The following is a 57,671-nucleotide window of genomic DNA, read 5'->3' as shown; positions in this document are numbered from 1 at the left end:
CGACGAGCTCGTGCGCCTCAACGACGCGGAGAAGTCGATTGCGCATCTGCGCACCATCGAGAGCCTGACCGAGGACAACACCTTCGTCGTCCAGCTTCTCTACCGCCTGCGCGACGGTCTTCAGACATCGGGCGCGGTCATCCAGTGGCTGGAGCGCAAGATCGAAAGCCGCGGCAGCGATCTGGAAGAGCTGATCGTGGCGGAAAACAACCGCCTGTCCTCCGGCAATGTGACCATGAGTTCGCTCATCAAGGGCCTGCGTACGATAGATGACGCGGAATGGCCGGTCTGGTTCGAGAGCGTCAGCCGCCTCGACGAGGCGCTGCGCCAGCGGTCGGACTACAGCGATCTGGATTTCGGCTCGCGCAACAAATACCGCAACACGATCGAGCGTTTCGCCCGCCGCTCCGGCAAGAGCGAGCTGGAGGTCACCGAAATCGCGCTCGCCATGACCGAGGAAGACGCCGCGGAAAATGCCGGCGATCCCGATTATCGCGCCAATGTCGGCGCGTTCCTCGTGGGCAAGAAGCGCAAGCTGCTCGAAAAGCGCATCGGCTACCACCCCTCGGTCGTCCAGCGCGTCGTTCGCATGACGCGCAAGCTCGACTGGCTCGCCATTGCCGGTCCCAACATCATCCTCACGCTGCTGGCGATGATTGCGGTCTACTACTTCCTCGACCAGCTCGATATTCCCAACGGCGCCTGGCTGATCATGCTCGTGCTGTTCGCGCTGCCGGCCTCGGAAGGCGCGACGGGTCTGTTCAACACGCTCGTGACCTTCTTCGTCACGCCGTCACGGCTGGTCGGCTACGAGTTCAAGGACGGCATCCCCGAGGATGCGCGCACGCTGCTCGTCGTGCCCTGCCTCATCTCGAAACGCGACCATGTCGATGAACTGGTGCGCAATCTCGAGGTCCACTATCTCGCCAACCCGCGCGGCGAGATCTATTTCGCGCTTTTGAGCGACTGGGCCGACAGCCAGAGCGAGGAAACGCCTGCCGATCTCGACGTTCTCGAATATGCCAAGCGCGAGATCGCCGAACTGTCCGCGCGCTACGCCTTTGACGGGCGCACGCGCTTCTACCTGCTGCACCGCCGCCGCCTCTACAATCCGTCGGAAGGCGCGTGGATGGGCTGGGAGCGCAAGCGCGGCAAGCTGCACGAGCTGAACCTGCTGCTGCGCGGCGATGGCGACACGACCTTCCTGCCCGGCGCCAATGTCGTGCCGTCGGACGTCAAATACGTCATGACGCTCGATTCCGACACGCGCCTGATGCGCGATGCCGTGACCAAGCTCGTCGGCAAGATGCACCATCCGATCAACCGTCCCGTCATCGACGAGGCGACCGGCGAGATCACCGCCGGCTATTCGATCCTCCAGCCACGCGTGACGCCCTCGCTGACGACGGGCAAGGAAGCCTCGACCTTCCAGCGCATCTTCTCCGCCGACCGCGGCGTCGACCCCTACGTCTTCACCGTTTCCGATGTCTACCAGGACCTCGCGGGCGAGGGCACGTTCACCGGCAAGGGGCTCTACCACGTCGATGCCTTCGAGGCCGCCGTGAAGGGCCGCATCGAGGAAAACTCGGTGCTCAGCCACGACCTGCTCGAAGGCTCGCTGTCGCACTGTGCGCTGGTGACCGATGTGGAGCTCGTCGAGGACTTCCCGACCCGCTACGGCGTGGAGACCTCGCGCCAGCATCGCTGGGCCCGCGGCGACTGGCAGCTCCTGCCCTATCTTTTCGGACCGTCGAGCGGCATTTCCATGCTCGGCCGCTGGAAGATGTACGATAACCTCAGGCGCAGCCTCATCCCCATCGCCTGGCTCGTCGCCTCCGTGATGGGCTGGTACTATATGGAGCCGCGCCAGGCGCTGATCTGGCAGCTGGTGCTGATCTTCCTGCTGTTCGTGGCGCCGACGCTGTCGCTCATTTCCGGCCTCATGCCGCGCAGCAGCGATATCGTGGCGCGCGCCCATGTGCATCGCGTGTTCTCCGACATCCGCGCCGCCAACGCGCAGGTCGCCCTGCGCATCGCCTTCATCGCGCATTCCGCAGCACTGATGGGTGACGCCATCGTTCGCTCGCTCTACCGCACCTTCGTCAGCCGCAAGATGATGCTGGAATGGCGCACCGCCGCCCAGGCCGACAGCGCGGCGCGCGGCGGCATCCTCGCCCATTACAAGGCGATGTGGCAGGCCCCGGCACTGGCGGTCGCTTCCGTCGCCCTTGCCGCGATCTCGAAGACCGGCCTTCCTTTCATTGGCGTGCCCTTCGCGATCGTCTGGATGCTGTCACCGATGATCGCCTGGTCCGTCAGCCAGACGGCGGAGACGGAAGACCAGCTCGTCGTGTCCGATCACGTCGCCAACGAGCTGCGCAAGATCGCGCGGCGCACCTGGCGCTACTTCGAGACCTTCGTCACCGCCGAGCAGCACTTCCTGCCGCCGGACAATTTCCAGGAGACGCCCAATCCGGTTCTGGCCGAGCGCACCTCGCCCACCAATATCGGCGTCTATCTCCTGTCGGTGATTTCGGCGCGCGATTTCGGCTGGATCAGCTTCGAGGAAACCGTGCGCCGGATGGAGCAGACCATCGCCACCATCGACGGCATGCCGAAATACCGCGGCCATCTGTTCAACTGGTATCGCACCAACACGCTCGAAACGCTCGGCCCGCGTTATGTCTCGGCGGTCGACAGCGGCAACCTGGCCGGCCATCTCATTGCCGTGTCCTCCATGTGCCGCGAATGGGCGGAGGCGCCCTCGGCGCATCTGCAGGGAAGCCTCGACGGCATCGGCGACGTGGCCGCCATCCTCTCGGAAGCGCTCAAGCAGCTGCCCGACGACCGCAAGACGGTGCGTCCGCTGCGTCGCCTGGTCGAAGAGCGCATCGCCGGCTTCCACAACGCGCTCGCCGCCGTCAAGCGCGAGCACGAATTCGCCTCCATCCGCGTCATCAACCTCGCGGTGCTGGCGCGCGACATCAACAAGCTCATCGTGAACCTCGATCATGAGGTGAAGTCGCCGCAGAGCGGCGAGGTGGTGCATTGGGCGGGCGCGCTGGTGGCGACCTGCGAAGCGCATATCGCCGACAGCGTCTTCGATCTCGGCAGCATCGAGCAGCTGCGCGCGCGGCTCGTCGTGTTGCGCGACCGGGCGCGCGATATCGCGTTCTCCATGGATTTCGGCTTCCTGTTCCGCCCGGAACGGCGCCTTCTGTCGATCGGCTACCGCGTCGAGACCAACGAACTGGACGAGGCCTGCTACGACCTGCTCGCCTCGGAAGCGCGCCTGACCAGCCTGTTTGCCATCGCCAAGGGCGACCTGCCCACCGAGCACTGGTACAAGCTTGGCCGTCCGGTCGTGCCGATTGGATCGCGCGGCGCGCTGATCTCCTGGTCGGGCTCGATGTTCGAATATCTGATGCCGCCGCTCGTCATGCAGGAGCGCCAGGGCGGCATTCTCAACCAGACGAACAATCTCGTCGTGGTCGAGCAGATGAACCACGGCCGCCGGCTGGGCACGCCCTGGGGCATTTCGGAAGCGGCTTTCAACGCCCGCGACCACGAGCTGACCTACCAGTACACCAATTTCGGCGTGCCGACGCTCGGCCTCAAGCGCGGCCTCGGCCAGAACGCCGTCATCGCGCCCTACGCCTCGCTGCTGGCGGCGCAATATGCGCCGAAGGAAGCGCTCGACAACCTGGAGCGGCTGCGCAAGCTCGGCGCGCTCGGCGTCTACGGCTTCCATGATGCCGTCGACTTCACGCCGACGCGCGTGCCGGAGGGCAAGACCTGCGCGGTGGTGCGCAATTACATGGCCCACCACCACGGCATGTCGATCGCCGCCGTCGCCAACGTCGTCTTCAACGGCGCGCTGCGCGAACGTTTCCATGCCGATCCGGTGATCGAGGCGGCCGAGCTTCTGCTGCAGGAAAAGGCGCCGCGCGACATTCCCGTCATCAACGCCAAGCGCGAGCCGGAAACCGTCGGCAGCACGCAGGCCGACCTGCTTCGCCCGGAAATCCGCATCTTCAAGGACCCGATCAGCCGCGAGCGCGAGACGGTCTTCCTGTCGAACGGCCATTATTCGGTGATGCTGACGGCGACCGGGGCCGGCTATTCGCGCTGGAACGGCCAGTCCGTCACACGCTGGAAACCCGACCCGACGGAGGATCGCTGGGGCTCCTTCCTGTTCCTGCGCGATACCGCGACGAACGAGTGGTGGTCCGCCACCGCCGAGCCGAAGCGCGTCGAGGGCGAGGAAACGAAGACCCAGTTCGGCGACGACAAGGCGGAGTTCCTGAAGACCGTCGGCACGCTGACCAGCGAGGTCGAGGTCATCGTCGCCACCGAGCACGATGCCGAAGGCCGTCGCCTGACGCTCGTCAATACGGGCACGGAGGACCGCTTCATCGAGGTGACGTCCTATCTGGAGCCGGTCATCACGACTGACGATACCGACAATGCGCATCCGCTCTTCTCGAAGATGTTCATCCGCACCGACATCGACGAGCGCGGCGACGTGATCCGCGCGGAGCGCCAGAAGCGTCATCCCAACGAACCCGACATGGCGATCGCCCATCTGATCGTCGACAATGCCGGCCCCGCGCGCCGCACCGAGGTCGAGACGGATCGCCGCCGTTTCATCGGCCGTGGCCGCTCGCTCGCGACGGCGGCGGCCTTCGATGCCGGCGCGCAGCTCTCCGGCACGGATGGTTTCACGCTCGATCCGATCCTGGCGTTGCGCCGTGTCGTGCGCGTTCCCGCCGGCAAGAAGGTCAAGGTCATCTTCTGGACCATTGCCGCGCCGACCCGCGCGGATGTGGATGCGGCCATCGACCGCTATCGCCACCCGGACAGTTTCAACCATGAGATGATCCATGCCTGGACGCGCTCACAGGTGCATATGCGCCACGTCGGCGTGACCTCGCAGGAGGCGGCGAGCTTCCAGATGCTCGGCCGCTACCTCACCTATCCGGATCTGCACCTGCGCGCCGACACCGGCACGATCCAGACCGGCCTGACGTCCCAGTCGGCGCTCTGGCCCATGGCGATCTCGGGCGATTTCCCGATCTTCGTGCTGCGCATCAACGACGAGATCGATCTCGATGTCGCCCGCGAGGCGTTGCGGGCGCAGGAATATCTGCGCCACCGCGGCGTCACCGCAGACCTCGTCATCCTCAACGAGCGCGCCGCATCCTATGCGCAGGACATGCAGCACACGCTCGACCAGATGTGCGAGAACCTGCGCATGCGTGGCCAGTCGGACGGCGTGCGCCAGCATATCTTCACGGTCCGCCGCGACCTGATGAATGTGACGACCTGGCAGGCCCTGCTGGCGGCGGCGCGCGCCGTCTTCCACGCCCGCAACGGCTCGCTGGCCGACCAGATCGCCCGCACCGTCTCGCTCTACTCCTCGCCGCCGCGCGGCGAGGACGAGGCGAAGTCAGAGACGCTTTCGGCCAAGGCCTTGCCGACACCGGCAATCGCTGCCGCTCCGGTGGCGATCGACGGAAACGGCCTGTCCTTCTGGAACGGGTTCGGCGGCTTCAATGCCGACCGCCGCGAATATGCCGTGCGCCTGCGCGGCGGCGAGGCGACGCCGCAGCCGTGGATCAACGTGATCGCGAACCGTGAATTCGGCTTCCATGTCCCCGCAGAAGGCGGCGGCTTCACCTGGAGCCGCAATTCCCGCGACTACCAGCTCACGCCCTGGACGAACGATCCCGTCGTCAACCGGCCGGGCGAGGCCTTCTATGTGCGGGATCGTGACAGCGGCACGGTCATGACGCCGTTTGCCGCGCTGTCGCGCAAGGCCTCGGTCAAGTTCGAGACCTGGCACGGCCTCGGCTATACCGCCTTCCGCAGCTGGGAGAACGGCATCGAGCTCGACCTCGTGCAGACGGTCGACCCGGAAGACCCGGTGAAGTATTCGCGCCTCGTCGTGAAGAACACCGGCGAGACCGAGCGCAGCCTCTCCGTCTACGGCTATGTCGAATGGGTGCTGGGCAACAACCCTGCCAAGACCGCGCCCTTCGTGCTGACAAGCCATGACGAGGAGAGCGGTGCGCTCTTCGCGACCAATCCCTACAGCCTCGATTTTGCCGGCCGGGCCAGCTTCTTCGGCGTCGATGCCGCCCTTTCGGGCTTCACGACGCGGCGGCGGGATTTCATCGGCCGCACCGGCGATATCGTTTCGCCGGCGGCGCTGTTCAACGGCCAGCCCCTTTCGGGCGCGGCCGACGGCATCAGCGATCCCTGCGCGGCGCTTTGCGTCGATGTCACGCTGAAGCCGGGCGAAAAGCGGGAGCTGCTCTTCGTGCTCGGCGACGCCGCGGATGCCGAAGGCGCCCGCGTGCTGGCCGAGAAGAGCCGCAAGGCCGATTTCGATGCCGTCATGGCGGCGGTGCGTTCGTTCTGGGAAGGCTTCACCGGCACGTTGCAGGTCAAGACGCCCGATCCGGCGCTCGACCGCATGGTGAACGACTGGCTGCCCTACCAGGCGCTCGGCTGCCGCATCATGGCGCGAACCGCCTTCTATCAGGCGAGCGGCGCCTATGGTTTCCGCGACCAGCTGCAGGACACGCTGGCCTTCATCCTGCACCGGCCGGACCTGGCCCGCGCGCAGATCCTGAACGCCGCCGCACGCCAGTTCGTCGAAGGCGACGTGCAGCACTGGTGGCTGCCGGACACCGGCGCGGGCGTGCGCACCATGATCTCCGACGATGTGGTCTGGCTTGCCCATGCCGTCGAATATTACTGCCGCGTCACCGGCGACCGTGGCGTGCTCGACGAAAGGCTTGCCTTCGTCGAAGGCCCGCCGCTTTCCGAGGGGCAGCACGATGCCTTCTTCAAACCGGACCATTCGGGCGAGGATGCATCGCTTTACGATCATTGCGCCCGCGCGCTCGATCTGGCGCTTGCCCGCACCGGCGAGAACGGCCTGCCGCTCATTCTCGGCGGCGACTGGAACGACGGCATGAACCGGGTCGGCGAAGCCGGCCGCGGCACGAGCGTCTGGCTGGGCTGGTTCCTTGCCGGCACGCTGCGCGGCTTCATCCCGCTTGCGCGCGAGCGGGGCGATGGCATCCATGCCGAGGCGTGGGAGATCCACCTTGATCGCCTCAAGCAGGCGCTGGAAACGGCCGGCTGGGACGGCGAATATTATCGCCGCGGCTACTATGACGACGGTACGCCGCTCGGCACGTCCGACAGTGCCGAATGCCGTATCGATTCCATTGCGCAGAGCTGGAGCGTTCTGTCCGGGGAGGGCGATGCCGGGCGCTCGCGCCAGGCCATGGATGCCGTGATGGCGCAACTGGTCGACCGCGAGAACGGCGTCATCCGCCTGTTCACGCCGCCGCTTGTCGAAACCGCGCAGGACCCGGGTTACATCAAGGCCTATCCGCCCGGTGTGCGCGAGAATGGCGGGCAATATACCCATGCCGCGACCTGGGTCGTCATGGCGCTGGCGCGCCTTGGCCGGGGCGACGAGGCCTTTGCCTGCCTCGACCTGCTCAATCCGGTCAAGCACGCGCTCGATGCCGAGGCGGCCGAACGCTACCGCGTCGAGCCCTATGTCGTGGCCGCCGATGTCTATGGCGAAGGCGAGCGGGTGGGGCGCGGCGGATGGTCCTGGTACACCGGCTCGGCCGGCTGGCTCTACCGCGCCGCCGTCGAGGGCATTCTGGGCATCCGCAAGGAAGGCGGCCGCCTCTTCGTCGACCCCGTCCTGCCCGAAGCCTGGAACGGCTACAGCGCGACGCTCGTTGTCGATGGCCGCAAGCTGACGCTGCGTGTGGATCGTGGGGATGACGGCGCGTGGCAGGCCACAATCAACGGCTCTGTCATCAAATCTTCAAAAGAGGGCTATTTGCTCTGATCCACCCATGTGGATCAGAGTACCATGACAGACACATCTGGACCGGTGGGCGTCGTGCCGCGGCAACGCGACACGCGCCTCGACGTCTTCCGGGCCCTCGCCCTCCTGACGATCTTCGTCAATCACGTTCCGGGACAATATCTGGAACATCTCACGCACAAGAATTTCGGCTTCTCGGATTCCGCCGAGGCCTTTGTGCTGATTTCGGGCATGTCGGTGGGGCTTGCCTATGGATTACGCTTTGCCGTCGGCGCGCGGCTCGCCGTCACGCTGCGCATCCTGCGCCGGGCATTGACGCTCTATGTCGCCCACATCATGACCAGCATCATAACCTTTGCGATCTTCGCGGGCGGGGCCCTGTGGTTCGGCCGGCCGGATCTCCTGTCGGAGATCAACCTGCGCGCCGTCGTCGACCGCACGGAGCAGGGGGTGGTCAGCATGGTGCTGCTCGGCCACCAGTTCGGCTACAACAACATCCTGTCGATGTATGCCGTGCTGTTCCTCATGCTGCCCGGCTTCCTCTGGCTTTATCAGCGCGGGCCGCGCCTGCTGCTTGCCGTCTCCGGCACGATCTGGCTCTGCGCCGGCATCTGGCGCATCGCGCCGTCGAACTTCCTCGATGACGGCAAGTGGTTCCTCAACCCGCTGTCCTGGCAGTTTCTCTTCGTCATCGGTTTCGTCGGCATGCTGCGGGCACGGTCGAAGGGCATCCCGCGCAATGCGCTGCTGTTTGCGCTCAGCGGCACCTATCTCGCCATCTCGATGCTGTGGGTCGTGCTGGGCTGGTGGCACATCGACTTCTCTTATGGCCTGCCGGCGGTGCTGACCGGCTTCGACAAGACATACCTGTCGGCGACGCGCCTCCTGCATGTGCTGGCCGGCGCCTATCTCATCGCCACGATCCCGGTCCTGTCGAACTGGGCGGCCCTGCCGCTTTCCCATCCGCTCGTCGCGATCGGGCGCCATTCGCTGGCCATCTTCATCTTCGGCACCATCCTGGCCATGGTGGGGCAGGTGCTGATGTTCGTGACGGGAAAGAACCCGTTCTTCGGCACGCTCTATGTGGTTGGCGGCATCGGGCTGCATTTCGCCTATGCGCGCTATCTCGACTGGCAGGCGGATGTGATCGCCGACCACGCAAAACGGCAGGGCATGCGAGCCCTGCCGGTCAAGGGGCGTGACGGCCCGAAGCGCTGACGCCGATCAGGCGGCGGTGTGGCTCTTGCGCACGTCGTCGTCCGTCAGGATGCCGCTGGCGCGCAGCAGGGCGGCGAAGCGGCCGTTGCTCTGGCTGAGCTCGTTGAACGTGCCCATCTCGGCGATCCGGCCATGATCGAGGAAGATGACCTTGTCGGCCTCGCGCACGGTGGAGAGGCGGTGCGCGATGATGAAGGTCGTGCGGTTCTTGCGCAGCGAGTCGATCGCGGCCTTCACCCGGGCTTCCGTTTCCACGTCGAGCGCACTCGTCGCCTCGTCGAGCACGAGGATGGGCGCGTTCTTCAGGATCGCGCGGGCAATGGCGATGCGCTGGCGCTCGCCGCCCGACAGACGGTTGCCGCGCTCGCCGACATGGGTTTCGTAACCGCTCTGGCGCGACGTGATGAAGTCGTTGGCCGCCGCGGCCTCGGCTGCCGCCATGATCTCCTCGTCCGTCGCGCCCTCGCGGCCGAGACGGATATTGTCGGAGATCGAGCGGTTGAGCAGGCCCGCATCCTGGAACACGGTGGCGATCGAGCGGCGCAGCGACTTGCGCGTCACCTTCGCGATATCGACGCCGTCGATGAGGATCTGGCCCGACTGCGGCTCGTAGACCCGCTGGAGCAGGTTGACGAGCGTCGTCTTGCCTGCACCCGTCGGGCCGACGATGGCGACGGTCTGGCCGGCTTCCACGGTGAACGAGATGTTGCGCACGCCCTGCGTGGTGTTGGCGAAGTCGAAGGTGATGTCGCGGTATTCGACCTTGCCCTTGACGTCGCCGAGGTCGCCGGCGTCGCTCGGTTCCTCGCGATCCTTGACGGCATCCTCCAGGGTGAAGAAGTCCTCCAGCTTGGCGCGGGCTTCGAAGATCTGTTCAACGAAAGCCTTCATCTGGTCGAGACGGCCGATCAGGAGGCCGGCAAAGCCGATGAACGCAATGACGTCGCCCACCTTGATCTCGCCGCGCTGCACCAGGACCGTGCCGATGACGAGGATGACCATCATGGAGAGGGTGGAGGCGATGCGGTTGAGCGCGCTTGCCAGCGCCCACCAGTCGAGCACCGGATACTGGGCGTTGATCAGCCGTTCGGCAAAGCGCTTCAGCTCGCGCGTCTCGGCTTCGATGCGGTTGTAGCTGTGCACCACCGAGACGTTGCTGATGGAATCCGATACGTGGGAGAACACGGTGTGGTAATGGTTCTCCACCGATGCCTGGCCTTCGCGGGTGCGGTTCATCACCACCTTGCCGATCAGCACATAGAGCGCGCCGAGCACGACCAGGACCATCGACAGGCGGTAGTCCATGGCGAATGCCGTGGGCACGAGCAGGACGAGCGCGACGGCCGTCGCCAGATGCGTACGCATGAATTCCAGCCACAGGCCGAACAGCGTTTCGCAGGCGCGCAGCAGCGTGTGCAGGGCGTTGGAGGTGCCGCGCTGGCTGTGCCAGGCAAGCGGCATGGAGATGATGCGGCCGAACGCTTCCGTCAGCAGGCTCGCGCGGCGGCCATGGGCCAGCCGGTCGGCCTCGCGGGCGACGAGAACGAAGGCGATGGTGTTGAACAGGCCGAAACCGGCCCACATCAGCAGCAGGGGCGTGACATGCCCGTCAGCGCTGGAGATGGCATCGATGATACGGCCGAACAGGATGGGTTCGGCAATGGCGATGACTGCAAGCACGACGTTGGCGGCAACGACCGAGCCGACGCGCAGCTTGTAGACGCTCAAGTAGCTGAGAGCTCTTGCATAAACCTGAAACAAAGACACGAATTCGGGCCTTTCCGGCAAAACCTGTTGTGCGGTGCAGTGCGCGCACCTCAATCCCTTCGCTCCTGTGATTGGGTAACACGGGAGCGAGCGAGAAGTTCTTCACGCGTGTGAGAATCTCATGATGCAACTTGAAACGTGCACGATGGCTTTCTTTTGCATGGCGTGTCGTCCTTATCCGATTGATTTTCATCGCTCGATCCTGCCAATTGTATGTGGGGCAACATGAATGGGACATGACTGACCCGGGGCACCGGTCGGACATTTCCTCGAATTTGAGCGGGCGCTTCCGGGCGCGGGGTATATGAAAGTCAATTTGCTGGTGCAGTTTCTTGCACTGCTTGAGGAGATGCGCGGCCACGCGGAGACGACGTCCGAGTTCCAGCGCCTGCTCGAATTCTATGGTTTCGACTATTACGCCGTCGTCCGCGTGCCGCTTCCGGTGGACACGCCCGACGCGCTGCTTCTGGCCGGCCGCTGGCCGAAGGGCTGGCCCGAGACCTATGTGCGCAAGCGCTACATGCAGGTCGATCCGACCGTCCGCTATCTCGGCCACGCGCGGGAAGGGTTCCGCTGGCGCGACACGCTCGATGTCTATCGCACCAGTCCCGACCGCAAGCGCATGGAGCGCATGATGGTGGATGCCCGCCAGAACGGGTTGGAGGACGGCTATATCTTCCCGGTTCACGGCCGGCGCGGCCTCTTGGGCAGCCTCAGCCTGGGCGGGCGGCCGGTGGATCTCGAAAGCATCGAGATGAGCCTGTTCGACGGCATCGCCCGGCGCCTCTACTGGAAGCTGATCCACGAGATCGATCCGGAGATGGCGGCGCGCTCCTCCGCAGTCGTCGACGTGGACCTGACGCGTCGCGAGATGGAGGCGCTGATGCTGCTGGGCGCGGGCATGACCTCGCCCGAGATCGGTCGGGAACTGGGCATTTCCAGCCATACGGTCGACTGGTACATGAACGGCATCCAGGAGAAGCTCGGCGCGCGCAACCGGCACCATGCCATCGCGATCGCGTTCCGGCTGGGGCTCGTTTCATGAGACGCAAATCTTGCGTCTCATGACGAGTCCGAAATTGCACTTTGCAAATTAGCCGCTAATAATTCTCTTCGCGGGTGCAGCAATTCCCGCTTTCAAGTCATTGAGGAGTCCGACTTGCCCATTTCCAAGATTCTTGTCGCCAACCGTTCCGAAATCGCCATCCGCGTGTTCCGCGCAGCCAATGAGCTCGGCATAAAAACGGTGGCGATCTGGGCGGAAGAGGACAAGCTCGCGCTGCACCGTTTCAAGGCGGACGAGAGCTACCAGATCGGCCGGGGACCGCATCTGGCACGCGATCTCGGCCCGATCGAGAGCTATCTGTCGATCGAGGAGGTGATCCGCGTCGCCAAGCTTTCCGGCGCCGACGCCATTCATCCCGGCTACGGCCTTCTGTCGGAAAGCCCGGAATTCGTCGATGCCTGCGATGCCGCCGGCATCACCTTCATCGGCCCGCGCCCGGCCACCATGCGCCAGCTCGGCAACAAGGTCGCCGCGCGCAATCTCGCCATTTCCGTCGGCGTGCCGGTCGTGCCCGCCACCGATCCGCTGCCGGATGACGATGCGGAGATCCACCGCCTCGCCGAGGAGATCGGCTATCCCGTCATGCTCAAGGCGTCCTGGGGCGGCGGCGGGCGCGGCATGCGCGCCATCCGCGATCCCAAGGACCTGATCCGCGAGGTCCGCGAAGCCAAGCGCGAGGCCAAGGCCGCCTTCGGCAAGGACGAGGTCTATCTTGAAAAGCTCGTCGAACGCGCGCGCCATGTCGAAAGCCAGATCCTCGGCGATACGCATGGCAATGTCGTGCATCTCTTCGAGCGCGACTGCTCCATCCAGCGCCGTAACCAGAAGGTCGTGGAGCGCGCGCCCGCTCCCTATCTTTCGGAGGCGCAGCGCCAGGAGCTGGCCGACTATTCGCTGAAGATCGCCCGGGCGACGAACTATATCGGCGCCGGCACGGTCGAGTATCTGATGGATGCCGACAGCGGCAAATTCTACTTCATCGAGGTCAATCCGCGCATCCAGGTCGAGCACACCGTCACGGAGGTCGTGACCGGCATCGACATCGTCAAGGCGCAGATCCACATCCTCGACGGCGAGGCGATCGGCACGCCGGCATCCGGCGTTCCCGCGCAGGCGGACATCCGCCTCAACGGCCACGCGCTGCAGTGCCGCATCACCACCGAGGACCCCGAGCACAACTTCATTCCGGACTATGGCCGCATCACCGGCTACCGCTCGGCGTCGGGCTTCGGCATCCGCCTCGACGGCGGCACGGCCTATCCGGGTGCGGTCATCACCCGCTTCTACGATCCGCTGCTCGTGAAGGTCACGGCCTGGGCGCCGAACCCGGTGGAGGCCATCGACCGGATGGACCGCGCGCTGCGCGAGTTCCGCATCCGCGGGGTTGCGACCAACCTCACCTTCCTCGAGGCGATCATCAGCCACGAGGCCTTCCGCAACAACACCTATACGACCCGCTTCATCGACACGACGCCGGAGCTGTTCCAGCAGGTGAAGCGCCAGGACCGCGCCACCAAGCTGCTCACCTATCTCGCCGATGTCACGGTCAACGGGCATCCCGAGGCGAAGGGCCGGCCGAAGCCGCCGGCGGATGCCGCGAAGCCCGTCGTGCCCTTCATCGAGGGCGACATCGTCGCCGGCACCAAGCAGAAGCTCGACGAACTCGGCCCGAAGAAGTTCGCCGAATGGGTGCGCGGCGAAAAGCGCGTGCTCATGACGGACACGACGATGCGCGACGGCCACCAGTCGCTGCTCGCCACCCGCATGCGCACCCATGATATCGCCCGCGTCGCCGGCACCTATGCGCGCGCGCTGCCGCAGCTCTTCTCGCTGGAATGCTGGGGCGGGGCGACCTTCGACGTCTCCATGCGCTTCCTGACGGAAGACCCGTGGGACCGTCTTGCCCGCATCCGCGAGGATGCGCCGAACCTGCTGTTGCAGATGCTGCTGCGCGGCGCCAACGGCGTGGGCTACAAGAATTACCCGGACAATGTCGTGAAGTACTTCGTGCGCCAGGCGGCGAAGGGCGGCATCGACGTGTTCCGCGTGTTCGACTGCCTGAACTGGGTCGACAACATGCGCGTCTCGATGGATGCGGTCGTCGAAGAGAACCGCATCTGCGAGGCGGCGATCTGCTACACCGGCGATCTCCTCAATTCGGCGCGCCCGAAATACGACCTGAAATACTACACCGCCCTTGCCGCCGAGCTGGAAAAGGCCGGCGCGCACATGATCGCAGTCAAGGACATGGCGGGTCTCCTGAAGCCCGCGGCCGCGCGCGTGCTGTTCAAGGCGCTGCGCGAGGCGACCGACCTGCCGATCCATTTCCACACGCACGATACGTCGGGCATTGCGGCCGCCACGGTGCTGGCGGCCGTCGAATCCGGCGTCGATGTGGTCGATGCGGCGATGGACGCGCTCTCCGGCAACACCTCGCAGCCCTGCCTCGGCTCCATCGTCGAGGCGCTGAAGGGGTCGGAGCGCGATCCGGGCCTCGATCCCGAATGGATCCGCCGCATCTCCTTCTACTGGGAGGCCGTGCGCTTCCAGTACGCCGCCTTCGAAAGCGACCTCAAGGGGCCGGCCTCCGAAGTCTACCTGCATGAAATGCCGGGCGGCCAGTTCACCAACCTCAAGGAACAGGCCCGTTCGCTCGGCCTTGAGACCAAGTGGCACAAGGTCGCCCAGGCCTATGCCGACGCCAACCAGATGTTCGGCGATATCGTCAAGGTCACGCCGTCCTCCAAGGTGGTGGGCGACATGGCGCTGATGATGGTCAGCCAGGATCTGACCGTTGCCGATGTCGAGAACCCGGCCAAGGACATCGCCTTCCCGGAATCGGTCGTCTCGATGCTGCGCGGCGATCTCGGCCAGCCTCCGGGCGGCTGGCCGGAAGGCCTGCAGAAGAAGGCGCTGAAGGGCGAGGCGGCCTATACCGAGGTGCCCGGTTCGCTCCTGCCGCCGGCCGATCTCGATGCCGAGCGTACGGCGATCGAGGAGAAGCTGGAGCGCAAGGTCGACGATTTCGAATTCGCCTCCTACCTGATGTATCCGAAGGTCTTCACCGACTATGCGCTGGCCGCCGACCTGTACGGCCCCGTCAGCGTGCTGCCGACGCCGGCCTACTTCTACGGCCTTTCGGCCGGCGAGGAACTCCAGCCGGAGATCGAGAAGGGCAAGTCGCTCGTCATCCTGCACCAGGCGACGAGCGAGCCGGATGCGCAGGGCATGGTCAAGGTGTTCTTCGAGCTGAACGGCCAGCCGCGCCTCATCAAGGTGCCGGACCGCAACCGCGCCGCCTCGTCCGCCGTACGCCGCAAGGCCGACAACGGCAATGCCGCCCATCTCGGCGCGCCGATGCCGGGCGTCATCTCGACGGTCTCCGTTTCGGCCGGCCAGGCCGTCAAGGCCGGCGACGTGCTGCTCTCCATCGAGGCGATGAAAATGGAAACGGCGCTGCATGCCGAGAAGGACGGCACGATCTCCGAGGTGCTCGTCAAGGCCGGTGACCAGATCGACGCCAAGGACCTCCTCATCGTCTACGGCGCCTGATCGCCCGCGGCGGAGCCATAAAGCAATGAACCGGTTCGGTGGTGAGGGTTAACCTCACCCCCGACTTCGTCTTGATTTCTGCCCGGCGCGGACGCAAAAGGCATCGAACCGTTCAACAGCTGCCGGCGCCCATGAACTTCATCATCCGCACCGCCGTTTCCGGCGACATCGCCGCCTTCACCGAGATCTACCGCGAATCCGTGCTGAACGGCGTGGCGAGCTACGAGATCGATCCGCCGTCGCCCGACGAGATGGCGGCGCGCTTTGCGGCGATCACCGGCAAGGGCTATCCCTATATCGTGGCGGTGGAGCAGACCGGCCTCATTCTGGGCTATGCCTATGCCTCCGCCTTCCGTACGCGCCCGGCCTATCGCTGGCTTGTCGAGGATTCCGTCTATCTGGCGCCGGAGGCACGCGGCAAGGGTGTGGGCCGCGCGCTTCTGGCGGAGCTCATCCGCCGGTGCACGGCGCTCGGCTTCCGTCAGATGGTGGCCGTCATCGGCGGGGCGCATCCCGCCTCCATCGCCGTTCACGCCGCCGCAGGTTTTGCGCACAGCGGCCACATGAAGGCGACGGGCTTCAAGCACGGCCGCTGGCTGGATACGGTGTTCATGCAGCGCGCGCTGGGCGACGGTGCTGAAACCGAGCCGTCTTCGGCGACCTATCCGGGGACGATGGCGTAGACGGCACCCCCTCTGCCCTGCCAGGCATCTCCCCCACAAGGGCAGGGTTATCGCATATGGCGGGAAACCGTTGCCGTTTCCCCTTCTCCCCGGCGGGGAGAAGGTGCCGGCAGGCGGATGAGGGGGAGATCGCAGGCGCAAGAAATTGCATTGATTGTTCGGAGCCACCCCCTCATCCGACCCTTCGGGCCACCTTCTCCCCGCGGGGGAGAAGGGGAAACGGTAAAGTCGAATTCCATATGCGATAGCCCTGCCCACAAGGAGGGAGATTGGCTGGGCGCGAAGGTTTCCCGATCCGCAACGTTTGCGTTGGGCGAAGCGTTTCCACGATCCGATCTCCCCCTTGTAGGGGAGATGCCCGGCAGGGCAGAGGGGGGTGCCTGCCGGAACAATACGGCGGTTACGTCTCGACGAGACGCAGCACCTTGTCGAAGACCTTGAGCACCTGCTTCAACTCGTGGCCGCGCTTCAGGATCGTGCCGTGCTGGTTGATGACGCTGTAGGCCCCCTGCTTGGCGGCGAGCTTGGGGTCCTTCTCGATGCGGTAGAGCGGCATTTCGCCGGAGCGCTTGAAGATGGAAAACACCGCCCGGTCGCGCATATGGTCGATCGCGTAATCGCGCCAGGCGCCCTCGCCGACCATGCGGCCATAGACCCAGAGGATTGCGTCGAGCTCCCTGCGATCGAAGGTGACCGGCAGCGGATCCTTGCTGCTGCGGTATTCCCTGAGGTCGACCACGACGTTGGACGCCTGCAAATCCGGCTGATCTGTCATCGAATCTCCGTACCTGCTGTATGACGGCACGGTGACAGTTTGCCTGAGTGGCCTTGAAATGCAAGCCGAAGCGCCGAGACTTGCGATTTCGCAAAAAAGCGGTCCCGCCGCATTTCAGACAAACAGACGCCCAAATTTGAGACGACAGTCCCGCTGTCCGCTCCCGCCGGCCTGCTGCCTTGTGCACAAAGCAGGTTTCAGGGAGTGCGTCACTCGGAGCTGCCTTGTATTCCGTTGCCGGCAGCTTCGTCCAGGTCCGGTCCGTCTCTCTTCGAACCCTCAAGCCCCAGCCCCTCGAGGAAGCCGGGCCGGACCTCCCTCCACGCCTATCGCGAAGCCTTTTCGCCCGTCAGCACGGTGGCGCCCAGAATGGCGCCGGGCGTGTCCGCCGTCTTCATGCGCTGGACCAGCACGGCGCAGCCGCCGGCCTTCTTTTTCTTCTTCAGCATGTCGGCGGGAAGCACGAGATTGGTTTCCTTACCTTCCCACATGCCGATCGTTTCCATCGAGGTCACGGCATGCCAGTAGTTGACCGTCTTGCCGCGGTTTTCGCCCTTGTCGATGTTGATCGTCCGTTCGCGCTCGAAATAGGCGATGACGATATTGGCCTTGCCTTCGCCGGCGCCGACGCGGATGCGCAGCTCGTCGTTCGCCACGGCCACGTCGACCGGAACCTTCAGGCCCTTGCCTTCGGTGGAGAGCGCGCCGATGCGGTCGCGGATGCCGGAAATATTGGCGCCGTTGATGTGCTCGCGGCCGTTCAGCACGGCCTGGGGCGTGTAGACGCCGTTGCGGCCGAACATGCGGGCATAGGCATATTGCCGGTCGGTGTTGTCCTTGGAGGCGAGCGTATCGGCCCAGCCGAGATAGTTCCAGTAATCGACGTGATAGGCAAGCGCCACGACCTCGCCCTCGCGCACCAGGGTTTCCAGCGCCTTGTCGGCGGGCGGACAGGACGAGCAGCCCTGGCTGGTGAAGAGTTCGACCACACCCTTGGGCACGACGGCCTCCTGCGCATGGGCAGCGCCGGCAGCGAGCGTCAGCAGGATCGCCAGACATTCCGGAAGATGCGGTCTCGGCATGATCATTCCCAATGGAGAGCCGGCATGGGCCGGCCTTTTCGAGCCCGTCATACGCCGTTGCGGCTTCAACAGGAAGTCACGATGGAGTGAGATTTTCGGGGGCCAAATCCGGCAAACATGAACCGATTTTGCGTTCGGAACGGCGAAACGCACCCCGAAAACGGAAAATGCCGGGGCAAAAGCCCCGGCATCGTGTCTTTCACGCCGGATCGTTCAGGCGGCGAGGTCGCGAAGAACGGTCTGCAGGATGCCGCCGTTGTTCATGTACATGACCTCGTCGAGCGTATCGATGCGGCAAAGCAGCGGTACGTCCTTCACCGTGCCGTCGGAGTAGGTGATCTTGGCGATCTTCTTCTCGCGCGGCTTGATGTCGCCTTCCAGGCCCTCGATCGTGACGATCTCGTCGCCCTTGAGGTCGAGCGAAGCCCAGGTCGTGCCTTCCTCGAAGACGAAGGGCACGACGCCCATGCCGACGAGGTTCGAGCGGTGGATGCGCTCGAAGGACTGGGCGATCACGGCCTTGACGCCGAGCAGGTTGGTGCCCTTTGCCGCCCAGTCGCGCGACGAGCCGTTGCCGTATTCGACGCCGGCGAAGATGACGAGCGGAACGCCCTCGGCCTTGTACTTCATGGCCGCATCGTAGATCGAAAGCTCTTCCTTCGTCGGGTAATGGATGGTGTAGCCACCTTCCTTGCCGTTCGGGCCGAGCATGTGGTTGCGGATGCGGATATTGGCGAAGGTGCCGCGCATCATGACTTCATGGTTGCCGCGGCGCGTGCCGTACTGGTTGAAGTCCGCGACCGCGACGCCGTTGCCCGTAAGATAGGCGCCGGCCGGCGAGGCCGCCTTGATCGAACCGGCCGGCGAGATGTGGTCGGTCGTGATCTTGTCGCCGAAGAGACCCAGGACGCGGGCGCCCTTGATGTCCTTCAGGCCCGAGCCGGTCTTGCCCATGCCCACGAAGTAGGGCGGGTTCTGCACATAGGTCGACTGGTCGTCCCATGCATAGGTCTGTCCATCCGGCACCTGAACGGCCTGCCAGTTGGCGTCGCCCTTGAAGACGTCGGCGTACTTCGCGGCATAGAGCGCGCGGGTGACGTATTTCAGGATGAATTCCTGGATTTCCTGCGAGGTCGGCCAGATGTCCTTGAGGTAGACGGGGTTGCCGTTCTGGTCTTCACCGAGCGGTTCCGTCGTCAGGTCCTTCTGGACCGTGCCGGCAAGGGCGTAGGCCACGACGAGCGGCGGGGAGGCGAGGTAGTTCGCCTGCACGTCCGGCGAGATGCGGCCTTCGAAGTTGCGGTTGCCGGAGAGAACGCCGGCGGCGATCAGGCCCTTGTCGTTGATCGTCTTGGAGATCGGCGCCGGTAGCGGGCCGGAATTGCCGATGCAGGTCGTGCAGCCGAAGCCGACGAGGTTGAAGCCGAGCTTGTCGAGATCGGCCTGGAGGCCGGACTTGGCGAGGTATTCGCCCACCACCTGCGATCCCGGCGCCAGCGACGTCTTGACCCATGGCTTGGTCTTCAGGCCCTTGGCGACGGCGTTGCGGGCGAGTAGGCCGGCGGCGATGAGGACCGAGGGGTTGGACGTGTTGGTGCACGACGTGATGGCCGCGATGGCGACGTCGCCATGGCCGAGATCGTAGTCGGTGCCTTCGACCGCGTAGCGGGTGGAGAGCTGGCCGGGCTTCTTGTAGTCGTTCTCAAGTGCCGTGGCGAAGCCCGATGCGATGTTCTCGAGCGGGATGCGGCCTTCCGGACGCTTCGGGCCGGCCATGGCCGGAACGACGTCGCCGAGGTCGAGTTCGAGCGTATCGGTGAAGACGAGGTCGGCGCCGTCGCCGTCACGCCACATGCCCTGGGCCTTCGAATAGGCTTCGACGAGTGCGATGCGCTGCTCTTCGCGGCCGGACATGGTGAGGTAGTTGACGGTTTCGCCGTCGACCGGGAAGAAGCCGCAGGTCGCGCCGTATTCCGGGCCCATATTGCCGATCGTCGCGCGGTCGGCCAGCGTCATGTTGTCGAGGCCGGGGCCGAAGAATTCGACGAACTTGGAGACCACGCCCTTCTTGCGCAGCATCTGCACGACCATCAGCACGAGGTCGGTCGCGGTGACGCCTTCCTTGAGCTTGCCGGTCAGCTTGAAGCCGATGACCTCGGGCAGCAGCATGGAGACCGGCTGGCCGAGCATGGCGGCTTCGGCTTCGATGCCGCCCACGCCCCAGCCCAGGACGCCGAGGCCGTTGATCATGGTCGTGTGGCTGTCGGTGCCCACGCAGGTATCCGGGTAGGCGATGGTCTCGCCGTCTTCTTCCTTGGTCCAGACCGTCTGGCCCAGATATTCCAGATTGACCTGGTGACAGATACCCGTGCCCGGAGGAACGACGCGGAAGTTCTTGAAGGCCTGCTGGCCCCACTTGAGGAAGCGGTAGCGCTCGCCGTTGCGCTCGTATTCGAGCTCGACGTTGCGGGCAAAGGCGGTCGGCGTGCCGAATTCGTCGACGATGACGGAGTGGTCGATGACGAGGTCGACGGGAACGAGCGGGTTGATCTTTTCCGGATCACCGCCGAGCGAAACCATCGCGTCGCGCATGGCGGCAAGGTCGACGACGGCGGGAACGCCGGTGAAGTCCTGCATCAGAACGCGCGCCGGGCGATAGGCGATCTCGTTTTCGACGGTGCCCTTGTTCTTGAGCCATTCGACGACGGAGAGGATCTGCTCCTTGGTGACCGAGCGGCCGTCCTCGAAGCGCAGCAGGTTTTCCAAGAGCACCTTCATGGAGTAGGGCAGCTTGGAGATGCCGGCGAGGCCGTTCGCTTCAGCCTTGGGCAGGCTGTAATATACGTAGTCTTTGCCGTTGACCGTGAGGACCGAACGACAATTGAAACTGTCTAGGGATTTGGACACTTGATACCCCGTCTCGTCTGGCGCCAGAAATCTGACGTACGAACGCCCGTGCGCGTGTGACGCGCGAATGGGATGCGGGTGCGGTCATTTCCGCTGTCCGTACGCGGAAATCATTCCCGTGTTCGGCGCTTGGATGATATTCACGCCGACCGCTGGCGTGTTGCGGGCGTTATAGATAATTTCTAAGGAACGATCCAGAGCGCCGAACGGTAAAACGGCACAATTTTTTGCATTGCGACCCGGGTCGTAAAGGGAAAGTGAAGCACCATGCGGCTCGTCGCCGAAGGATTGAGCGCCAGGCGCGGCGAAGACCTGATTTTCCGGGATATTTCCTTTGAGATCGCCGGCGGCGAAGCGCTCATCGTCACGGGTGCGAACGGCTCGGGCAAGTCGACGCTGCTGCGCGTGCTGGCCGGATTGCTGGCCGCCGAGGCCGGCACGGCGCGGCTTCTTGCTGCAGCGCAACCGGTGGAGCGTCTCGCAGAGGCCGCCCACTATCTCGGCCACCGCAACGCCATGAAGCGCGAACTGACCGTCGACGAGAACCTCACCTTCTGGAAAGCCTTCCTCGGGGATTTCGCCGGCGGCGCGGGCCTGTCCGTCGATGAGGCGGCCGACAGGGTGGGACTTGGCGGCATCGTGCATCTGCCCTTCGGCACTCTTTCCGCCGGCCAGCAGCGCCGCATGGCGATGGCCAAGCTGCTCGTCGCCTGGCGCCCGGTCTGGATCCTCGACGAGCCGACGGCTGCGCTGGACGTGGCGGCCGAAAGCATGTTCGCCGGGCTGGTGACGGCCCATCTGTCGCGCGGCGGCATTGCGATCGCCGCAACGCACCAGCCGCTCGGGCTCGACGGGGTGAGGGAGCTGCGGATGACGGGGTTTACGGGCGTGGCGGAGACGGTGTGGTGATGACGCCTGCATATGCCACTATCCCCCCTCATCCGCCTGCCGGCCCCTTCTCCCCGGTGGGGAGAAGGGGAAAATCGCAAACGTTTCCTGTTTCCTTCTCCCCACCGGGGAGAAGGTGGCCCGAAGGGTCGGATGAGGGAGGCGAACAGGCGCCACCGCTGCTGTTCACCAAGGTTCCCGCATGATCGCCCTCCTCGCCCGCGACCTCAAACTCTCCATGCGTGCCGGCGGCGGGGCGCTGATCGGCGTGCTGTTCTTCATGACGGTCGTTGCCGTCATTCCCTTCGGCGTGGGGCCGGACCTCAACCTTCTCGCGCGCATCGGACCCGCCATTCTCTGGATCGGCGCGCTGCTCGCCTCGCTGCTCGGGCTCGACCGGCTGTTCCAGGCGGAGCGCGAGGACGGTTCGCTCGATCTTCTGTTGATGCAGGAGACGCCGCTGGTGCTCACCGTCTTCATCAAGTGCCTGGCGCACTGGCTGGCGACCGGCCTGCCGCTCGTCATCGCCTCGCCGCTGCTCGGCCTCTTCATGAACATGGACGAGGTGGCGATCGGCGCGACGACGCTGACGCTTCTGGTCGGCACGCCGGCGATCACCTTCATCGGCGCGGCCGGGGCCGGCATCGCCGTTGCCTTGCCGCGCGGCGGGCTTCTCGTCTCCATCCTGGTGCTGCCGCTCGCCATTCCCGTGCTGATCTTCGGCGTCTCCGCCGTCTATGCGGCGATCCAGGATCCCGCCCCCTTCCTGCCGCCCTTCCTCATCCTCGTGGCGCTCAACCTGTTCTTCGCGGTGATCGGCCCCGTAGCGGCGGCGGCCGCACTTCGCCTGTCCAGCGATTGACGGGCCGAATTGACAGGCCGAATTGACAGGAATGTGATTGCGGCAGATCAATTGAAGAGACGGGGCTGACGCGTTAAAGAACCATCATGAGCGAACCGAGCCTTGCCATCCGAAAATTCAGCGACCTTGCCAACCCGACGCGGTTCCTGGCGCTGGTCGCCATCGTCTGGCCGTGGCTTGCCGCGCTGACGGTCTGTCTGTTCGCCGTCGGGCTCTACCTCTCCTTCGCATCGGTGGACGATTATCAGCAGGGCCAGACCGTGCGCATCATGTATGTGCATGTGCCGGCCGCCTGGCTGTCGATGATGTGCTACACGGTCATGGCGCTGTCGGCGCTCGGCACGCTGGTCTGGCGCCACCCGCTGGCCGATGTCTCGGCCAAGGCCGCAGCCCCGCTCGGCGCCGGCTTCACCCTCGTCGCCCTCATCACCGGTTCGCTGTGGGGCAAGCCGATGTGGGGCACCTGGTGGGTGTGGGATGCGCGGCTCACCTCCGTCTTCGTGCTGTTCCTGATGTATCTCGGCCTCATCGCGCTCAACCGCGCCATGGACGACCCGACGCGCGCCGCCAAGGCCAGCGCCATCCTCATTCTGGTCGGCTTCGTCAACATCCCGATCATCAAGTTCTCGGTCGAATGGTGGAACACGCTGCACCAGCCGGCCAGCGTGATGCGCATGGATGGCCCGACCATCGACCCGGCCTTCCTGTGGCCGCTGCTGATCATGGCCGTCGCCTTCACCATGCTGTTCTTCACGCTGCATATCCTTGCCATGCGCAACGAGATCCTGCGCCGCCGCATCGCCGTGCTGCGCCGCCATGCCGCCCGTTCCGCCGGAGAGGCCGCATGAGCCACGCCTTCTACGTCACGGCGTCCTATATCGCCGCCTTCGCCGTCGTCTTCGGCCTCGTGCTGTGGGTCTGGCTCGACCATCGCGCGCGCCACCGCGAGCTTGCGCGCCTCGAAGCCGCCGGCATCCGCCGCCGCTCCGCGCGCCAGGAGAATGCGGGATGAGCGAGACCGAAGGCAATGCGGGAGCCGGCGGCAAGCGCATGCGCGTCATCCTGGCCGCCCTGCCGCTCGCCATCTTCGTCGGCCTCGCGCTGATCTTCTGGACGCAGCTCACCTCCGGCCGCAGCACATCCGAAATCCCCTCGGCGCTCATCGGCACCAAGGCGCCCTACCGTGATCTGGAGCCGCTGGCCGGCGCCATCAGGAACGGCGCGCCGGTGCCGGCGCTCACCACCGAAACCGGCAAGGGCAAGCTGACGCTGGTGAATTTCTGGGCCTCCTGGTGCGTGCCCTGCCGGCAGGAACACCCGATCATTCTCGCCCTCTCGCAGGACCCGCGGCTCAACGTCGTCGGCGTCAATTACAAGGATCGCGCGGAGGGTGCGCTCGGCTTCCTCGGCGAGCTCGGCAATCCCTTCTCGGCCATTGGTCTCGATCCCGTCGGCAAGATGGCGATCGACTGGGGCGTCTACGGCATCCCGGAAAGCTATCTCGTCGGCCCTGACGGCACGATCCTCTACAAGCGGGTCGGTCCGTTCGACGACAGGAGCCTGAAGGAAGGCCTGTTCCCGGCCATCGAGAAGGCACTGGGCACGCCCGCGCAGGCCGGCTGACAGCCGGTCCTCACCTCAAATGTCCTGCAATGGCCGAGGCGAAGGCCTCAGTCGTCCTCGCCGTGGCCGACGATCATCATGGCCTCGAAGGCCATGCGCTCGACCTTGCGCATGCGCTCGGATTCCGATTTCAGCTGGCCGCAGGCGGCGAGGATATCGCGGCCGCGCGGCGTGCGGATCGGCGAGGCATAGCCGGCCTGGTTGATGAAATCGGCAAAGCGCTCGATCTGCTCCCAGTCCGAACACTGGTAATTCGTGCCCGGCCAGGGATTGAACGGAATGAGGTTGATCTTGGCCGGAATGCCCTTCAAGAGCTGGATGAGCAGCTTGGCATCTTCCAGGCTGTCGTTCACGTCCTTCAGCATCACATATTCGAAGGTGATGCGGCGGGCGTTCGACAGGCTCGGATAGGCGCGGCAGGCGTCGAGCAGTTCCTTCAGCGGATATTTCTTGTTGATCGGCACCAGCATGTCGCGCAGTTCGTCGCGCACGGCATGCAGCGAGATCGCCAGCATGACGCCGATTTCCGAACCGGTGCGGTAGATTTCCGGCACGATGCCCGATGTCGACAGCGTGACGCGGCGCTTGGAGAGCGACAGGCCGTCGCCATCGGTTGCGATCAGCAGGGCAGTCTTGACGTTCTCGAAATTGTAGAGCGGCTCGCCCATTCCCATCATGACGATGTTGGAGACCTTGCGGCCTTCGGCGGGCACGATCGCGCCGGCCGGCGTGTCGCGGTCCGGGAAGTCGCCCAGCCGGTCGCGCGCCAGCAGGAGCTGGGAGAGGATTTCCTCCGCCGTCAGGTTGCGCACCAGCTTCTGCGTGCCGGTGTGACAGAAGGAGCAGGTGAGCGTGCAGCCGACCTGGCTGGAAATGCACAGCGTCCCGCGGCCTTCCTCGGGAATATAGACGGTCTCGATCTCCACCGGGCGGCCGGCGCCGCGCGCGGGAAAGCGCAGCAGCCACTTGCGGGTGCCGTCGCTGGAGATCTGCTCGTCGACGATTTCCGGGCGTGCGATGGTGAAATGCGTCTTCAGCATTTCGCGCATGTCCTTGGAGACATTGGTCATGTCGTCGAAATCGGAGACGCCGCGCACATAGAGCCAGTGCCAGAGCTGGCTGACGCGCATCTTCACCTGACGCTCGTTGACACCCTTTTCGACCAGCGCGCGGCCCATGTCCTCGCGAGAAAGACCGATCAGCGTCGGCTTTTCGGCGGCCGGGATGTTGCGGACGACGGGTGCCTTCACCGGCTCGGCCGTATTGAGAAAATCCATGCTTGCCATCGGGTCATTCCCCAGGAACAGGCTGCCCCGGCGCAGGCTTTTGCGCCACAAGCGGTCCATGCTCGACAGAAGTTACGACGGGCCAAACAGCGCGTGGTGATGCGGTTTGCGGCCCAGTTGCGCGCCCTTTAGCACTGTTCCGGCGGAAAGTCACCAGTCTTGCCCGTGCACACCTCGCGGAAGCAGGTGCGCAGCCAGCGGTGCGCCGGGTCGGCATCCATGCGCGGATGCCACAGCATGGAAACCGTGAAGTCCGGCAGGTCCACCGGCAGCGCGAAACTCGCGACGCCGTCGCGGAAGGCAGCCGTCGCACGGTCGGAGACCTGCGCGATGAGGTCGGAGCTGCGGGCAAGCGCCGCGGCCTCGGAAAAGCTCGCGACGGTCACGGCGATGCGGCGCTTCAAGCCCATCCGTTCCAGCGCCTCGTCGACAGGTCCGCGCTCGCGGCGCCCGCGCGAGACGAGGATATGGTCGCCCCCGGCATAGCGCGCCGCATCCAGCGGGCCGTCGAGCAGCGGATGGCCCGCGCGCACGATGCCGATGAAGCGGTCGCGAAACAGCGCCTGCGCGCGCACCTCCGGCCCCGTCGTGTCGCCGATCACGCCGGTTTCGAGATCCACCGTGCCGTCGCGCAGTGGCGTGCTTTCCTTGTCGGGTTTCGCCACGAAGCGCAGCACGACGCGCGGCGCCTCGCTGGCGATGCGGGCGACGAGTGCGGGGCCGAACGTCTCCACGAAGCCCTCGCGGTTGCGCAGCGTGAAGGTGCGCTCCAGCGTTTTGAGATCGAGGCTGCGCGCCGGGCGCAGCAGCGCTTCGGCGTCCTCCACCACTGGGCCCACCAGCCCGCGCAGTTCCAGCGCACGCGGTGTGGGCACCAGTCCGCGCCCGGCACGCACCAGCAGCGGGTCGCCGGTGACGTCGCGCAGCCGCGCCAGCGCCCGGCTCATGGCGGAGGGGCTGAGCCTCAGCCGTTGGGCGGCCCGCGCGACATTGCCTTCGGCAAGCAGCACGTCGAGCGTCACGAGGAGGTTGAGGTCGGGTCTGGCCATGCGGGCCATCCTAGCACGGCTGCGAGACGATGACATGGCGTCAGACGCATGAATTAAGTGCAAATGCTGCGTCTTCCGCCATATTTCGCACAGTCTTATCTCTCTGCGCAAACAGAGGATCAGACCATGGACCATATGCACGTCATCGCAAAAGATCGATCGGGCCGGATGGGCGCGCTGGCGGGCCTGTCGCTCGCCATTCTGCTTTCGTCGCTCGGCACCAGCATCGCCAATGTCGCCCTGCCGACGCTTGGCCACGTCTTTTCCGCCAGCTTCCAGCAGGTCCAGTGGGTCGTGCTGGCCTATCTGCTCGCCAGCACCGTGCTGATCGCGGGGATCGGGCGTCTCGGCGATCTCTTCGGCCGGCGTCTCCTGCTGCTCGGCGGGCTTGCGCTCTTTTCCGTCGCCTCGCTGCTGGCCGCCGCCGCACCGTCGCTCGCGGTGCTGATCGTCGCCCGCGCGTTCCAGGGGGCCGGGGCTGCCGCGATGATGGCGCTTGCCATGGCCTTTGTCAGCGAAACGGTGCCGCAGGAGCGTATCGGCAGCGTCATGGGGCTGTTCGGCACGACATCCGCCGTCGGCACGGCGCTCGGTCCGTCGCTCGGCGGCCTGCTGATCGCGACCTTCGGCTGGCCGTCGATCTTCCTCGTCGCGGTCCCCTTCGGCATCCTGGCCTTCGCCCTCGTGTGGCGCTTCGTGCCCGCCGGGCGGGTGGCGAAAGGTGCGGGCCGCTTCGATCTGGTCGGCGCCGCGCTGCTCGCCGCAGCACTCGGCGCCTATGCGCTGGCGATGACGGTGGGTGCGGGCGGCATCGACGCCTGGAACACCGGCCTGCTTGCCGCCGCGGCGGTGGCGGCGGCGCTCTTCGTCATCCGGCAGCGCCGGGCGGCTTTCCCGCTCATCCGCCCCGCGGCGTTTCGCCGCCCGGGCTTTGCGGCCAGCCTCGTCGCCAGCATGCAGGTGGCGACGGTCATCATGGTCACGCTGGTCGTCGGGCCCTTCTACCTGTCGCGCACGCTCGGCCTCGGCCCCGCCCATGTCGGCTTCGTCCTGGCGACTGGCCCTGTGGTCTCCGTGCTGACCGGGGTCGTGGCGGGGCGCATGGCCGATCGCTTCGGTGCCGTCAGGATGACGCTTGCCGGGCTTGCCGCCATGGCGGCCGGTGCGGGTGCACTGCCCGTGCTGGCCGGCCTGTTCGGCCTTGCCGGCTATATCGCGGCCATCGTCGTGCTGACGCCCGGCTACCAGCTTTTCCAGGCGGCGAACAATGCGGCCGTCATGTCCGGCGTGCCCGAGGGCGAACGCGGCGTCACGTCAGCGCTCCTGAACCTGTCGCGCAATCTCGGCCTGATCACCGGGGCATCGCTGATGGGCGCGATCTTCACGCTGGCGGTCGGAACCAAGGATGTGGCCAATGCCGGCGGCGCCGCCGTCGCGACCGGCCTTCACGTCACCTTCGGCGTGGCGGCGGCGCTTCTCCTGGCTGCGCTCGCGCTGATGGCTTTCCGTTTCGCGTCCAACCGGTCCGGCACCGCCTGAAACGACAAAGGCCGGCGTGACGCCGGCCTTTGCGTGGATTGGACGAGCGCGCTCAGCGGCAGGTTTCGATCTGCTTCAGCGCCGCCGAAATGCCCGAGAGCGAATAGGAATAGTTGGTGCCGGTGCCGCGGCGCGAGGTCGCCTGCACCTTCATGTCGCGGCCGCTGCGCATGGCGTTGACCAGGGCCGGTTCTTCGGCGGCGTTCTCGACCCAGGCAGAGTTGCCCTTGACGAACATCACGAAGTTGCGGCCGTCGATGTTGACGTTGACCTTGGAGCCTTCCTTCAGCGGATAGCCCATCATGGCCTGCGGCTCGTAGGAGATGTTCTGGCCCGGGCGCTGCGAGACGAGGAAGAAGATGTCGCCGTGGTCGACGCCGGCCGGGTTCTTCTCCTTGGGAACGGAGAGGACGTAGCACACCTTGCCGCCATTGGCCTGGTAGGAATAGGCACCCCAGGCATTGAACTGCTGAATGCGCGTCGGCGACTGCGCCGAGGCAACGCCTGCGGTCGCGAGAACGAGGGCGAGTGCGGTTGCGAGCTTTCTTACAAACATGTTTTCCTGCCGGTTGTCTTGCCAGTGGTTGCGGCCGAAGGCGATGCCTGTCCTGCCGGTGTCGGCCATGCATGGTGACGATTTGATTTATTTTGACTTAATTCAGGTTACCAAACCGTCAACATGCACGCATTTTACGAAGGCCATCCGCGCCGCACCGGGACATGATTGCGTCGAACCGCGCCGCTGCCTTCTGGAAGAAAGGCGGGCGTTCCCAGTCCCAATTTGGTGAGATAGAACCCGTCGAACCCTTAAAGGCACAAGGAATAGGGCAAGAATTTGTCCCCGATCGCGGCAGCCCTGCGGCAGGCGGCCTATCGCGTCGGTTGCAGGTCCGGTTCGTCCGCAAGCGCCTTGTCGGCGGCGACATAGTGATCGTCGCGCACATGGCCGCGGACGGCGGCAAACGCGGCCGTCAGGACGGCGATGTCATCGGTGAAACCCACCACCGCCAGGAAGTCGGGAACGACGTCGATGGGCATCACGAAATAGGCGAGAGCGCCGAGCAGCGTGCCGCGGACGCGCAGCGGCGTGCGAGGATCGAGCGCGCAATAATAGGAGGCGATGAGGTCGCGCGAAAACGGGATCTGCCGCACGGCGCGCTTGAGAACCGGCCAGAACCGCTTCTTCACGCGGTCGCGCTGACGCTCCTGTTCGGCTTCGTCTCCCGGCAGAAGAATCTCGCCGATCTTCACATCATCCATGCACGGCCTCCTTCAGGTGGCGATGCCGGTTTCGCCCGGCGTTCCTCATATGGGAATGCAGTCACGTCGCTTCAACTCTTCGTGCGCAGGACCGCCGCGCCGTCCATCGCCGTCGCCAGCTTGAAGTCGAGCGCGGTCAGGCCGCCCGCATCGTGGTTGGTCAGTCGCACGTCGACGCGGTTATAGACGTTGAACCATTCGGGGTGATGGTTGAACTTCTCCGCGGCGAGCGCGCCCTCGGTCATGAAGCCGAAGGCCTCGCGGAAGGACTTGAACCGGAAGGTCTTCTCGATGGCGATGCCGTCGTTCGAACGGGACCAGCCGTCCACGGTGGCGAGCGCCTCGGTGATGGCGGCTTCGTCGAGCTTTTCCTGTTTCATGGGCCCTTCCTCTCTGTCGCGCCATGGAGAACGGCGCCGCAAGGCGCCGTGTTCCGTGGCATGGGGTGTCGGCGTCAGACGAAGAACTGCCCGCCATTGGCCGAGATGGTCGAGCCGGTGATGAAGCCGGCATCGTCGGAAGCGAGGAAGACGACGACGCGGGCGATCTCCTCGGGTTCGCCAAGGCGCCCGACGGGGATCAGCGGAATGATCCGCTCGTTCAGCACCTTCTCGGGAATGGCGCGCACCATCTCGGTGCCGATATAGCCGGGGCAGATGGCGTTGACGGTGATGCCCTTGGCGGCCCCCTCCTGCGCCAGCGCCTTGGTGAAGCCGAGATCGCCGGCCTTGGCGGCCGAATAGTTCGCCTGGCCCATCTGGCCCTTCTGGCCGTTGATCGAGGAAATGTTGATGACGCGGCCGAAATTGCGGTCGCGCATGCCCGACCAGATCGGATGCGTCATGTTGAAGAGGCCGGTGAGGTTGGTGCCGATCACCGCACCCCATTGCTCCGGCGTCATCTTGTGAAACATCGCGTCGCGCGTGATGCCGGCATTGTTGACGAGAACGTCGACCGGGCCGAGATCCGCCTCCACCCTGCCGATGCCCTCCACGCAGGCCTCGTAGCTCGATACGTCCCACTTGTAGACCGCAATCCCGGTCTCGGCCTTGAACGCTTCGGCAGCCTCGTCATTGCCGGCATAGTTGGCAGCCACCCTGTATCCGGCTGCCTTCAGCGCCACCGAAATGGCTGCGCCGATGCCCCGCGATCCGCCCGTTACCAGTGCTACCCTGCTCATTTGGCTCACTCCCCTTGTGTTTTTTTCAGTGAGACCCGACGCCCCGCTGGCGGCGGGTCATGGCAAAGCAGCGTGCAAGCCGGCGCTTACAGGCGCTCGACGCACATCGCCACGCCCATGCCGCCGCCGATGCAGAGCGTGGCAAGGCCCTTGGACGCGCCGCGGCGCTTCATTTCGAAGAGCAGCGTGTTGAGGATGCGGGCGCCCGATGCGCCGATCGGGTGGCCGATGGCGATGGCGCCGCCGTTGACGTTGACGATCGAAGGATCCCAGCCGAGGTCCTTGTTGACCGCGCAGGCCTGCGCTGCGAAGGCTTCGTTGGCCTCCACGAGGTCGATGTCGCCGATCGACCAGCCCGCGCGCTCCAGGGCCTTGCGCGAGGCCGGGATGGGGCCGGTGCCCATGATCTTCGGGTCGACGCCGGCCGTCGCCCAGGACACGATGCGGGCAAGCGGCTCGATGCCGCGGCGCGCGGCTTCCGCCTCGCTCATCAGGAGTGTGGCGGCCGCGCCGTCATTGAGGCCGGAGGCGTTGCCGGCGGTCACCGTGCCTTCCTTGTCGAAGGCCGGACGCAGCTTCGCCATGGAATCGAGCGTGGCGCCATGGCGGATATATTCGTCGGCATCGACGGTCACGTCGCCCTTGCGGCCCTTGACGATGAAGGGAACGATCTCGTCCTTGAAGCGGCCTTGCGTCTGGGCGGCCTCGGCCTTGTTCTGCGAGGCGACCGCGAAGGCATCCTGCTCGTCGCGCGACAGCTGCCACTGCCGGGCGATATTCTCCGCGGTGATGCCCATGTGGTAGCCGTAGAAGGCGTCGGTCAGGCCGTCCTTGATCATCGTGTCGATCATCTTGAAGTCGCCCATCTTCACGCCGCCGCGCAGATGCGCGCAATGCGGCGCCATGGACATGGATTCCATGCCGCCGGCCACGATGATGTCGGCGTCGCCGGTTGCGATCTGCTGCATGCCGAGGGCAACGGCCCGCAGGCCCGAACCGCAGAGCTGGTTCAGGCCCCAGGCGGTCGCCTCCTGCGGAATGCCGGCCTTCATGGCGGCCTGGCGGGCCGGGTTCTGGCCTTCGCCGGCCGGCAGGACCTGGCCGAGAATCACTTCGTTCACCTCGCCGGCCTCCACGCCCGCGCGTTCCAGCACCGCCGAGATCGCCGCGGCCCCGAGTTCGTGGGCGGGCGTGTTGGCGAAGGCGCCGTTGAAGGCGCCGACGGCTGTACGGGCGGCACTGGCGATGACGATGGACGAGGTGCTCATGGTATGTTCTTCCTCAGTTCTGCGGCCGGGCTTGCGGCCTTGGAACCAGGCTCCAGCGTGCAAACGACGCAGGCCCGGCGGTTCTCCCGACGTCAAAACTGGCAAAGCGGAGGGGGAGAGTCAAACCCGATATCCGGCCTCGCTAAAATTTCATCGGCGCGCCATGCAGCATGAAAATTCATGTTGCGCAGCATTCCTCGCCGCATCGCACAATTCGATTGTCAGGCGGGGTGTTTTTGCCGATACTCGAAACGACCAAAAAGAAAATGGGAAGACGGGTATGAGGAGACCCTAATGGCCAGAAACGACGGTCAGATCGTCATCAAGAAATATGCGAACCGCCGGCTCTACAACACGGGCACGAGCACCTATGTGACGCTCGACGATCTCGCGGTCATGGTGAAGAAGGGCGAGGACTTCACCGTGCAGGACGCCAAATCGGGTGACGACATCACCCATTCGGTGCTGACGCAGATCATTTTCGAGCAGGAATCGAAGACGGGCAATACGCTCCTGCCGATCTCCTTCCTTCGTCAGCTGATCTCCTACTACGGCGACCAGATGCAGATGGTCGTGCCGAGCTATCTCGAACATTCCATGCAGGCCTTCACGGACCAGCAGGTGCAGATGCGCGAGCAGATCAACAAGACCTTCGGCGATACCCCGCTCGGCAAGAATCTTCAGGTGCCCATGGCGCTCGTCGAGGAGACGGTGCGGCGCAACACCGAGATGTTCCAGCAGGCGATGAAGATGTTCTCGCCCTTTGCCAATGCCGCTCCGCCCAAGGAGACGCGCAAGGCCGAGGCCAAGGACATCGACGAGCTGAAGGAGCAGCTGCGCGCGCTCCAGACGAAGCTCGACAATCTCGGCTGACGCCGGGAGAATGGCGCGGGTCTGACCCGCGCCGTCAAAGCCCGATCGAGAGATCGCGGCTCGCCGTGCGGATCGAGACCGCGAAACCGGCGACGACATCGATGAAGATGATGGTCATCAGGATGAAGAAGATCTGCGTCGCCGCGCCCTGCACCAGCAGGAACTCGACGAGCGCGACGACGAACAGCACCATCGACAGCATGTGATCGAGCAGTGCGCGCGAGCCCGGCCGCGTGGCCTTCAGGATTTCCACGAACAGCAGCGCCAGTGCGATGAGGATGATGAGGTCGCCGAAGGCGAGCGTCCACGTCGCGCCCGAGAGCATGTTGACGGATAGGACCTCGCTGTCGAGCACGGCATTGCCGCCGGTGCCGAACAGGCCGGTCATGGCGAGATTGTAGAGCGCGAAGGGCAGGATCAGCAGCGGTATGGCCAGCAACATCGGCAAACTCCCGGTGGCCGCGCGTCATGGCGGCGTCCGGGCCCTCTTAGCCGAAGATCGCCCGCAAGGAAACGGCGGCGTGCCGGAATGGGGCGGATCGGCCAAAAATGCCGGCAAAAGAAAAGGGCCGGTCGCCCGGCCCCTGATCTCAGCTGACGCTGGAAACGCGGATTACGCGCTTTCCTTCGGCGTCAGAACCTGGCGACCGCGGTACATGCCGGTCTTCAGGTCGATGTGGTGCGGACGGCGCAGTTCGCCCGAATTCTTGTCTTCGACGTAGGTCGAGCCCTTCAGAGCGTCTGCGGAACGGCGCATACCGCGCTTGGACGGGCTCACTTTTCTTTTCGGTACAGCCATTTGACTAACTCCACTTATCAGGCAAACACATCCTCGCGCCACCGAATGGCTGACAAGAACATGTCGTTATCTCGGAAATTGGGCCGGCTTATACACAGCAAAACCCTGCTTGACCAGTCCCCGCGCGGTTTTTTTCGATTCCGTCGCCTAGGCCTCGTCCTCCGGCACGATCCACGGTTCGGCCAACGCGGCCGCCTGCCACTTCTGCCATGCCGGATGCGCCTTCACGCGGGCGATATAGGCGAGCACAGTGTCATCCTGCGTGAGACGGTAGGTTTCGAAGCGGTTGACCACCGGCGCGTACATCGCATCCGCCGCCGAGAAGGCGCCGAACAGGAAGGGGCCGCCGGAGCGCGCCAGCGCCTCCTTCCAGATCGTCTCGATGCGCGCGACGTCGTCCGTCACACCGTCGGGAAGTGCTATGGCGCGGGGTTCGCGGCGAATGTTCATCGGGCAGGCATTGCGCAGCGCGCGGAAGCCGGACAGCATCTCCATCGAAATCGCGCGGGCCTCGGCGCGGGCGCCCGCATCCTTCGGCCAGATGCCTTTATCGGGAAACAGCTCGGCGACATATTCGATGATGGCGAGCGATTCCCACACGCGCACATCGCCGTGATGCAGCACCGGCACGCGCCCCGTCGGCGAGATCGCCTTGAACTTCGGATTGCCCGCCGGGAAATCGAAGGGGATCACCTCATCGGTGAACGGCACGCCGGCCGCTTCCATGGCGATCCATGGCCGCAGCGACCAGGACGAATAGTTCTTGTTGCCGATATAGAGGATGAGGTCGGACATGGCATGGGCTCCGTGTGAGAGGCCGCATGGTTACGCGCTCACGGGCGCCCGCGCCAATGAAAAGCCGTGACGTCAGTCATAAAGGCATTTGATGTAATCGCCCGAGCGGCCCGCCCGCCGGTCGATCAGCCGCGCCAGGCTCTGCAGGCCCGGGCCGGGTTTGCCGGCATTGCGGGTATAGGGATTGGGCAGCGAGACCGCCAGCAATGCCGCCTGGCGGCGCGAAAGCTTGGCGGCGGAAACGTTGAAATGATACTGTGCCGCCGCCTCGATGCCGTAGATGCCCGGCCCCCATTCGGCGACGTTGAGGTAGATTTCCATCAGGCGGCGCTTGCTCCAGACGAAGTCGGCGACCACGGCGAGCGGCACCTCCATCGCCTTGCGCACGAAGGAGCGGCCGTTCCACAGGAAGAGGTTCTTGGCGGTCTGCATGGGGATGGTGCTGGCCCCGCGCGTCTGCTCGCCGGCCAGCGCCTCGTTGACGACCTCGCGCATGGCGCCCCAGTCGACGCCGGCATGACGGCAGTACTGCCCGTCCTCCGACATCATCACGGCGCGCACGACATTGGGCGAGATGTCCTCGAAATCCACCCATTGCCGGTCGTAGCCGCGCAGCAGCACGACATCGCGCAGCATGAGGGTGGAGATCGGGCGGACGAACTCCGCAGTATAGAGCACGATCAGCACATAGGGCAGCGCGACGAACGCCAGGAGCGCCAGACAGAGGCGACGCCAGTTCTTGCGCAGGCAGGTCATCCAGCCATCCCTGGCATCGGGCTCAGCCTTTCCTTCGATCGTGTCTTCCCGCGTCTCAGGTACGATGTCCAAGTGCCGGCGCCCGTCCTTCCAGTGTTGCGACTTCATACCGTTCCGGCGTGCCAAAAACCAGCACTGTGCCGCGATTCTTTGTCGCCATCCCGTCCTTCCCGTTGCTTCGGCCGGGGGGCCATGCCAAAGAGCGGCCATGAGCGAGCGTCATCAGGAATTTCTGTCCCTCTTGAAGAGCAACGGCGAGGCGGTGGAGACCGTCCTGGCCACGCTGCTCTCTGCGGATGTGCAGCCGGGCGAGATCGCACGCCCGGCGCGGCTTCTCGCCGCCATGCGCCACGGCGTGCTGAACGGCGGCAAGCGCCTGCGCCCGTTCCTCGTCATCGAGGCGGCCGCGCTGTTCGACGGGGTGGAGCGCGAAACGGCGGTGCGCATCGGTGCCGCGCTGGAGTGCATCCACTGCTATTCTTTGGTGCATGACGACCTTCCGGCCATGGACGACGACGACCTGCGCCGCGGCCAGCCGACCGTGCACATCGCCTTCGACGAGGCCGCGGCAATCCTTGCCGGCGACAGCCTTCTGACGCTCGCCTTCGATATCGTCGCTTCGCCCGAAACGCGGCTGCCAGACGCCACGAAAACGGCGCTCGTGCTGGCGCTTTCGCGCGCGGCGGGCATCGGCGGCATGGCCGGCGGCCAGGCGCTCGATCTCGATGCCGAGAAGACGGCGCCGGACGAGGCTGGTATCGTCACATTGCAGGCGATGAAAACGGGTGCGCTGCTGCGCTTTGCCTGCGAGGCCGGCGCCATCATCGCCGACGCGTCGCCTGCCGACCGCGCGACGCTGCGCCGCTACGGCGAAACCGTCGGCCTGGCGTTCCAGATCGCCGACGACCTGCTCGATCTCACCGCCGACGCCGCCACGCTGGGCAAGGCGACGGGCAAGGATGCGGAGCGCGGCAAGGCGACGCTGGTGGCGCGCCGCGGCCAGGCCTGGGCGGAAGACCGCCTCCAGGCGCTTGTGAAGGAGGCCGAGGCGCTTCTTGCGCCGTTCAGCCATCGGGCCGGAATCCTCGTCGAAACCGCCCACTTCATCGCCAATCGCAGGAACTGACGCCATGAGCAAATTCTGGTCGCCGATCGTCGCCACGCTCAAGCCCTATGTCGCGGGCGAACAGCCGCGCATTCAAGATCTCATCAAGCTCAACACCAATGAAAATCCCTACGGGCCGTCGCCCAAGGCCATCGCCGCCATGCAGGCGGTCGTCGCCGACAGCCTGAAGCTCTATCCCGATCCGTCGGCGCTGGCGCTGCGCCAGTCGATCGCCCGCTTTTATGGCGTGGCGGAGGACGAGGTCTTTGTCGGCAACGGTTCCGACGAGGTGCTGGCGCATGTCTTCGCCGCCCTGCTCAAGCACGAGAAGCCGCTGCTCTACCCCGATATCACCTACAGCTTCTACCCGACCTACTGCCGCCTGTTCGGCATCGAGGCGGTGGAGATCGCGCTCAAGGACGATTTCACCGTCGATCTCAAGGATTATGACCGCGCCTGCGGCGCCATCATCCTCGCCAACCCGAATGCGCCAACGGGCATCGGCTTGCCGCTTTCCGCCATCGAGGCGCTGGTCGCCGCCCATCCCGACCAGCCGGTGGTGATCGACGAAGCCTATATCGATTTCGGCGGCGAAAGCGCCATTCCGCTGACGAAGACATACGACAACCTGCTCGTGGTGCACACGCTGTCCAAGTCGCGCTCGCTTGCCGGCCTGCGTGTCGGCTACGCCATCGGCCAGCGCCCGCTGATCGATGCGCTGGAGCGCGTCAAGGACAGCTTCAACTCCTATCCGCTCGACCGCATCGCCCAGGCCGGCGCGACCGCCGCTATCGACGATCGCGCATGGTTCGACGAGACGCGCGGCAAGGTCATCGAAAGCCGCGAGCGCGTCACCGGCGCGCTGCGCCAGCGCGGCTTCGAGGTTTTGCCCTCGCAGGCCAACTTTGTCTTCGCCCGCCACCCCGATCACAGCGGCGAGGCGCTCGCGAGCGGCCTGCGCGAGAGGGCGGTGCTCGTGCGCCACTTCGCCAAGCCCCGCATCTCGGATTTCCTGCGCATCACCATCGGTACGCCGGAAGAATGCGACCGCCTGATCGCGGCGCTTGAAGAGATCGTCTGAGGTTTCGCAAGCCCCCTCATCCGCCTGCCGGCACCTTCTCCCCGGCGGGGAGAAGGGAATGACGGCGCCCTCTCGTCCTCCCGATGCCGACGTGTCGAGCGACACGTCGCCCCGCTTCCCCTTCTCCCCAGCGGGGAGAAGGTGGCCCGAAGGGCCGGATGAAAGGGACGCGTCACATCACGCCCCGACAGGGACATGTGGTGCAATTCTCCGGCTGTCAGACGGCAAGCGGATCGCGTATCGTTGCCGGAAATCCATCCGGTGACCCCATGGCCGACCTTACCCCCTATCTGCCGCAGCTCGCCGTCGCCTGGACGGCCTATCTCATCGGGACCGCCTCGCCGGGCCCGGCGATCCTCGCGATCATCTCGACATCGATCAGCCGCGGCCGGCAGGCGGGCGTGGCGCTCGCGCTTGGCGTCCTTACGGGCTCCTATGTCTGGGCGATCCTCACTGCCTCGGGCCTGTCCGCCCTCATCCGCACCTATGGCGAGGCGATCGTCATCCTGAAGATCGTCGGCGGCTGCTACCTGCTGTGGCTGGCCTGGAATGCCTATCGCGCCGCACGCAAGAGCGAGGAGACCTACCGCGCGCAGATCGCGGCCATGCCGGCGCTGTCGCTGCGGCGGCAATATCTCAAGGGTCTCGGCATCCACATCACCAACCCCAAGGCGATCTTCAACTGGATCATGCTGACGTCGCTCGGCATGCCGCCGGGCGCACCGGGCGGCGTCATGGCGACCTTCATCGCGGGCTGCATGGTGATGGGCGTCTGCGTCTTCCTCGGCTTTGCGCTGGTCTTCTCGCTCGCGCCGGTGCACCGCGCCTATCTGAAGTCGCGCCGGGCCATCGAAGGCGTCATGGCCGCCTTCTTCGCCTTTGCCGGCTTCAAGCTCCTGACGACGCGGCTCTGAGCCGCGCCGGAAGGCTCATTCCGCCGCCGCCTGGCCCTGGCCGTAGCGCTTCTCGATATAGTCGTTGACCAGCGCCTCGAAGTCGCCGGCGATGTTGGTGCCGCGCAGCGTCATCGCCTTCTTGCCGTCGATATAGACGGGCGCGATCGGCAGTTCGCCCGTGCCGGGCAGCGAGATGCCGATATCGGCATGCTTGCTTTCGCCCGGCCCGTTGACGATGCAGCCCATGACGGCGACCTTGAGGCCTTCGACGCCGGGATATTTCCCGCGCCACACCGGCATGTTCTTGCGGATGTCGTCCTGGATCTTCTGGGCGAGTTCCTGAAACACCGTGGAGGTGGTGCGGCCGCATCCCGGACAGGCGGCGACGACGGGAATGAACTGGCGGAAGCCCATGACCTGCAGCAGTTCCTGCGCCACCTGCACCTCGCGGGTGCGGTCTCCGCCGGGCTCGGGCGTCAGCGAGATACGGATCGTGTCGCCGATGCCCTGCTGCATGAGAATGCCGAGCGAGGCGGAGGAGGCGACGACGCCCTTGGTGCCCATGCCGGCTTCGGTGAGGCCGAGATGCAGCGCATGGTCGGAGCGCGACGAGAGCATGGCGTAGACGGCGATGAGGTCCTGCACGGCCGACACCTTGGCCGAGAGGATGATGCGGCTCCTCGGCAGGCCGATCTCCTCGGCCATCTCGGCCGAAAGCAGCGCCGACTGGCAGATCGCCTCGCGCATCACCTGCTGGGCGGTGAGCGGCGAGCCCCTGTCCTGGTTCTCGTCCATCAGCCGGGTCAGGAGCTCCTGGTCGAGCGAGCCCCAGTTGACGCCGATGCGCACCGGCTTGTCGTAGCGGATGGCGGTCTCGACGATGGCCGAGAACTGCTTGTCCTTCTTGTCCTTGAAGCCGACATTGCCGGGATTGATGCGGTATTTCGCCAGCGCCTCGGCGCAGGCCGGGTGATCGGCCAGCAGCTTGTGGCCGATATAGTGGAAGTCGCCGACGAGCGGCACGTCGAGGCCCAGACGCTCCAGGCGCTCGCGGATCTTCGGCACGGCGGCCGCACTCTCGTCGCGGTCGACGGTGATGCGCACGATTTCCGAACCGGCGCGATGCAGGGCTGCGACCTGGGCCACCGTGCCATCGATATCGGCGGTATCGGTGTTGGTCATCGACTGGACGACGACAGGCGCGCCGCCGCCGACCAGCACGCCGCCGACATCGACACCGACGGACTGGCGCCGCGGCTTCGGTTCAAAGTCGAAGGAGAAGGACATTTTGGAGCCTCTTGCGCGAACGCGGCCGCGCGGGGCTTGCAGCGCGGCCTTTGCCCTCAGGTGGCGCAGGAAAAGGGGCTTGTCAACCGCAGGCCCCGGCAGGCGCGACGATTTGATCGCCGCAGGGGCACGCCAAAGGAGAGCGCACCATAAAAAACCCCGCCGTCTCCGGCGGGGTTTCGATGACCAGCCCTTCGGCTGCCGGGCTTACTCGCGGTTGCCGAGGAAGCGCAGCAGGAAGAGGAAGAGGTTGATGAAGTCGAGGTAGAGCGTCAGCGCGCCCATGATGGCCTTGCGGCCGGCCACGGCGGTGTCGTCTGCTTCGAAGTACATTTCCTTGATCTTCTGCGTGTCCCAGGCGGTCAGGCCGGCGAAGACGAGAACGCCGATCGCGGAGACGGCGAAGTCGAGCGCCGACGACTTGAGGAACAGGTTGACGAGCGAGGCGATGATCAGGCCGAACAGGCCCATGATCAGGAACGAGCCCATCGCGGAGAGATCACGCTTCGTCGTGTAGCCGAACAGCGACAGCGCGCCAAAGGCGGCGGCCGAGACGAAGAAGGTCTGCGCGATGCTGGCGCCCGTGTAGACCAGGAAGATCGACGAGAGCGACAGGCCCATCAGGCCCGCATAGATCCAGAACGTCGTCTGCGCCGCGCCGACGCTCATCGACTGGATGCGGAAGCTCAGGAAGAAGACGAGGGCGAGCGGGGCGAGCATCACGACCCACTTCAGCGGGCTCACATAGATGGCGTAGCCGAAGCTCGTGAGCTGGCCGCCGGCAAAGGCAGCCTGCGAAGCGAAGTAGGCGACGACACCCGTGATCGCGAGACCCAATGCCATCAGGTTGTAGACCCGAAGCATGTAGGCGCGCAGGCTCTCGTCGATGACGGCGCCGGCCTGAGCGCCGGTGTTCACCGTTCGAGTCTGGTAGTTACGGAGATCAGCCATGTTTTCCTCTATGTTCAAGCCCCATGGTCTATACGGTGTCGGGCGCCCGGTTATTCGCTTCGACGGTTCGAAACGCTTTTTCCGGGTCCGGGCAGCCGCTGCGGGGCTCCAGCTTGCCTGACGTAAATATGCGCATCAATTGTGTTGTGCACAAGACCTGCGACCCCAGGGAGAATGGCGGGGCGTGCGATTTAGAGCTCCCGCAGCACCGGTGCCGCCTTCTGTCCCAGAATGCGCCACGTCCCGGCCAGGCCGATACCGACCGTCATGATCAGCGCCGTCGCCACCGTCATCACGGCCACATCAGGCAGGAAGCTCGACGGCAGCTTCATGATGCGGGCCACCACGAACCAGGCCGATACGCCGCCGGCAAAGAGCGCAAACAGCGCCGTCGCCAGCCCGAGCATCAGGTACTCGTAGCTGAAGGCGCGGATCAGCGTGGCGCGGGTGGCGCCCAGCGTCTTCAGGACGACGGCATCGTGCACGCGTGCCCGGTTGCCGGCGGCCAGCGCGCCGGCCAGCACCAGGATGGAGGCGATCAGCGCCACGGCGGCGGCCGCGCGGATGGCGGTCGCCAGCTGGCCGACCAGCTCGTTCACCACATCGAGTGCATCCTTGACGCGCACGCTGGTCACGGTCGGATAGGCATTGGTGATGGCTCTCAGCGTCGCGGCTTCCTGCGCCGCCGTCGCGCCCGGATCGATCACGGTGGCGAGCCAGGCATGCGGCGCGCCGGCGAAGGTGTTGGGCGAGAAGACCATCACGAAGTTGATCGACAGCGATTCCCACTCGACATTGCGGAAGTTGGCGATGCGCGCCGTGATGTTGCGGCCGAGCACGTTGACGGTCACGGTGTCACCGAGCTTCAGGCCCAGTTCGCGACCCTCGTCGGTCGAGAACGAGACGAGCGGTTCGCCCGTATAATCCTCCGGCCACCATTCGCCCGCGCTCAGGGTGGAATTCTCCGGCACGTTCTTCGCATAGGTGATGCCGCGATCGCCGCGCAGCACCCATTGACCCTCCGGCGGTACCTCCACCTTGGCGACATCCACGCCGTTCAGCTCCATCACGCGGCCGCGCAGCATCGGCACCTCGATGATCTTGCCGTCGGGCATGTTGGCGGAGAGCACGTCGCGGAAGCCGTCGAGCTCGCTGCCCTGGATGTCGACGAAGAAGAAGTTCGGCGCGCGGTCCGGCAGGCTGCCGGTCAGCTCACGGCGCAAATTGCCGTCGATCAGCGTCAGCGTCACCAGCAGCGCGAGCCCCAGGCCGAGCGACAGCACGACCGAGGACGTGAGCGCGCCCGGCCGATGGATGTTGCCGATGGCGAGCCTGAGCGAGGGCGAGTTCACCCGCGGGCTGCGTTTGGCGATTGCCGTGATCAGCATGGCGACGGCGCGCAGCACCACGAAGGCGAAGGCGATGGCGCCGAGGAACACCGAGGCGATGTAGCGGTCATAGGCGGTGAAGATCGCCAGTCCCGCCAGTGCCGCGAGGAATGCGGCAGCACCCAGCACATAGGGCCAGCTCGGCAGGCGTGACGATTGGAATCCCTGTTCGCGGAACAGCGCCGTCGCCGGCACCTCGCGGGCATGGCCGAGCGGCATGATGGCGAAGGCGAGCGCCGTCAGAAGGCCGAAGACGGCGGCCAGCAGCAGAGCGGAGGGATAAAGCTGCGCCTCGGCCGGCACCGGCAGCACGCCCTCGAGGAACTGCATGGCAACGAGCGGCATCAGCGCACCCGCGACGAGGCCGATGAGAATGCCGACGGCCGCAATCAGCGCGATCTGCGTGAGATAGACGAGCGCCACCAGCGAGGCCGGCGCACCCAGGCATTTGAAGGTGGCGATGACCGAGCGCTTGGAATCGAGATAGGCCCGCACCGCATTCGCCACGCCCACGCCGCCGACGATCAGCGCCGTGAGGCCGACCAGCGTCAGGAACTGCGAGAAGCGCCTGATGTTGGCGGTGAGCGAGGGGGCCGCGCTGTCGGCGGTGCGGATCGACCATCCCGCGGTCGGGAACGCCTTTGCCGAATCGTCCCGGATCGTCGCGATGGATGCATCGGGATTGGTCAGGCGGATGCGGTAGGCGTTTTCGACGAGGCTGCCGGTCTGGACCAGTCCGCTGGCCTGCAAGGCCTCTTGCGAAAGCATCAGGCGCGGGGCAAGCCCGAACCCTTCGGAAACGGCATCCGGCTCGCGCGCCATGGTCGCCGTCACCTTGATCTTCGCATTGCCGAGCAGGATCTCGTCGCCGACGGCGATGTTGAGCCGGTCGAGCAGCAGCGGCGCGACGATGGCGCCCCAGGCGTCGCCCTGCCGGGCCATCAGGTCGGCGGAGGGCTGTTGCGGCACGGTTTCCAGCGCGCCGTAGAGCGGATAGGCGCCGTCGACGCCGCGCGCCTCCACCAGCGTCTGGTCGGACCCGTCGGGCAGGCGCGCCATGGAGCGCAGCCCGGTCGACAGCGACACGTCGCCGAGGCCCTGGAAATAGGCCATTTCCTCCGGCGTCGCCGTGCGGTTGCGCAGCTCGAAACGCACGTCGCCGGCCAATAGCGACTGGCCTTGCGAGGCGATCGCCTGCGTGATGGCGCTGGAAACAGAATTGACGCCGGCAATGGCCGCCGTGCCGAGCGCGATGCAGGCGAGGAAGATGTAGAAGCCCTTCAGGCCGCCGCGCATCTCGCGCAGCGCCAGGCGAAGGGCAAGCGGAAACTGTTTGAGGACCGCACCGATCCTCATGCCGGCACCGCCTCGGAAACGGCTGCCGCGGGCGCGGCCCCCGAGACGATCTCGCCCGAGCGCATGGCGACCTGCCGGCTGCACCGGGCGGCAAGGGCGGGGTCGTGCGTCACCAGCACCAGCGTCATGCCGCGCTCGGCCTGCTTGGCAAACAGGAGGTCGGCGATCTGCCGGCCGGTTTCCGTGTCGAGATTGCCGGTCGGCTCATCGGCGATCAGCAACTTCGGCGAGGGCGCCAGCGCCCGGGCAATCGCCACGCGCTGCTGCTCGCCGCCCGAGAGCTGGCCGGGATAGTGCGACAGGCGCTCGCCCAGCCCGACGGCCGTCAGCTCACGCCGGGCGATGTCGAAGGCGCCGGCCACATTGGCCAGTTCCAGCGGCACAGCGACATTCTCCAGCGCCGTCATGTTGGGAATGAGGTGAAAGGACTGGAACACGATGCCGATATTGCGGCCGCGGAAATCGGCGACCTGGTCCTCGTTCATGCCGTGCAGGCCTGCGCCGTCGATGTGGATTTCGCCGCTGTCGAGCCGCTCCAGGCCGGCCAGAACCATCAGCAGCGTCGACTTGCCGGAACCCGAGGGTCCGACGATGCCGACCGATTCGCCTGCATCGATCGAAAGGTCGATCCCCTTGAGCACATGCACGGAGGCGGCCGCCTGGCCCAGGGTGAGATCGGCTTTTTTGAGATCGATGATGCTTTTGGCCAAGGAATTCTGCCCTATATGATTGTGAAGAACCGCAATGCCAGCAATCTAGGAACCTCGCCATGGCGTTTAAAGCGACGCTCGGATTTTTAACCGCCCTTGCGATCACAGCTTTGTTATCCGTCGGTGCCGCGCGCGCCGAGCCCGTCAAGCTCGTCGGTTTCGGTGACAGCCTGATGGCCGGCTACCAGCTTCCGGCGGGCGATGCCTTCCCCGTCAAGCTGGAAGCCGCCCTGCGCGCCAAGGGGCATGAGGTGGAGATCGCCAATGCCGGCGTTTCCGGCGATACGACCTCCGGCGGCCTTGCGCGCCTCGACTGGTCGATCCCCGACGGCACGCAGGGCGTGATCCTCGAACTCGGCGCCAACGATGCGCTGCGCGGCATTGCGCCCGAAGAGACCGAAAAGAACCTCGACACGATGATCACGCGGCTGAAGGAGCGCGGCATCGCCGTGTTGCTCGCCGGCATGCTCGCGCCGCCGAACATGGGCCCCGAATATGCCGAGCGCTTCAACGCCGTCTACGGCAAGCTTGCCGAGAAGCACGACGTGCCGCTCTATCCGTTCTTCCTCGAAGGCGTCGTCACCAAGGCCGATCTCCAGCTGGAGGACGGCATGCACCCCAACGCGAAAGGCGTGGATGCGATGGTGCAGGCGATGCTTCCGGCCGCCGAACGTTTCCTGACCTCCCTCAAGGCCGGGGAGTAATTCTCGCGGGTGCGAAATTAGGGTTGCGCGAAACGGCTTTGCGTGATTCGCTGACGTTACATTCCAGTAGGGAGAGGTCATCATGCCGAGACTTTTCGTCGCCCTCGAAGTGCCGCGCAACGCGGCGATGAGCCTCTCGCTTTTGAGAGGCGGCCTTCCCGGAGCCCGCTGGATCGATGTCGAGAACTTCCACATAACCCTTCGTTTCATCGGCGACATCGACGGCCGCACGGCCGACGAGGTGGTCGACCGGCTCGACCGCATCGAGCGGCCGGAATTCCAGCTGGCGCTGTCCGGCATCGGCTCCTTCGGGTCGAAGAAGCCCCATTCCGTCTTCGCCGGCGTCACGCAGGCGCCGGAAATGTATGCGCTGCAGGCTGAAATCGAACGCATCTGCCAGCGGCTCGGCCTGCCGGCCGATCCGCGCAAGTTCACGCCGCATGTCACGCTGGCGCGCCTGCGCAATGCCCGCACCGAGGATGTCGCGCGCTACCTTACCGGCCGCGGCAATTTCCACACCGCCCCCTTCATGGTGAACCGCTTCGTGCTGATGTCCTCCAAGGAATCCGTCGGCGGCGGCCCCTACCTCACCGAAGAGGTGTTCCCCCTCTACGACACCGGAAGCGCCTGGGACGGCACGGATATCTACGATCATCCGGTGTGAAAGGCATTTTCGGTTTCAAGTAACCGTGCACCGTCTTGGGTCCGATTCAGCATCTTGTGGCGGGATCGTGAGTCCGATCAAGCACTTGCGGTGAACAAAGCCGGAATGCGGGCGAGTCAGCGATTCGTCTCCGTTTCGTTCCGCGGCTGTTCCATGAGCCGGCAAAACATCGGAAAATCCGGCGCATTTCGCCTTGCCCCTTGCCATCGGTGGCTGCGATGGGCATCTGTTGCCGGAAACGGAACCAGCCGGGGCATGTCTTGTCGCAAGCACCCATGATTGTGAGCGGCCGCGGGGTCACCGCGGTGCTCGGCCCGACCAATACGGGCAAGACCCACTACGCAATCGAACGCATGGTGGCACATGAGACGGGCATTATCGGCCTGCCTCTGCGCCTTCTGGCGCGCGAGGTCTATACGCGCCTCGTCGAGCGGGTCGGCCAGCACAATGTCGCGCTCATCACCGGCGAGGAGAAGATCACGCCGCATATGGCGCGCTTTTCGGTCTGCACGGTGGAGGCCATGCCGCGCGAGACGCGCGCCTCCTTCGTCGCCATCGACGAGGTGCAGCTTGCCGGCGATCTGGAGCGCGGCCACATCTTCACCGACCGGGTGCTGCATCTGCGCGGGCGCGACGAGACGCTGCTTTTGGGTGCGGGCACCATGAAGCCGATCCTCGAGCAGATGCTGCCGGGCATCCATGTCATCGAGCGTCCGCGGCTTTCCCAGCTGTTCTATTCCGGCTCCAAGAAGATCACCCGCCTGCCGCAGCGCACGGCCATCGTCGCCTTCTCGGCCGACGAGGTCTACGCCATCGCCGAGCTCATCCGTCGCCAGCGCGGCGGGGCGGCCGTGGTGCTCGGCGCACTTTCGCCGCGCACCCGCAATGCACAGGTCGCGCTTTACCAGGAGGGCGATGTCGAATATCTCGTCGCGACGGACGCGATCGGCATGGGCCTCAACCTCGATGTCGACCATGTCGCCTTCGCGCAGGACCGCAAGTTCGACGGCTACCAGTTCCGCAATCTCAATCCGGCCGAGCTTGCCCAGATCGCCGGCCGCGCCGGCCGGCACCTGCGCGACGGCACGTTCGGTGTCACGGGCCGCGTCGATCCCTTCGACGAGGAGCTTGTCGAGCGCATCGAGACGCACCAGTTCGATCCGGTCAAGGTTCTTCAATGGCGCACGACCCGCTTCGACTATTCCTCGCTGCAATCGCTTCGCCTGTCGCTCGAGGCCGCCCCGCCGATCGGCGGGCTGACGCGGGCGCTTCCGGCGGTCGACCAGCAGGCGCTGGAGCACCTGTCGCGCTATCCCGATATCCGTGAGCTCGCCACCACGCCCGAGCGCGTCGAAAAGCTGTGGGAAGCCTGCGCGCTGCCCGACTATCGCCGCATCACCCCGGCCCAGCATGCCGACCTCATCTCGACGCTCTATGCGGATCTCGTCCGGCGCGGCACGGTCAACGAGGACTTCATGGCCGACCAGGTCCGCCGCTCGGATCGCACGGATGGCGAGATCGACACGCTTTCGGCGCGAATCGCGCAGATAAGGACGTGGACCTATGTGTCGAATCGGCCCGGATGGCTTGCCGATCCGACACACTGGCAGGAAAAGACGCGGGAAATCGAAGACCGATTGTCCGATGCGTTACATGAACGGTTGACGAAACGCTTTGTTGATCGCAGGACATCTGTGCTCATGAAGCGCCTGAGAGAGAATGCGATGCTGGAAGCTGAAATCAGTGTGAATGGCGATGTCTTCGTGGAAGGACATCATGTCGGGCAGTTGGCCGGTTTCCGGTTCACGCTCGTCTCCGGAACGGAAGGTCCCGATGCGAAGGCCGTGCAGGCGGCTGCGCAGAAGGCGCTCGCGCTGGAGTTCGAAGCCCGGGCCGCGCGCCTGCATGCGGCCGGCAATGGCGACCTCGCGCTCGGTTCCGACGGCACCGTGCGCTGGCTCGGCGATCCCGTCGCCCGTCTTGCCGCGTCCGATCACATCATGCGCCCGCGCGTCATCCTGCTCTCCGACGAGCAGCTGACGGGCAATGCGCGCGACCATGTCGCCGCCCGCATCGAGCGTTTCGTGAACCATCACATCGCCACCGTCCTGAAGCCGCTCGACGATCTTTCCCGTGCGGAAGACCTGCAGGGTCTCGCCAAGGGCCTGGCCTTCCAGCTCGTCGAAAACCTCGGCGTGCTGTTCCGCCGTGACGTGGCCGACGACGTGAAGTCGCTCGACCAGGACGGCCGCGCCTCCATGCGCAAGCACGGCATCCGCTTCGGCGCCTACCACATCTTCATGCCCGCACTACTGAAGCCGGCCCCGGCCGAACTCATCACGCTGCTCTGGGCGCTGAAGAACGACGGCCTCGACAAGCCGGGCTATGGCGATCTCATCCCGGTCCTCGCCGCCGGCCGCACGTCGGTCGTCACCGATCCGAGCTATGAGCGCACCTTCTACAAGCTCGCCGGCTTCCGGTTCCTCGGCAAGCGCGCCGTGCGCATCGACATTCTCGAGCGTCTCGCCGACCTCATCCGTCCGCTGCTTCAGTGGAAGCCGGGCACGCCGCGTCCGGACGGCGCCTATGACGGCCGCCGCTTCACCGCGACGACCGCCATGCTTTCCATCCTCGGCGCCACGCCCGACGACATGGAAGAGATCCTCAAGGGTCTCGGCTACCGCGCCGACAGCGTGACCGCCGAAGAGGCCGCCGCCTTCCTTGCCGCCCAGGCCCCGGCCGATGCGGGTGCTGCCACTCCGGCGGACGCCGCAGGCGAGCAGGATGGCGATGCCGACGAGGCGCAGGCCGACGCTGCCGAGGAAACGGCAGGCGAAGCCCCCGTCGCGGAAGCACCCGCGTCCGAAACGCCCGTTGAAGAGACGCCGGCCGCCGAGACCGCGGAAGCCCCGGCCGCATTGGATGCCGCAGCCCCCGAGGCTGCCGGCGAAAGCGCCGAGCCGGTCGAGGCCAAGCCCGTGCTTCTCTGGCGTCCGGGTTCGCGCCACGACAACCAGCGCCAGGGCGGCCACCGCCATGGCGGCGAGCGGCCCGAGCGTGGCGAACGCCGTGGCGGCGACCGCAACCGCGGCCAGCAGGCCGGGGAGCGCGGTGAACGCGGCGAGCGTCGCGAAGGCGGCCGCGGCCGTCCCGACCAGAATCGCGGCGGCCGCGACGGAAAGCCGCAGGGCGGCAACCGCGACCGCAACGAGCAGCGCGGCGAGCGCAACGAGCGCGGCGGAAAGCCGCAACAGGCGAAGTTCGAGGCCCGTCCGCCCCGCAAGGAGAAGCCGATCGATCCGGATTCGCCCTTCGCAAAGCTCGCGGCGCTCAAGGAGCAGCTGAAGAAGTAAGCCATGGCGCGCGACGAGGAACAGCCGGCCGGTCAGGCGCGACAGCGCATCGACAAGTGGCTGTTCTTCGCGCGCCTGCGCAAGTCGCGCTCGCTGGCGGCGAAGTCCGTCGAGGCGGGCGATGTGCGCGTCAACGATCTCGCCATCCGCCAGCCCTCCTATGCCGTGCGTCCCGGTGATGTCGTCGTGCTTTCGCTCGAGCGCCACGACATGGTGGTGAAGGTGCTCCAGACCGGCGAGCGCCGCGGCCCCTATGAGGAGGCCCGCCTTCTCTACAGCGACATGACGCCGCCCCCGCCGCCGCGCGAGGAGCGCAATCTCTTCGCCCAGGCCACGCGCGAGCGCGGCGCCGGCCGGCCCACCAAGCGCGAACGCCGCGAGATCGACCGCCTGCACGATTATCCGGGCGAAGGCGACGACTGAGTGCCGGGCCGTTCCGGGCCGCGCTTTAGAATTCTATACCTCGCAAGCCGCAGATCGCGCATGTATTACGCTTGCAAAGCGCCCGCAAAGCCTTTACCTCAGCCACCGGACAGCCTGCTTCTCGCATCTCCTGCTGTCTGCCAGCCGATTGCGTGACAGGCTTTGCGGCAATGGACGGTTCCGCCGTCCGCCTGCTTGTGATTTTTCTGGAGTTCATCATGACGTATGTCGTGACCGACAACTGCATCCGCTGCAAATATACGGACTGTGTCGAAGTCTGCCCTGTCGACTGCTTCTACGAAGGCGAGAACTTCCTGGTCATCCACCCGGACGAGTGCATCGATTGCGGCGTCTGCGAGCCGGAATGTCCCGCCGAGGCGATCAAGCCCGATACGGAGCCGGGTCTCGACAAGTGGTTGAAGATCAATACGGAATTCGCGTCGATCTGGCCCAACATCACCGTGAAGCGGGATGCGCTGCCCGAGGCCAAGGAAATGGACGGCGTGGAAGGCAAGTACGAGCAGTACTTCTCGCCCAATCCGGGCAAGGGCGACTGACCGGCCGCACCGCGGCCGCCGAAGCTGGGGAAAAAAGCCTGTCCTCGCCAAAAGGCGATAGGGCAGGCTTGATGACCCATGCGAAGCAAATTATTGATTTCGGCACTTTTTTGTGGTAGGGTCCTGATACTGATCCACATCGCGGCATTTTGCGTGCCCGAACACCACCACGAAAGCAAACGATCCCTCACCGTCGCTCACCTCCCATAGGCAACCTCGGTTGCTCGCATGTGATCGCGTTGCAGTGGACCTCTTTGCGCATGGCGGACGGACCAGAGTGGTGACACCGCAGGGTGCCCCCCGTCTTTCCCGGGTCCCCGGACCCACCCCGGCCTCATCGGGGAGTGTAACAGGGAGTATTTGAACAGAATGACGACCCAGCAGAAGAAATCTTCCACGCGCCAGGGCTTCAAGACCGGCGAGTCGATCGTCTATCCCGCCCACGGTGTCGGCCAGATCGTGGCCATCGAGGAGCAGGAAGTCGCCGGCATGAAGCTTGAGCTTTTTGTCATCGATTTCGAAAAGGACAAGATGCGTCTCAAGGTGCCGGTTGCCAAGGCCGTTTCCATCGGCATGCGCAAACTGTCGGAGACCGATTTCGTCGACCGCGCGCTGAAGGTTGTCCAGGGCAAGGCCCGCGTGAAGCGCACCATGTGGTCGCGCCGCGCGCAGGAATACGATGCCAAGATCAATTCCGGCGACCTGATCTCGATTGCCGAAGTGGTCCGTGACCTCTATCGCGCCGAGAACCAGCCGGAGCAGTCCTATTCCGAGCGCCAGCTTTACGAAGCCGCCCTCGACCGCATGGCCCGCGAAATCGCCGCCGTCAACAAGATGTCGGAAACCGAAGCCGTCCGTCTCGTCGAGACGAACCTCGCCAAGGGTCCGAAGCGCGGCAAGGCCATCGAGGAAGACGACAGCCAGGACGAGGCCGCCTGATCTAGGGCACTCCGTCACGATTTAAAGCCCGGCTGGCGACAGCCGGGTTTTTTTATGGAACTTTTTTGCGGCACGCCCGTTTGACTGGCCGAGGATGACCGAAGGGCGCTGTGCCGCGGCATCGTCCCGGCCATGCCGGGCGATCCACTGGCCTCTCCGGACTGTCTTCTCTATGGGCGAACGGGTGGTTCATGCCTCCCCGGAGCCGGTTCGGTTCACGTGGAGAGACGCATGGCTACGACGACAGCAGAGCGCCGCATGATCAAGCTTGCCATGTCCGCGCCCTACCTTGAGAGGGACGAGGAACAGGCTCTTGCCCAGGCCTGGAAGAACAATCAAGACCAGGAAGCCCGTAACCGCATCGCGATGGCCCATATGCGCCTTGTCGTTTCGATGGCGGGCAAGTTCCGCAATTTCGGCCTGCCGCTCAGCGATCTCGTGCAGGAAGGCTATATCGGCCTTCTGGAAGCCGCCGCCCGCTTCGAGCCGGAGCGGCAGGTGCGCTTCTCCACCTATGCCAGCTGGTGGATCCGCGCCTCGGTCCAGGATTACGTGCTTCGCAACTGGTCCATCGTGCGCGGCGGCACCAGTTCGGCGCAGAAGGCGCTGTTCTTCAACCTGCGCCGTCTGCGTGCCCGGCTCGCCCGCGGCGACACCCGTCTGACCGCCGAGGCCATGCATCAGGAAATCGCCGCCGCCATCGGTGTCAGCACCGCCGACGTGCGCACCATGGATGCGCGCCTGTCCTCGTCGGATATCTCGCTGCAGGCGCCGATCTCGCCCAATGAAGGCGAGGGCGCCAGCCGCATCGATCTTCTCGCCAGCGAGGCCCCCCTGCCGGACGAGCAGGCCGAGGGCTCCATCGATGGCGAACGCCGCCACCACTGGCTCTATTCGGCGCTCGGCGAACTCAACGAGCGCGAGATGAAGATCATCCGCGCCCGCCGCCTCGCCGAAAACGGCGCAACGCTCGAGGAACTGGGCGTCCTGCTCGGCATCTCCAAGGAACGCGTCCGCCAGATCGAGAACCGGGCGCTGGAAAAACTGAAGGCCGTCCTGGTCAGCAAGACCACGGATTTCGCCTACGCCTGAGCAGGCGAGCGCTCCCGACAGCAAAGGACCCGGATGCAGGGACATCCGGGCCTTCGGGGAGGTCATTGATGATACCGCTCAGTTGCAGACCTTGATCTTCCGGATCACGACGTCGCCGTAATAATCGTAGGACTTCACCTTCTTGATGAAGCATTGCGGCTGCTCATAGCCGTAGCTGTCGTAGCAGGCATATGAGGGCGCTGCGAAGGAAACGGCGGCGACGAAGGCAATAGTGGCGGAAACGATGGTCTTGCGCATGGGGCTCTCCTGATCTCTGGCCTGATGGATGCGTCGAGCTGTTCTCGTCCGGTGATGAGAAGATCGCACAGCGCCGCCTTGCCCGCTGTTTCCTGCGGAACAGGCCGATTTTCCGTCCATTCCCGCCTGCCGGGCTCTGCTCTCTGATCCGCCCCTTGCGCGCCGTCGCGGGCCGGATTATGCCTTGTCCTGCTCTAACGGGGTGCCCGCAGGTTTCGGTCTGCTGGCTGAGAGGCGTCACGCCAACCCGAAGAACCTGATCCGGCTCGTACCGGCGGAGGGATTAGACGGCTCAATCCAGCGCCCTATTCCCGTTGTGACAAACAAGGAGGCGCGGATGCGCACGCTACTTTCCACATTGGTTACGGCGCTCGCCGTTTGTGTCGCCGTGCCCGCATCGGCGCAGGAAAAGACGCTGACCGTCTACACCTATGAGAGCTTCATCGCCGAATGGGGCCCGGGCCCCAAGGTCAAGGAAGAGTTCGAGAAGACCTGCGGCTGCAAGGTCGAATGGGTCGGCGTGGCCGATGGCGTGGAGCTCCTGACCCGCCTCAAGCTGGAGGGCGAGGGCACCAAGGCCGACGTGGTGCTCGGTCTCGACACCAATCTGATCGCCGAGGCGAAGGCCACGGGCCTGTTCGAGGCGCATGGCCTCTCGCCGAAGGACCTGACGGTGCCCGGCGGCTTCTCCGACGATACGTTCCTGCCCTACGACTACGGCCATTTCGCCGTCGTCTATGACAGCGAGACCCTGAAGAACCCGCCGACCAGCCTCAAGGACCTGGTCGAGGGCGACCCCGCGGAGAAGATCGTCATCGAGGATCCGCGCACCTCCACGCCGGGCCTCGGCCTGCTGCTCTGGGTCAAGTCGGTTTATGGCGACAAGGCGCCCGAGGCCTGGGAAAAGCTCAAGCGGCGTGTCCTGACCGTCACGCCGGGCTGGTCGGAAGCCTATGGCCTGTTCACCAAGGGCGAGGCGCCGATGGTGCTGTCCTACACGACCTCGCCGGCCTATCACGTCATCGCGGAGAAGAACGAGCGCTACAAGGCGGCCGCCTTCTCGGAAGGCCACTATATCCAGATCGAGGTTGCCGGACTCACCCGCACCGCCGGCGACAAGGCGCTGGCCCGCCAGTTCCTCACCTACATGACGGGGCCGGATTTCCAGTCGATCATCCCAGAGACCAACTGGATGATGCCGGCTGGCAAGACCCGCGATCCGCTGCCCGCCGCCTTCGATGCACTGGTCAAGCCGGAAAAGACCTTCCTCATGTCGCCGGAGGAGGTCGCGGCCAACCGCAAGGCCTGGATCGACGAATGGCTGGCCGTGATGAGCGCCAAGTAGCCGGATAAACATCGTGATCTTCGCCCGCGCCGAAAGACGCACGCTCGATATCGCCGGCGCGCTCGCGCTTGGCGGCGTGCTGGCCTTCGTCGGCGTGGCGACCGCCGTGCTGCTCGGTCATGCCGGTTCAGGGTCCGGTGCAGGGGCCGGCGCGGGCGCGCCGCTGTTCGATGCCTATATCCTGCGGGTGGCGCGCTTCACGTTCCTTCAGGCCGCGCTTTCCACGCTGCTGTCGGTGGCGCTCGCCATTCCCGTGGCGCGTGCCCTGGCGCGCCAGCGCGCCTTTCTCGGCCGCGTCTGGATCCTGCGGCTGTCGGCCGTGCCGCTCGGCCTGCCGGCGCTCGTCGCCGCCCTCGGCATCATCGAGATCTGGGGGCGCCAGGGCGTGGTCAACGATCTCCTGCGGCTTGCCGGCCTGCAAAACCCGGTCAGCGTCTACGGGCTGACGGGCATCCTCATTGCCCATGTCTTCTTCAACCTGCCGCTCGCCGTGCGCTTCCTCGTCGCCGCGCTCGAACGCATCCCGGCGGAATACTGGCTGAGCTCGGCCAATCTCGGCATGGGCGGCGGGGCGGTGTTCCGGCTCATCGAATGGCCGGTCATCCGGCGCGTGCTGCCGGGCATTGCCGGCCTCGTCTTCATGCTGTGCGCCACGAGCTTCACCCTCGTTCTCACGCTCGGCGGCGGGCCGGCGGCCACCACCATCGAGGTCGCGATCTACCAGGCCCTGCGCTTCGATTTCGATCCAGCCCGCGCCGTCCTGCTCGCCTTCCTGCAGATCGCGGTCACAGGGCTGCTGCTCTTTGTCCTCTCGCTGTTCGGCCGGCCGCAGGATGAGGGCGTGACGGCGGGCCGCGCCATCCGCCGCTTCGACGGCCGCCGGCGGCGTGTCACGGACGGGCTCGTCATCCTCGCCTTCACCCTCTTCACCGCCGCGCCGCTGCTGGCGACGCTCGTTTCGGGCCTCGCCGCCGATTTCGGCCGGCTCGCGCTCGATCCGACGCTGCACCGCGCGCTCCTCACCAGCCTTGCGATCTCGCTTGCCTCCGCCAGCCTCAGCCTCGCCATCGCGCTGCCCGTCGTGCTGGTGCCGCAGCTTGCCGAAAGCGGCGCGGCGGGGCCGGCGCGACTGATAATGGCGGGCGTGCTTCCGGCGGTCGGCTCGCTCATCCTGCTCGTGCCGCCGGTCGTCGTGGCCACGGGCTGGTTTCTCATGCTGCGGCTTTTCGGCGAAACCGGCCGCTTCGCCCCGGCCATCGTCACCGTCATCAATGCGCTGATGGCGCTGCCCTTCGTGGTGCGCGTGCTGGGGCCTGCCTATCGCACCCATCTCGCCCGCACGGCGCGTCTGGCGCTCAGCCTCGGCATCACGGGTCGCCGCCGCCTTGTAACGATCGACTGGCCGGCGCTGAAGAAACCCTTCCTCACCGCGTTTGCCTTCGCCATGGCATTGTCGCTCGGCGATCTCGGCGCCGTCGCCATCTTCGGCGCGGAGGGTTTCGTGACGCTGCCCTGGCTGCTTTACTCGCGCATGGCAAGCTACCGCACCGCCGATGCCGCCGGCATCGCGCTCATCCTGGGCGTGCTCTGCCTGCTCCTGACGCTGCCCTCGACCGCCCCCGATCGCGCCCCCGAAAGGCCCGGCCCCGATGCCTGATACCGCCATTGCCCTTTCCGATGTCACCGTGCGCTTTGCCGAAAAGACGCTCGCCTTCGACTGCGCCATAAAGGCCGGCGCGGCCGTCGCGGTGGTCGGCCCGTCGGGTGCCGGCAAGTCGACCCTGTTCAACGTCATCGCCGGTTTCCAGCCGCCTGCGGCCGGTTCGGTGCGCCTGCTGGGCGAGGACATGGCGGGCCGCGATCCCGCCGAGCGGCCGGTCTCCATCGTCTTCCAGGACAACAACCTGTTTTCCCACCTCACCATCGCCGACAATGTCGGCCTCGGCATCGATCCGGGGCTGCGTCTGGATGCGGCGGGGTGGTGCCGCGTGTCCGAGGCGCTCGCCCGCGTCGGCCTCGGCGGTTACGAGACGCGCCTGCCCGGTTCGCTGTCCGGCGGCGAGCGGCAGCGGGTGGCGCTGGCCCGCGCGCTGGTGCGCCGCCGGCCGATCCTGCTGCTCGACGAACCCTTCGCCGCACTCGATCCCGCCATGCGCGCGGATATGGCGGCGCTGCTCGCCGATCTCGTCGCCGAGACGCAGGCGACCATGCTGTTCATCACCCACCAGCCCGAGGATATCGGCCGGCTGGCGGGCGAGGTGATCTATGTGACGGACGGCAAAATCCGCTTCCACGAGCCGGCCGGCGATTTCCTCGCCCGGCGGGAGCCGGCCGACATCGCGAAATTCCTCGGCCGTTCCGTGCCTTAGCGACGGCCGCGGCGGTTTTGCCGCGTCCGATGCCACAATTTGGTCGCCCCTCTGTGTCACCGGAGCCACATGGGAACCGTTTGTTGAATAGGGAGTTGCCGACCGTATGGGGCGCGTCTATCTCCTGCATTCACAAACGCACGATCCGCGCCGTGTCCGCATGCTTTGGCTGCAGACCGGGAGCGGACCCATCAAGGGGCGTGGGCTAGAGACATGGCGAAGGCAAGGCAGGCAGCTGCAATCGTATCCGGACGCGGGGTGAACAGGCCCGTCGCGGCCCTGTTGCTCGCCGCCACGATGCTGACCGGCTGCCAGTCGCTGATCGAGCAGAGCTACGAGCCGACGATCGCGCCGTCCTCCAATCCGCAGATCGTCGATGAGGTGCAGAAGAACGACCCGCGGGCCCAGATGGGCGCGCGCGAGCATCCGCGCATCGTCGCGAGCTATGGCGGCGAATACAAGGACGCCAAGACGGAGCGGCTTGTCGCGCGCATTACCGGCGCGCTGACGCAGGTCTCGGAAAACCCGAACCAGTCCTACCGCATCACCATCCTCAATTCGCCGGCGATCAACGCCTTCGCGCTGCCGGGCGGCTATCTCTACGTGACGCGCGGCCTGCTGGCGCTTGCCGACGATGCCTCCGAAGTCGCCGCCGTGCTGTCGCATGAAATGGCGCATGTCACCGCCAATCACGGCATCGAGCGGCAGAAGAAGGAAGAGGCCGAGGTCATCGCCAGCCGCGTGGTGGCCGAGGTCTTGTCCAGCAACATTGCCGGCAAGCAGGCGCTGGCGCGCGGCAAGCTGCGCCTTGCCGCCTTCTCGCGCAACCAGGAGCTCCAGGCCGACGTCATCGGCGTGCGCATGCTGGGCGAGGCGGGTTACGATCCCTACGCCGCCGCCCGCTTCCTGGATTCCATGGCGGCCTATGCCCGCTTCACGGCGGTCGATCCCGATGCCGACCAGAGCCTCGACTTCCTGTCGAGCCATCCCAATGCGCCGCAGCGCGTGGAACTGGCGCGCATGCATGCCCGTGCCTTTGGCGCGGAAGGGCAGGTGGGTGATCGCGGTCGCGACTACTATCTCGCCGGTATCGACGGGCTGCTCTACGGCGATGCGCCGGAAGAGGGTTATGTGCGCGGGCAGACCTTCCTGCACGGCAAGCTCGGCATCCGTTTCGACGTGCCGGCTGGCTTCCAGATCGACAACAAGGCCGATGCGGTGCTGGCGACCGGCCCCGGCGATGTCGCCATCCGCTTCGACGGCGTGGCCGACAGCCGCGGCCAGAACCTCGTCAACTACATTTCCAGCGGCTGGGTGACGGGCCTGAGGCCCGACACGATCCGCTCCGTCAGTCTCAACGGGCTGGAGGCCGCGACCGCGCGCGCCGCCGCCGACCGCTGGGAGTTCGACGTGACCGTCGTGCGCATCGACAAGAAGATCTACCGTTTCCTGACGGCGGTGCCGACCGGCTCGCCGGCGCTGGAGCCGACGGCGAACACCCTGCGCACCTCGTTCCGCAAGCTCACGCCGGCGGAAGTCGAGAGCCTGAAGCCGCTGCGCGTGCGCGTCGTCACCGCGCGCCCGGGCGATACCGTCGCCACGCTGGCCGGCCGCATGCTCGGCACCGACCGCAAGCTCGACCTCTTCCGCCTGATCAACGCCATGACCGTCACCAGCACGGTCCGCCCCGGCGAGAAGTACAAGATCATCGCCGAGTAGTGTGCACCGAATAGTGCGGTTGTCGGCGCTTGCCTTCGCTGCCGTCCTCACCGCCCCTCATCCGGGGACGTAATCCGCTCGCATCCCCTGATTTTCCAACAAAATCCGCTTCCAATTTCCCCGCCGTCTCCAGCCATGCCTACAATCCTCCCATCCCGCCCTCGGATACACCGCAAGGCGTTGCGGCGAGGCGGGGTCGGCGCGGGGCGTGGGGGGATGACGCGAAACCTCATGCACCGGGCCTGCGGAAAATGGTCTCCCTCCGGCGACACGGGGGAAGCGGCGGGATGTCGGACCGATCCTGTCGTTTCATGCCCCGAACGGCGCGCCGGGCGTGCCTGTGCGGCACACAAGGGGATCGGCATTGGCGGATGCGTCGGCA

At 65.6% G+C, this 57,671-nt stretch carries 46 protein-coding genes and 1 riboswitch (1 of these 47 running past the window's edge); of the genes, 26 read left to right on the top strand and 20 right to left on the bottom strand.

From position 1 onward, the window contains the following. Together B5M41_RS11635 and B5M41_RS11630 are read left to right on the top strand one after the other, a co-directional pair. Positions 1-7,885 carry the 3' portion of a GH36-type glycosyl hydrolase domain-containing protein gene (locus B5M41_RS11635; RefSeq protein ID WP_134648316.1) on the top strand. 617 nt of this gene lie to the left of the window's left edge, so 7,885 of the gene's 8,502 nt are visible here — the last part of the coding sequence; its start codon lies off the left edge, out of view; it ends in the stop codon at positions 7,883-7,885. A 24-nt stretch (positions 7,886-7,909) separates the two neighbouring features. Then, complete coding sequence (locus B5M41_RS11630; protein ID WP_134648314.1) at positions 7,910-9,082, top strand: OpgC family protein; 1,173 nt, start codon at positions 7,910-7,912, stop codon at positions 9,080-9,082. A gap of 6 nt (positions 9,083-9,088) precedes the next feature. On the opposite strand, the gene B5M41_RS11625 is transcribed toward B5M41_RS11630, so the two are convergent. Continuing rightward, positions 9,089-10,849 (bottom strand): glucan ABC transporter ATP-binding protein/ permease, encoded by a 1,761-nt coding sequence (locus tag B5M41_RS11625; RefSeq protein WP_134648312.1) that lies wholly within the window; start codon positions 10,847-10,849, stop codon positions 9,089-9,091. A 304-nt stretch (positions 10,850-11,153) separates the two neighbouring features. On the opposite strand from B5M41_RS11625, the gene B5M41_RS11620 reads away from it, so the two are divergent. From B5M41_RS11620 to B5M41_RS11610, 3 genes are all read left to right on the top strand, one after another. Further along, positions 11,154-11,894 (top strand): helix-turn-helix transcriptional regulator, encoded by a 741-nt coding sequence (locus B5M41_RS11620; RefSeq protein ID WP_134648310.1) that lies wholly within the window; start codon positions 11,154-11,156, stop codon positions 11,892-11,894. Positions 11,895-12,008: 114 nt separating this feature from the next. Next, entirely contained in the window at positions 12,009-15,467 is a 3,459-nt protein-coding gene (pyc, locus tag B5M41_RS11615; protein ID WP_134648308.1) for a pyruvate carboxylase, read from the top strand. Positions 15,468-15,598: 131 nt separating this feature from the next. Next, a complete protein-coding gene (locus B5M41_RS11610; RefSeq protein WP_134648306.1) occupies positions 15,599-16,150 on the top strand; it encodes a GNAT family N-acetyltransferase in 552 nt (183 codons plus the stop codon). A 400-nt stretch (positions 16,151-16,550) separates the two neighbouring features. Here B5M41_RS11610 and B5M41_RS11605 read toward each other — a convergent pair whose 3' ends face one another. From B5M41_RS11605 to acnA, 3 genes are all read right to left on the bottom strand, one after another. Then, positions 16,551-16,925 (bottom strand): DUF2794 domain-containing protein, encoded by a 375-nt coding sequence (locus B5M41_RS11605; protein ID WP_134648304.1) that lies wholly within the window; start codon positions 16,923-16,925, stop codon positions 16,551-16,553. 326 nt (positions 16,926-17,251) lie between these two features. After that, on the bottom strand, positions 17,252-18,010 hold the full coding sequence (locus B5M41_RS11600) for a DUF1223 domain-containing protein (RefSeq protein ID WP_413713168.1): 759 nt from the start codon (positions 18,008-18,010) through the stop codon (positions 17,252-17,254). A 210-nt stretch (positions 18,011-18,220) separates the two neighbouring features. After that, positions 18,221-20,914, bottom strand: a complete 2,694-nt coding sequence (gene acnA, locus B5M41_RS11595; RefSeq protein WP_134648300.1) for an aconitate hydratase AcnA — start codon at positions 20,912-20,914, stop codon at positions 18,221-18,223. Positions 20,915-21,181: 267 nt separating this feature from the next. Here acnA and ccmA point away from each other — a divergent pair, with 267 nt between their 5' ends. The 5 genes from ccmA to B5M41_RS11570 all read left to right on the top strand — a co-directional run bounded on the left by ccmA (position 21,182) and on the right by B5M41_RS11570 (position 24,287). Then, entirely contained in the window at positions 21,182-21,823 is a 642-nt protein-coding gene (gene ccmA / locus B5M41_RS11590; RefSeq protein ID WP_134648298.1) for a heme ABC exporter ATP-binding protein CcmA, read from the top strand. Between the two features lie 181 nt (positions 21,824-22,004). Further along, positions 22,005-22,664, top strand: coding sequence for a heme exporter protein CcmB (gene ccmB / locus B5M41_RS11585; protein WP_134648296.1), 660 nt, complete (start codon positions 22,005-22,007; stop codon positions 22,662-22,664). Between the two features lie 86 nt (positions 22,665-22,750). Continuing rightward, positions 22,751-23,512 (top strand): heme ABC transporter permease, encoded by a 762-nt coding sequence (locus tag B5M41_RS11580; RefSeq protein ID WP_134648294.1) that lies wholly within the window; start codon positions 22,751-22,753, stop codon positions 23,510-23,512. Further along, positions 23,509-23,676 carry a heme exporter protein CcmD gene (gene ccmD, locus B5M41_RS11575; protein ID WP_134648292.1) on the top strand — a complete coding sequence of 56 codons (168 nt, stop codon included), beginning with the start codon at positions 23,509-23,511 and terminating at the stop codon, positions 23,674-23,676. The genes B5M41_RS11580 and ccmD overlap by 4 nt, the downstream gene beginning before the upstream one ends. Then, complete coding sequence (locus tag B5M41_RS11570; RefSeq protein WP_134648290.1) at positions 23,673-24,287, top strand: DsbE family thiol:disulfide interchange protein; 615 nt, start codon at positions 23,673-23,675, stop codon at positions 24,285-24,287. Before ccmD ends, B5M41_RS11570 begins: the two co-directional genes overlap by 4 nt. Before the next feature lie 47 nt (positions 24,288-24,334). Here B5M41_RS11570 and rlmN read toward each other — a convergent pair whose 3' ends face one another. Next, a complete protein-coding gene (gene rlmN, locus B5M41_RS11565) occupies positions 24,335-25,564 on the bottom strand; it encodes a dual-specificity RNA methyltransferase RlmN (RefSeq protein ID WP_461675930.1) in 1,230 nt (409 codons plus the stop codon). A 137-nt stretch (positions 25,565-25,701) separates the two neighbouring features. Next, complete coding sequence (locus tag B5M41_RS11560; protein WP_134648286.1) at positions 25,702-26,622, bottom strand: LysR family transcriptional regulator; 921 nt, start codon at positions 26,620-26,622, stop codon at positions 25,702-25,704. Positions 26,623-26,748: 126 nt separating this feature from the next. Here B5M41_RS11560 and B5M41_RS11555 point away from each other — a divergent pair, with 126 nt between their 5' ends. Beyond that, positions 26,749-28,161, top strand: a complete 1,413-nt coding sequence (locus tag B5M41_RS11555) for an MFS transporter (protein ID WP_230640059.1) — start codon at positions 26,749-26,751, stop codon at positions 28,159-28,161. Between the two features lie 52 nt (positions 28,162-28,213). Here B5M41_RS11555 and B5M41_RS11550 read toward each other — a convergent pair whose 3' ends face one another. From B5M41_RS11550 to B5M41_RS11530, 5 genes are all read right to left on the bottom strand, one after another. Continuing rightward, on the bottom strand, positions 28,214-28,717 hold the full coding sequence (locus tag B5M41_RS11550) for an invasion associated locus B family protein (RefSeq protein ID WP_134648282.1): 504 nt from the start codon (positions 28,715-28,717) through the stop codon (positions 28,214-28,216). Between the two features lie 314 nt (positions 28,718-29,031). Beyond that, positions 29,032-29,421 carry a YkvA family protein gene (locus B5M41_RS11545; protein WP_134648280.1) on the bottom strand — a complete coding sequence of 130 codons (390 nt, stop codon included), beginning with the start codon at positions 29,419-29,421 and terminating at the stop codon, positions 29,032-29,034. A 71-nt stretch (positions 29,422-29,492) separates the two neighbouring features. Then, entirely contained in the window at positions 29,493-29,801 is a 309-nt protein-coding gene (locus B5M41_RS11540) for a 4a-hydroxytetrahydrobiopterin dehydratase (protein WP_134648278.1), read from the bottom strand. 74 nt (positions 29,802-29,875) lie between these two features. Beyond that, entirely contained in the window at positions 29,876-30,601 is a 726-nt protein-coding gene (phbB, locus tag B5M41_RS11535; RefSeq protein WP_134648276.1) for a beta-ketoacyl-ACP reductase, read from the bottom strand. An 86-nt stretch (positions 30,602-30,687) separates the two neighbouring features. Further along, positions 30,688-31,869, bottom strand: a complete 1,182-nt coding sequence (locus B5M41_RS11530; protein WP_134648274.1) for an acetyl-CoA C-acetyltransferase — start codon at positions 31,867-31,869, stop codon at positions 30,688-30,690. A gap of 294 nt (positions 31,870-32,163) precedes the next feature. Here B5M41_RS11530 and phaR point away from each other — a divergent pair, with 294 nt between their 5' ends. Further along, the gene (gene phaR, locus B5M41_RS11525) at positions 32,164-32,742 is read left to right on the top strand and encodes a polyhydroxyalkanoate synthesis repressor PhaR (RefSeq protein WP_134648272.1); all 579 of its coding nucleotides are present in this window, start codon (positions 32,164-32,166) and stop codon (positions 32,740-32,742) included. Between the two features lie 34 nt (positions 32,743-32,776). On the opposite strand, the gene B5M41_RS11520 is transcribed toward phaR, so the two are convergent. The 4 genes from B5M41_RS11520 to mtgA all read right to left on the bottom strand — a co-directional run bounded on the left by B5M41_RS11520 (position 32,777) and on the right by mtgA (position 35,164). After that, positions 32,777-33,184 carry a hypothetical protein gene (locus B5M41_RS11520; RefSeq protein WP_134648270.1) on the bottom strand — a complete coding sequence of 136 codons (408 nt, stop codon included), beginning with the start codon at positions 33,182-33,184 and terminating at the stop codon, positions 32,777-32,779. Between the two features lie 171 nt (positions 33,185-33,355). After that, on the bottom strand, positions 33,356-33,541 hold the full coding sequence (rpmF, locus tag B5M41_RS11515; protein ID WP_134648268.1) for a 50S ribosomal protein L32: 186 nt from the start codon (positions 33,539-33,541) through the stop codon (positions 33,356-33,358). A gap of 147 nt (positions 33,542-33,688) precedes the next feature. Continuing rightward, the gene (locus tag B5M41_RS11510) at positions 33,689-34,336 is read right to left on the bottom strand and encodes a glutathione S-transferase family protein (RefSeq protein ID WP_134648266.1); all 648 of its coding nucleotides are present in this window, start codon (positions 34,334-34,336) and stop codon (positions 33,689-33,691) included. A gap of 72 nt (positions 34,337-34,408) precedes the next feature. After that, entirely contained in the window at positions 34,409-35,164 is a 756-nt protein-coding gene (gene mtgA, locus B5M41_RS11505; RefSeq protein ID WP_209020862.1) for a monofunctional biosynthetic peptidoglycan transglycosylase, read from the bottom strand. 136 nt (positions 35,165-35,300) lie between these two features. On the opposite strand from mtgA, the gene B5M41_RS11500 reads away from it, so the two are divergent. The 3 genes from B5M41_RS11500 (at position 35,301) to B5M41_RS11490 (ending at position 38,192) form a co-directional block, all read left to right on the top strand. Further along, the gene (locus tag B5M41_RS11500; protein WP_134648264.1) at positions 35,301-36,218 is read left to right on the top strand and encodes a polyprenyl synthetase family protein; all 918 of its coding nucleotides are present in this window, start codon (positions 35,301-35,303) and stop codon (positions 36,216-36,218) included. A 4-nt stretch (positions 36,219-36,222) separates the two neighbouring features. Beyond that, the gene (hisC, locus tag B5M41_RS11495; RefSeq protein WP_134648262.1) at positions 36,223-37,278 is read left to right on the top strand and encodes a histidinol-phosphate transaminase; all 1,056 of its coding nucleotides are present in this window, start codon (positions 36,223-36,225) and stop codon (positions 37,276-37,278) included. Positions 37,279-37,547: 269 nt separating this feature from the next. Beyond that, positions 37,548-38,192 carry a LysE family translocator gene (locus tag B5M41_RS11490; protein ID WP_134648260.1) on the top strand — a complete coding sequence of 215 codons (645 nt, stop codon included), beginning with the start codon at positions 37,548-37,550 and terminating at the stop codon, positions 38,190-38,192. A 15-nt stretch (positions 38,193-38,207) separates the two neighbouring features. Here B5M41_RS11490 and ispG read toward each other — a convergent pair whose 3' ends face one another. The 4 genes from ispG to B5M41_RS11470 form a co-directional block, all read right to left on the bottom strand. Then, positions 38,208-39,461: a flavodoxin-dependent (E)-4-hydroxy-3-methylbut-2-enyl-diphosphate synthase gene (gene ispG / locus B5M41_RS11485; protein WP_134648258.1), complete on the bottom strand. Its 1,254-nt coding sequence runs from the start codon at positions 39,459-39,461 to the stop codon at positions 38,208-38,210. A 207-nt stretch (positions 39,462-39,668) separates the two neighbouring features. Continuing rightward, positions 39,669-40,412, bottom strand: coding sequence for a Bax inhibitor-1/YccA family protein (locus B5M41_RS11480; RefSeq protein ID WP_134648256.1), 744 nt, complete (start codon positions 40,410-40,412; stop codon positions 39,669-39,671). Positions 40,413-40,603: 191 nt separating this feature from the next. Continuing rightward, positions 40,604-43,156 (bottom strand): ABC transporter permease, encoded by a 2,553-nt coding sequence (locus tag B5M41_RS11475; RefSeq protein ID WP_134648254.1) that lies wholly within the window; start codon positions 43,154-43,156, stop codon positions 40,604-40,606. Then, complete coding sequence (locus tag B5M41_RS11470; RefSeq protein WP_134648252.1) at positions 43,153-43,866, bottom strand: ABC transporter ATP-binding protein; 714 nt, start codon at positions 43,864-43,866, stop codon at positions 43,153-43,155. Before B5M41_RS11470 ends, B5M41_RS11475 begins: the two co-directional genes overlap by 4 nt. Positions 43,867-43,925: 59 nt before the next feature. Here B5M41_RS11470 and B5M41_RS11465 point away from each other — a divergent pair, with 59 nt between their 5' ends. From B5M41_RS11465 to B5M41_RS11435, 7 genes are all read left to right on the top strand, one after another. Beyond that, the gene (locus B5M41_RS11465) at positions 43,926-44,570 is read left to right on the top strand and encodes an arylesterase (RefSeq protein WP_134648250.1); all 645 of its coding nucleotides are present in this window, start codon (positions 43,926-43,928) and stop codon (positions 44,568-44,570) included. An 82-nt stretch (positions 44,571-44,652) separates the two neighbouring features. After that, positions 44,653-45,234, top strand: a complete 582-nt coding sequence (thpR, locus tag B5M41_RS11460) for an RNA 2',3'-cyclic phosphodiesterase (protein ID WP_134648248.1) — start codon at positions 44,653-44,655, stop codon at positions 45,232-45,234. A 275-nt stretch (positions 45,235-45,509) separates the two neighbouring features. After that, positions 45,510-48,587 (top strand): helicase-related protein, encoded by a 3,078-nt coding sequence (locus B5M41_RS11455; protein ID WP_230640058.1) that lies wholly within the window; start codon positions 45,510-45,512, stop codon positions 48,585-48,587. Positions 48,588-48,590: 3 nt separating this feature from the next. Next, positions 48,591-49,010 (top strand): RNA-binding S4 domain-containing protein, encoded by a 420-nt coding sequence (locus tag B5M41_RS11450; protein ID WP_134652968.1) that lies wholly within the window; start codon positions 48,591-48,593, stop codon positions 49,008-49,010. A 218-nt stretch (positions 49,011-49,228) separates the two neighbouring features. Beyond that, positions 49,229-49,567: a ferredoxin FdxA gene (gene fdxA, locus B5M41_RS11445; RefSeq protein WP_134652966.1), complete on the top strand. Its 339-nt coding sequence runs from the start codon at positions 49,229-49,231 to the stop codon at positions 49,565-49,567. A 369-nt stretch (positions 49,568-49,936) separates the two neighbouring features. Continuing rightward, positions 49,937-50,506 (top strand): CarD family transcriptional regulator, encoded by a 570-nt coding sequence (locus B5M41_RS11440; protein ID WP_119257839.1) that lies wholly within the window; start codon positions 49,937-49,939, stop codon positions 50,504-50,506. A gap of 231 nt (positions 50,507-50,737) precedes the next feature. Continuing rightward, positions 50,738-51,598 carry an RNA polymerase factor sigma-32 gene (locus B5M41_RS11435; RefSeq protein WP_134652964.1) on the top strand — a complete coding sequence of 287 codons (861 nt, stop codon included), beginning with the start codon at positions 50,738-50,740 and terminating at the stop codon, positions 51,596-51,598. Between the two features lie 78 nt (positions 51,599-51,676). On the opposite strand, the gene B5M41_RS11430 is transcribed toward B5M41_RS11435, so the two are convergent. Next, positions 51,677-51,856 carry a hypothetical protein gene (locus B5M41_RS11430; protein WP_134652962.1) on the bottom strand — a complete coding sequence of 60 codons (180 nt, stop codon included), beginning with the start codon at positions 51,854-51,856 and terminating at the stop codon, positions 51,677-51,679. Positions 51,857-52,044: 188 nt separating this feature from the next. Then, positions 52,045-52,156, top strand: a riboswitch (TPP riboswitch). A gap of 37 nt (positions 52,157-52,193) precedes the next feature. Here B5M41_RS11430 and thiB point away from each other — a divergent pair. The 4 genes from thiB (at position 52,194) to B5M41_RS11410 (ending at position 57,289) form a co-directional block, all read left to right on the top strand. Beyond that, positions 52,194-53,201, top strand: coding sequence for a thiamine ABC transporter substrate binding subunit (gene thiB / locus B5M41_RS11425; protein ID WP_134652960.1), 1,008 nt, complete (start codon positions 52,194-52,196; stop codon positions 53,199-53,201). A gap of 16 nt (positions 53,202-53,217) precedes the next feature. Next, entirely contained in the window at positions 53,218-54,858 is a 1,641-nt protein-coding gene (gene thiP, locus B5M41_RS11420) for a thiamine/thiamine pyrophosphate ABC transporter permease (RefSeq protein ID WP_134652972.1), read from the top strand. After that, positions 54,851-55,570, top strand: coding sequence for a thiamine ABC transporter ATP-binding protein (gene thiQ, locus B5M41_RS11415; protein ID WP_134652958.1), 720 nt, complete (start codon positions 54,851-54,853; stop codon positions 55,568-55,570). The genes thiP and thiQ overlap by 8 nt, the downstream gene beginning before the upstream one ends. A gap of 213 nt (positions 55,571-55,783) precedes the next feature. Beyond that, positions 55,784-57,289: a M48 family metalloprotease gene (locus tag B5M41_RS11410; RefSeq protein ID WP_134652956.1), complete on the top strand. Its 1,506-nt coding sequence runs from the start codon at positions 55,784-55,786 to the stop codon at positions 57,287-57,289. Positions 57,290-57,671: the final 382 nt, after the last annotated feature.

The organism is Shinella sumterensis, from assembly GCF_004514425.2.
Taxonomy (GTDB): domain Bacteria; phylum Pseudomonadota; class Alphaproteobacteria; order Rhizobiales; family Rhizobiaceae; genus Shinella; species Shinella sumterensis.
Note: the sequence above shows the minus strand (reverse complement) of the source record. Positions and strands in the feature narration are given on the sequence as shown.

Excerpts from the sequence above, each read along its gene's own strand:
- B5M41_RS11630 (WP_134648314.1), top strand. The coding sequence starts at position 7,910 with ATGACAGACACATCTGGACCGGTGGGCGTCGTGCCGCGGCAACGCGAC.
- B5M41_RS11620 (WP_134648310.1), top strand. The coding sequence starts at position 11,154 with ATGAAAGTCAATTTGCTGGTGCAGTTTCTTGCACTGCTTGAGGAGATG.
- B5M41_RS11610 (WP_134648306.1), top strand. The coding sequence starts at position 15,599 with ATGAACTTCATCATCCGCACCGCCGTTTCCGGCGACATCGCCGCCTTC.
- B5M41_RS11605 (WP_134648304.1), bottom strand. The coding sequence starts at position 16,925 with ATGACAGATCAGCCGGATTTGCAGGCGTCCAACGTCGTGGTCGACCTC.
- ccmA (WP_134648298.1), top strand. The coding sequence starts at position 21,182 with ATGCGGCTCGTCGCCGAAGGATTGAGCGCCAGGCGCGGCGAAGACCTG.
- ccmB (WP_134648296.1), top strand. The coding sequence starts at position 22,005 with ATGATCGCCCTCCTCGCCCGCGACCTCAAACTCTCCATGCGTGCCGGC.
- B5M41_RS11580 (WP_134648294.1), top strand. The coding sequence starts at position 22,751 with ATGAGCGAACCGAGCCTTGCCATCCGAAAATTCAGCGACCTTGCCAAC.
- ccmD (WP_134648292.1), top strand. The coding sequence starts at position 23,509 with ATGAGCCACGCCTTCTACGTCACGGCGTCCTATATCGCCGCCTTCGCC.
- B5M41_RS11570 (WP_134648290.1), top strand. The coding sequence starts at position 23,673 with ATGAGCGAGACCGAAGGCAATGCGGGAGCCGGCGGCAAGCGCATGCGC.
- rlmN (WP_461675930.1), bottom strand. The coding sequence starts at position 25,564 with ATGGATTTTCTCAATACGGCCGAGCCGGTGAAGGCACCCGTCGTCCGC.
- B5M41_RS11560 (WP_134648286.1), bottom strand. The coding sequence starts at position 26,622 with ATGGCCAGACCCGACCTCAACCTCCTCGTGACGCTCGACGTGCTGCTT.
- B5M41_RS11555 (WP_230640059.1), top strand. The coding sequence starts at position 26,749 with ATGGACCATATGCACGTCATCGCAAAAGATCGATCGGGCCGGATGGGC.
- B5M41_RS11550 (WP_134648282.1), bottom strand. The coding sequence starts at position 28,717 with ATGTTTGTAAGAAAGCTCGCAACCGCACTCGCCCTCGTTCTCGCGACC.
- B5M41_RS11545 (WP_134648280.1), bottom strand. The coding sequence starts at position 29,421 with ATGGATGATGTGAAGATCGGCGAGATTCTTCTGCCGGGAGACGAAGCC.
- B5M41_RS11540 (WP_134648278.1), bottom strand. The coding sequence starts at position 29,801 with ATGAAACAGGAAAAGCTCGACGAAGCCGCCATCACCGAGGCGCTCGCC.
- phbB (WP_134648276.1), bottom strand. The coding sequence starts at position 30,601 with ATGAGCAGGGTAGCACTGGTAACGGGCGGATCGCGGGGCATCGGCGCA.
- B5M41_RS11530 (WP_134648274.1), bottom strand. The coding sequence starts at position 31,869 with ATGAGCACCTCGTCCATCGTCATCGCCAGTGCCGCCCGTACAGCCGTC.
- phaR (WP_134648272.1), top strand. The coding sequence starts at position 32,164 with ATGGCCAGAAACGACGGTCAGATCGTCATCAAGAAATATGCGAACCGC.
- B5M41_RS11520 (WP_134648270.1), bottom strand. The coding sequence starts at position 33,184 with ATGTTGCTGGCCATACCGCTGCTGATCCTGCCCTTCGCGCTCTACAAT.
- rpmF (WP_134648268.1), bottom strand. The coding sequence starts at position 33,541 with ATGGCTGTACCGAAAAGAAAAGTGAGCCCGTCCAAGCGCGGTATGCGC.
- B5M41_RS11510 (WP_134648266.1), bottom strand. The coding sequence starts at position 34,336 with ATGTCCGACCTCATCCTCTATATCGGCAACAAGAACTATTCGTCCTGG.
- B5M41_RS11500 (WP_134648264.1), top strand. The coding sequence starts at position 35,301 with ATGAGCGAGCGTCATCAGGAATTTCTGTCCCTCTTGAAGAGCAACGGC.
- hisC (WP_134648262.1), top strand. The coding sequence starts at position 36,223 with ATGAGCAAATTCTGGTCGCCGATCGTCGCCACGCTCAAGCCCTATGTC.
- B5M41_RS11490 (WP_134648260.1), top strand. The coding sequence starts at position 37,548 with ATGGCCGACCTTACCCCCTATCTGCCGCAGCTCGCCGTCGCCTGGACG.
- ispG (WP_134648258.1), bottom strand. The coding sequence starts at position 39,461 with ATGTCCTTCTCCTTCGACTTTGAACCGAAGCCGCGGCGCCAGTCCGTC.
- B5M41_RS11480 (WP_134648256.1), bottom strand. The coding sequence starts at position 40,412 with ATGGCTGATCTCCGTAACTACCAGACTCGAACGGTGAACACCGGCGCT.
- B5M41_RS11475 (WP_134648254.1), bottom strand. The coding sequence starts at position 43,156 with ATGAGGATCGGTGCGGTCCTCAAACAGTTTCCGCTTGCCCTTCGCCTG.
- B5M41_RS11465 (WP_134648250.1), top strand. The coding sequence starts at position 43,926 with ATGGCGTTTAAAGCGACGCTCGGATTTTTAACCGCCCTTGCGATCACA.
- thpR (WP_134648248.1), top strand. The coding sequence starts at position 44,653 with ATGCCGAGACTTTTCGTCGCCCTCGAAGTGCCGCGCAACGCGGCGATG.
- B5M41_RS11455 (WP_230640058.1), top strand. The coding sequence starts at position 45,510 with ATGATTGTGAGCGGCCGCGGGGTCACCGCGGTGCTCGGCCCGACCAAT.
- B5M41_RS11450 (WP_134652968.1), top strand. The coding sequence starts at position 48,591 with ATGGCGCGCGACGAGGAACAGCCGGCCGGTCAGGCGCGACAGCGCATC.
- fdxA (WP_134652966.1), top strand. The coding sequence starts at position 49,229 with ATGACGTATGTCGTGACCGACAACTGCATCCGCTGCAAATATACGGAC.
- B5M41_RS11440 (WP_119257839.1), top strand. The coding sequence starts at position 49,937 with ATGACGACCCAGCAGAAGAAATCTTCCACGCGCCAGGGCTTCAAGACC.
- B5M41_RS11435 (WP_134652964.1), top strand. The coding sequence starts at position 50,738 with ATGGCTACGACGACAGCAGAGCGCCGCATGATCAAGCTTGCCATGTCC.
- B5M41_RS11430 (WP_134652962.1), bottom strand. The coding sequence starts at position 51,856 with ATGCGCAAGACCATCGTTTCCGCCACTATTGCCTTCGTCGCCGCCGTT.
- thiB (WP_134652960.1), top strand. The coding sequence starts at position 52,194 with ATGCGCACGCTACTTTCCACATTGGTTACGGCGCTCGCCGTTTGTGTC.
- thiQ (WP_134652958.1), top strand. The coding sequence starts at position 54,851 with ATGCCTGATACCGCCATTGCCCTTTCCGATGTCACCGTGCGCTTTGCC.
- B5M41_RS11410 (WP_134652956.1), top strand. The coding sequence starts at position 55,784 with ATGGCGAAGGCAAGGCAGGCAGCTGCAATCGTATCCGGACGCGGGGTG.